The sequence below is a fragment of the Paenibacillus mendelii genome, assembly GCF_024498075.1.
GTDB classification, from domain to species: domain Bacteria; phylum Bacillota; class Bacilli; order Paenibacillales; family Paenibacillaceae; genus Paenibacillus_Z; species Paenibacillus_Z mendelii.
This window is the reverse complement of record NZ_JANHOF010000016.1, coordinates 57,672-115,342: the sequence shown is the minus strand read 5'-3', so window position 1 is coordinate 115,342 and position 57,671 is coordinate 57,672. Positions and strand designations below refer to the sequence as shown.

44 protein-coding genes and 1 pseudogene (1 of these 45 only partly in view) are annotated in these 57,671 nt (G+C 50.4%); 37 read left to right on the top strand and 8 right to left on the bottom strand.

Features of this window, described 5'->3' with window-relative positions:
• The 4 genes in view from NNL21_RS30120 to NNL21_RS30105 are tightly spaced (at most 51 nt apart) and all read left to right on the top strand, a layout consistent with a single transcriptional unit that may run on beyond the window.
• On the top strand, window positions 1-28 hold the 3' portion of the coding sequence (locus NNL21_RS30120; RefSeq protein WP_204818919.1) for a class I SAM-dependent methyltransferase. Its footprint begins 437 nt before the window's first position; 28 of the gene's 465 nt are visible here — the last part of the coding sequence; the start codon falls outside the window, past its left edge; it ends in the stop codon at window positions 26-28.
• On the top strand, window positions 19-501 hold the full coding sequence (locus NNL21_RS30115; protein WP_204818920.1) for an NUDIX domain-containing protein: 483 nt from the start codon (window positions 19-21) through the stop codon (window positions 499-501). Before NNL21_RS30120 ends, NNL21_RS30115 begins: the two co-directional genes overlap by 10 nt.
• 51 nt (window positions 502-552) lie before the next feature.
• Window positions 553-1,149 carry an NAD(P)H-dependent oxidoreductase gene (locus tag NNL21_RS30110; RefSeq protein WP_204818921.1) on the top strand — a complete coding sequence of 199 codons (597 nt, stop codon included), beginning with the start codon at window positions 553-555 and terminating at the stop codon, window positions 1,147-1,149.
• Between the two features lie 6 nt (window positions 1,150-1,155).
• Complete coding sequence (locus NNL21_RS30105) at window positions 1,156-1,650, top strand: NUDIX hydrolase (RefSeq protein WP_204818922.1); 495 nt, start codon at window positions 1,156-1,158, stop codon at window positions 1,648-1,650.
• Between the two features lie 263 nt (window positions 1,651-1,913).
• Here NNL21_RS30105 and NNL21_RS30100 read toward each other — a convergent pair whose 3' ends face one another.
• Genes NNL21_RS30100 through NNL21_RS30090 form a run of 3 tightly spaced genes read right to left on the bottom strand, consistent with a single transcriptional unit; the run spans window position 1,914 to window position 4,438 of the window.
• Window positions 1,914-3,500 (bottom strand): MFS transporter, encoded by a 1,587-nt coding sequence (locus tag NNL21_RS30100; protein WP_204818923.1) that lies wholly within the window; start codon window positions 3,498-3,500, stop codon window positions 1,914-1,916.
• Window positions 3,497-3,937: an SRPBCC family protein gene (locus NNL21_RS30095; RefSeq protein WP_204818924.1), complete on the bottom strand. Its 441-nt coding sequence runs from the start codon at window positions 3,935-3,937 to the stop codon at window positions 3,497-3,499. Before NNL21_RS30095 ends, NNL21_RS30100 begins: the two co-directional genes overlap by 4 nt.
• Before the next feature lie 18 nt (window positions 3,938-3,955).
• Window positions 3,956-4,438, bottom strand: coding sequence for a MerR family transcriptional regulator (locus NNL21_RS30090; protein WP_204818925.1), 483 nt, complete (start codon window positions 4,436-4,438; stop codon window positions 3,956-3,958).
• A 326-nt stretch (window positions 4,439-4,764) separates the two neighbouring features.
• On the opposite strand from NNL21_RS30090, the gene NNL21_RS30085 reads away from it, so the two are divergent.
• The 14 genes and pseudogenes from NNL21_RS30085 (at window position 4,765) to NNL21_RS30020 (ending at window position 30,596) form a co-directional block, all read left to right on the top strand.
• The gene (locus tag NNL21_RS30085) at window positions 4,765-5,358 is read left to right on the top strand and encodes an HAD-IA family hydrolase (RefSeq protein WP_204818926.1); all 594 of its coding nucleotides are present in this window, start codon (window positions 4,765-4,767) and stop codon (window positions 5,356-5,358) included.
• Between the two features lie 321 nt (window positions 5,359-5,679).
• Window positions 5,680-7,032 (top strand): ABC transporter substrate-binding protein, encoded by a 1,353-nt coding sequence (locus tag NNL21_RS30080; protein ID WP_204818927.1) that lies wholly within the window; start codon window positions 5,680-5,682, stop codon window positions 7,030-7,032.
• Between the two features lie 61 nt (window positions 7,033-7,093).
• Entirely contained in the window at window positions 7,094-7,972 is an 879-nt protein-coding gene (locus tag NNL21_RS30075; protein ID WP_204818928.1) for a carbohydrate ABC transporter permease, read from the top strand.
• The gene (locus tag NNL21_RS30070) at window positions 7,969-8,799 is read left to right on the top strand and encodes a carbohydrate ABC transporter permease (RefSeq protein ID WP_204818929.1); all 831 of its coding nucleotides are present in this window, start codon (window positions 7,969-7,971) and stop codon (window positions 8,797-8,799) included. The genes NNL21_RS30075 and NNL21_RS30070 overlap by 4 nt, the downstream gene beginning before the upstream one ends.
• A gap of 22 nt (window positions 8,800-8,821) precedes the next feature.
• A complete protein-coding gene (locus NNL21_RS30065) occupies window positions 8,822-11,887 on the top strand; it encodes a glycosyl hydrolase (RefSeq protein ID WP_204818930.1) in 3,066 nt (1,021 codons plus the stop codon).
• Window positions 11,888-11,998: 111 nt separating this feature from the next.
• A complete protein-coding gene (locus NNL21_RS30060) occupies window positions 11,999-13,018 on the top strand; it encodes a LacI family DNA-binding transcriptional regulator (RefSeq protein ID WP_204818931.1) in 1,020 nt (339 codons plus the stop codon).
• 111 nt (window positions 13,019-13,129) lie between these two features.
• Window positions 13,130-20,242, top strand: a complete 7,113-nt coding sequence (locus NNL21_RS30055; RefSeq protein ID WP_204818932.1) for an alpha amylase N-terminal ig-like domain-containing protein — start codon at window positions 13,130-13,132, stop codon at window positions 20,240-20,242.
• A 472-nt stretch (window positions 20,243-20,714) separates the two neighbouring features.
• Complete coding sequence (locus tag NNL21_RS30050; RefSeq protein WP_204818933.1) at window positions 20,715-23,426, top strand: discoidin domain-containing protein; 2,712 nt, start codon at window positions 20,715-20,717, stop codon at window positions 23,424-23,426.
• 314 nt (window positions 23,427-23,740) lie between these two features.
• A pseudogene (locus tag NNL21_RS30045) lies at window positions 23,741-25,500 on the top strand (ABC transporter ATP-binding protein).
• Window positions 25,493-27,229, top strand: coding sequence for an ABC transporter ATP-binding protein (locus NNL21_RS30040; RefSeq protein WP_204818936.1), 1,737 nt, complete (start codon window positions 25,493-25,495; stop codon window positions 27,227-27,229). Before NNL21_RS30045 ends, NNL21_RS30040 begins: the two are co-directional and overlap by 8 nt.
• A 7-nt stretch (window positions 27,230-27,236) precedes the next feature.
• Complete coding sequence (locus tag NNL21_RS30035; protein WP_309145362.1) at window positions 27,237-28,019, top strand: IolE/MocC family protein; 783 nt, start codon at window positions 27,237-27,239, stop codon at window positions 28,017-28,019.
• A gap of 269 nt (window positions 28,020-28,288) precedes the next feature.
• A complete protein-coding gene (locus tag NNL21_RS30030) occupies window positions 28,289-28,957 on the top strand; it encodes an HAD family hydrolase (RefSeq protein ID WP_204818937.1) in 669 nt (222 codons plus the stop codon).
• Window positions 28,958-29,843: 886 nt separating this feature from the next.
• Window positions 29,844-30,122 (top strand): zinc ribbon domain-containing protein, encoded by a 279-nt coding sequence (locus tag NNL21_RS30025; RefSeq protein ID WP_256555579.1) that lies wholly within the window; start codon window positions 29,844-29,846, stop codon window positions 30,120-30,122.
• 75 nt (window positions 30,123-30,197) lie between these two features.
• Window positions 30,198-30,596, top strand: a complete 399-nt coding sequence (locus NNL21_RS30020; protein ID WP_204818939.1) for a GNAT family N-acetyltransferase — start codon at window positions 30,198-30,200, stop codon at window positions 30,594-30,596.
• Between the two features lie 106 nt (window positions 30,597-30,702).
• On the opposite strand, the gene NNL21_RS30015 is transcribed toward NNL21_RS30020, so the two are convergent.
• Window positions 30,703-31,746 carry an SIS domain-containing protein gene (locus tag NNL21_RS30015; protein ID WP_204818940.1) on the bottom strand — a complete coding sequence of 348 codons (1,044 nt, stop codon included), beginning with the start codon at window positions 31,744-31,746 and terminating at the stop codon, window positions 30,703-30,705.
• A gap of 203 nt (window positions 31,747-31,949) precedes the next feature.
• Between NNL21_RS30015 and fba the strand changes: the two genes are divergently transcribed.
• Window positions 31,950-32,816, top strand: coding sequence for a class II fructose-1,6-bisphosphate aldolase (gene fba / locus NNL21_RS30010; RefSeq protein WP_204818941.1), 867 nt, complete (start codon window positions 31,950-31,952; stop codon window positions 32,814-32,816).
• 474 nt (window positions 32,817-33,290) lie between these two features.
• Here the strand turns inward: fba and NNL21_RS30005 are convergent, their stop codons facing one another.
• Both NNL21_RS30005 and NNL21_RS30000 read right to left on the bottom strand, forming a co-directional pair.
• A complete protein-coding gene (locus NNL21_RS30005; protein WP_256555578.1) occupies window positions 33,291-33,644 on the bottom strand; it encodes a type 1 periplasmic-binding domain-containing protein in 354 nt (117 codons plus the stop codon).
• 79 nt (window positions 33,645-33,723) lie between these two features.
• Entirely contained in the window at window positions 33,724-34,863 is a 1,140-nt protein-coding gene (locus NNL21_RS30000) for a mandelate racemase/muconate lactonizing enzyme family protein (protein WP_204818942.1), read from the bottom strand.
• Window positions 34,864-35,238: 375 nt separating this feature from the next.
• Here NNL21_RS30000 and NNL21_RS29995 point away from each other — a divergent pair, with 375 nt between their 5' ends.
• From NNL21_RS29995 to NNL21_RS29950, 10 genes are all read left to right on the top strand, one after another.
• The gene (locus tag NNL21_RS29995; protein ID WP_204818943.1) at window positions 35,239-35,910 is read left to right on the top strand and encodes a GntR family transcriptional regulator; all 672 of its coding nucleotides are present in this window, start codon (window positions 35,239-35,241) and stop codon (window positions 35,908-35,910) included.
• Window positions 35,911-35,947: 37 nt separating this feature from the next.
• Entirely contained in the window at window positions 35,948-36,850 is a 903-nt protein-coding gene (locus tag NNL21_RS29990; RefSeq protein ID WP_204818944.1) for an ABC transporter substrate-binding protein, read from the top strand.
• A gap of 99 nt (window positions 36,851-36,949) precedes the next feature.
• Window positions 36,950-37,669 carry an amino acid ABC transporter permease gene (locus tag NNL21_RS29985; protein ID WP_256555584.1) on the top strand — a complete coding sequence of 240 codons (720 nt, stop codon included), beginning with the start codon at window positions 36,950-36,952 and terminating at the stop codon, window positions 37,667-37,669.
• A 33-nt stretch (window positions 37,670-37,702) separates the two neighbouring features.
• On the top strand, window positions 37,703-38,419 hold the full coding sequence (locus tag NNL21_RS29980; protein WP_204818946.1) for an amino acid ABC transporter ATP-binding protein: 717 nt from the start codon (window positions 37,703-37,705) through the stop codon (window positions 38,417-38,419).
• A 41-nt stretch (window positions 38,420-38,460) separates the two neighbouring features.
• Entirely contained in the window at window positions 38,461-39,273 is an 813-nt protein-coding gene (locus tag NNL21_RS29975) for a nitrilase-related carbon-nitrogen hydrolase (protein WP_204818947.1), read from the top strand.
• A 58-nt stretch (window positions 39,274-39,331) separates the two neighbouring features.
• Window positions 39,332-40,495, top strand: a complete 1,164-nt coding sequence (locus NNL21_RS29970; RefSeq protein WP_204818948.1) for a M24 family metallopeptidase — start codon at window positions 39,332-39,334, stop codon at window positions 40,493-40,495.
• A 237-nt stretch (window positions 40,496-40,732) separates the two neighbouring features.
• On the top strand, window positions 40,733-41,518 hold the full coding sequence (locus NNL21_RS29965) for an SDR family oxidoreductase (RefSeq protein ID WP_204818949.1): 786 nt from the start codon (window positions 40,733-40,735) through the stop codon (window positions 41,516-41,518).
• Window positions 41,515-42,618, top strand: coding sequence for a M20 family metallopeptidase (locus NNL21_RS29960; protein ID WP_204818950.1), 1,104 nt, complete (start codon window positions 41,515-41,517; stop codon window positions 42,616-42,618). The genes NNL21_RS29965 and NNL21_RS29960 overlap by 4 nt, the downstream gene beginning before the upstream one ends.
• 93 nt (window positions 42,619-42,711) lie before the next feature.
• Window positions 42,712-43,914 carry a pyridoxal phosphate-dependent aminotransferase gene (locus tag NNL21_RS29955; RefSeq protein ID WP_204818951.1) on the top strand — a complete coding sequence of 401 codons (1,203 nt, stop codon included), beginning with the start codon at window positions 42,712-42,714 and terminating at the stop codon, window positions 43,912-43,914.
• 32 nt (window positions 43,915-43,946) lie between these two features.
• Window positions 43,947-44,852 carry a dihydrodipicolinate synthase family protein gene (locus tag NNL21_RS29950; protein ID WP_204818952.1) on the top strand — a complete coding sequence of 302 codons (906 nt, stop codon included), beginning with the start codon at window positions 43,947-43,949 and terminating at the stop codon, window positions 44,850-44,852.
• Window positions 44,853-45,136: 284 nt separating this feature from the next.
• Here the strand turns inward: NNL21_RS29950 and NNL21_RS29945 are convergent, their stop codons facing one another.
• Entirely contained in the window at window positions 45,137-45,931 is a 795-nt protein-coding gene (locus NNL21_RS29945; protein WP_204818953.1) for an IclR family transcriptional regulator, read from the bottom strand.
• A 111-nt stretch (window positions 45,932-46,042) separates the two neighbouring features.
• Complete coding sequence (locus NNL21_RS29940; protein ID WP_204818954.1) at window positions 46,043-46,348, bottom strand: substrate-binding domain-containing protein; 306 nt, start codon at window positions 46,346-46,348, stop codon at window positions 46,043-46,045.
• Window positions 46,349-46,561: 213 nt separating this feature from the next.
• Here NNL21_RS29940 and NNL21_RS29935 point away from each other — a divergent pair, with 213 nt between their 5' ends.
• The 8 genes from NNL21_RS29935 to NNL21_RS29900 all read left to right on the top strand — a co-directional run bounded on the left by NNL21_RS29935 (window position 46,562) and on the right by NNL21_RS29900 (window position 57,515).
• Window positions 46,562-47,308: a type 2 periplasmic-binding domain-containing protein gene (locus tag NNL21_RS29935; protein WP_204818955.1), complete on the top strand. Its 747-nt coding sequence runs from the start codon at window positions 46,562-46,564 to the stop codon at window positions 47,306-47,308.
• 244 nt (window positions 47,309-47,552) lie between these two features.
• Window positions 47,553-48,143: a glycerol-3-phosphate responsive antiterminator gene (locus NNL21_RS29930; RefSeq protein ID WP_204818956.1), complete on the top strand. Its 591-nt coding sequence runs from the start codon at window positions 47,553-47,555 to the stop codon at window positions 48,141-48,143.
• 205 nt (window positions 48,144-48,348) lie between these two features.
• Window positions 48,349-49,128, top strand: a complete 780-nt coding sequence (locus tag NNL21_RS29925; protein ID WP_204818957.1) for an HAD-IIA family hydrolase — start codon at window positions 48,349-48,351, stop codon at window positions 49,126-49,128.
• Between the two features lie 5 nt (window positions 49,129-49,133).
• Window positions 49,134-50,006 carry a metallophosphoesterase family protein gene (locus NNL21_RS29920; protein ID WP_204818958.1) on the top strand — a complete coding sequence of 291 codons (873 nt, stop codon included), beginning with the start codon at window positions 49,134-49,136 and terminating at the stop codon, window positions 50,004-50,006.
• Window positions 50,007-50,092: 86 nt separating this feature from the next.
• Complete coding sequence (locus NNL21_RS29915; protein WP_204818959.1) at window positions 50,093-51,766, top strand: beta-L-arabinofuranosidase domain-containing protein; 1,674 nt, start codon at window positions 50,093-50,095, stop codon at window positions 51,764-51,766.
• Between the two features lie 1,764 nt (window positions 51,767-53,530).
• Window positions 53,531-55,501 carry a heavy metal translocating P-type ATPase gene (locus tag NNL21_RS29910; RefSeq protein WP_256555577.1) on the top strand — a complete coding sequence of 657 codons (1,971 nt, stop codon included), beginning with the start codon at window positions 53,531-53,533 and terminating at the stop codon, window positions 55,499-55,501.
• Window positions 55,502-56,068: 567 nt separating this feature from the next.
• Window positions 56,069-56,530 carry a DUF2663 family protein gene (locus tag NNL21_RS29905; protein ID WP_204818960.1) on the top strand — a complete coding sequence of 154 codons (462 nt, stop codon included), beginning with the start codon at window positions 56,069-56,071 and terminating at the stop codon, window positions 56,528-56,530.
• 160 nt (window positions 56,531-56,690) lie between these two features.
• The gene (locus NNL21_RS29900; protein ID WP_204818961.1) at window positions 56,691-57,515 is read left to right on the top strand and encodes an alkaline phosphatase family protein; all 825 of its coding nucleotides are present in this window, start codon (window positions 56,691-56,693) and stop codon (window positions 57,513-57,515) included.
• Window positions 57,516-57,671: the final 156 nt, after the last annotated feature.

The following is a 57,671-nucleotide window of genomic DNA, read 5'->3' as shown; positions in this document are numbered from 1 at the left end:
CAAGGGCGGTGTATTCAAATGTTTCTAGTAAATTCGCGTGCAATTATTGAACGGAATTCCAAGGGTACAACCGAAATTATCGTTCAAACACGAAACAAGCCGGGTGGACCCCAGCGAATCGAGCTTCCAGGAGGAAGAATTGAGCCCTATGAATCTTTCGTACATGCCTTAATAAGGGAAGTTAAGGAAGAGACAGGTCTTGACGTCATAGAAATCGAAGGCCTGGACACAAGAATCGATACAGTCGGAATAGATCCGGAATTTGAAGTGGAATGTATTCGTCCCTTCGGGGCGTATCAGACGACCAAAGGGTCAATTGATTCCGTGGGACTGTATTTCCGCTGCAAAGCGGAAGGGGAGCTGCTGGAGATTGGCGACGAAACGAAGGATATCAGATGGGTGTCTGTCGAAGAAGTGCGCCGATTAATGAATGAGGATCCTTTACAGTTTTCGGCTGTGGATCGGGCAGGAATTTTATTCTATATCAAAAATAAGGATTAACCCGCTGCCGCGGCAAAGAATCACAATTTCCTGGGAATTGGAGGGTTTTACATGAATATTTCCGCTATACTGGGCCACCCGAATAAGGGGAGCTTCAATCATGCGATTGCAGAGACAATCGTTGAAACATTAAGAAATAATGGTCATTGGGTTAACTTTCACGACCTCTATGAGGAAAACTTTAATCCTGTCGTAACGAGCGAGGAACTGGAATCAAGTAAATCTCATGATCCGTTAGTCGAAACGCATTGTGATGAAATAAAGCAGGCGGAGGGGATCGTCATTGTCCATCCCAACTGGTGGGGGCAGCCGCCCGCGATGCTGAAGGGGTGGATTGACCGGGTCATCCGCCCAGGGGTCGCCTACAGGTTCGATGAGGAAGACAACGGGGGTGGACTTCCGACCGGTTTGCTTAAGGCCCGAATCGGTGTTGTTTTCAATACTTCAAACACGCTGGCGGAAAGAGAAGTTTCTATATTCGGCGATCCGCTCGAGAACATCTGGAAATCATGTGTGTTTGAGTTTTGCGGGGTTAACCGATTCGATCGAAGAATGTATCGCGTCATTGCGGACAGTACACCGGAAGAACGGATGGGCTGGCTTCAAGACACCAAGCATCTAATAAATAAGCATTTCCCGAAGGAATGAGCATCCATGATGATATCCTATGAGAATCATGCGGGGTTATTTCAATTCCGGGCTGCCAGTATCATTCTGAATCAGAATAAGATACTTATGCAGAGGGCGGAGGTCAATGACCGTTGGTTCATACCCGGAGGCCGGGTCGAATTTGGCGAGACGGCTGAACAAACCATTGAGCGTGAGATGCTCGAGGAATTCGGTGTGCAAATTGTAGAGAAGAAGCTTGTATGGGTTCTTGAAAATTACATCGAATTCCCCAACAAGAGGATTCATGAAATAGGAATGTACTTTGTTGTGAAGATACAAGAGGGGCATCCGATCTTGCGGCGTGAGGGAGAGTTCCTTGGTATCGAGGATGGCTTCGTTCATAGATGGGTAGAGCTTGACGCTCTGGATGAGATTCAGATTGTGCCTGAATTTGTAGTGCCGGAGCTCAGATCCTTGGATCTTACCGGCGGAATAAAGCATGTCATTAATAGAGCTGTGAGAAACTATTCGATTACATAGACGGCCCCCCCAAGATTCTGGGGAGCCGCTTTTCGATATCGACTATTCACTCAATGATACTGCTACTTCGTAGTTAGCAATCAGATTTGCGAAACGAATCGTGTCGCATCTATTTGGATGAAGCTGAAGAAGGGGTTAAGCCCGGTCACGCCGCATAAGCGACCGGCTTAACCCCTTCCGGTGGTTCGAATACCCCCCAGCCAAAGAAAAGTACTCGTACTGGTTGGTTTCTTACTTCAGCATTACATTACTATGCAGTGGAACTATGATTCTTTGGCAGCGTTGGGTACTACTGGAATACTGTCAGCTTGGTTAGACTGGGTCTCTCCGATTGGTCGTAAGTGCCGAAGCCGTGTAATGACAAGAACGATGATAGCGAGCATGATAACGCCGCTGGCTGTCGCAACAGCGTGCATCCCGCCGGTAAAGGCTTCACGTGCGCCGGTGAGCAGAGCCTTGCCGGCTTGTTCGGAGAGGCCTTCCGCTATAGCAGTGGCACCGGCCAAGCTGTCGCGGGATGCTTGTACCGCGGATGCCGGCAAGTCGGCGGGAATAGAGTTCGCCACCTGGTTGCGGTAAACGACCGTGCCGATGCTGCCAAAGACTGCGATGCCCAGCGCGAAGGCGAATTCGCCGCTGGTTTGCAGCATGGCGGCCGCCGATCCCGCCTTCTCCGGCGGTGCTGAGCCGATGACAAGGTCGCTGGACAGGCTTGGGAGCGGAGCTGCACCTAAATTGAAGCAGATGTACCCGAGCACCAGAAACGTGAGACCGGACTCTACCCCCACCTGGGTCAGCAGAAAACAGCCAGCGGTGGATACCAATAGACCCGTTCCGATAAGACGAGCCGGTCGGATCCGGCGTGCGATAAGCGGCGAGAGAAGCATACCGGCCATCGAGGCAATTACTCCAGGGAGCATATACAACCCTGCCTGAAGCGGCGACATTCCTTGCACGAATTGAAGGTGCTGCGCGATGAAGAGCATGGTCGCTCCTGTCAGTGTAATACCGAACATGCCCCCCAGTGCAGCGCTGAATCCGGGACTGGCGAACAGGCGCAGGTCCAGCAGGGGACTCGTCAGCCTGCGCTGCCGCGACACGAACACCGTGCCGAGGACGATGCCCGCCAGTATTAACAGCACAGGCACCATCTGCAGACCGTACTTGGCGAATTCCTTGAGGCCGTATATGACTGGCAGTATAGCGCCCAGCGATAACGCGACACTGGTCAAATCCAGCCGGCCGGATTCGGGGTGCCGGTATTCGGGCAGCAACATGGGGCCGGTTATTAGTAGAAGCAACATGACCGGCACGCCCAGAAGAAACACCGAGCCCCACCAGAAGTGATTCAACATGATACCTCCAACCACCGGTCCGAGGGCCATTCCGCCCATAGAGCACGTTAACCATATGCCGATAGCGAGGGAGCGCTGCTTATGGGAACGGAACATGTTGCTTATCAAGGCTAAAGTAGAAGGCGATACAGTCGCTCCGGCTATGCCGAGTAATGCGCGGGCCGCAATGAGCATCTCAGGGCTTCGGGAGAATGCAGCCAATATCGAGGCTATGACGAATGCGGCCCCGCCGATCAGCAGCAATTTGCGGCGGCCTATCCGATCTCCCAGCGATCCCATTGTGATCAAGAATCCGGCGAGCATGAAGCCGTAGATGTCGATGATCCACAACTGCTGGGCGCTGTCGGCGCCGAGGTCGGCGCCAATGTGCGGCAGTGCGAGAATCATTACGGAGAGATCGATTGAGACAAGAAGGGCGGGCAGGGCAAGCACAGCGAGCCCGATCCATTCACGCATGCCGGCTTGTATCTCAGTCCCATTCATAGTGTTCGTCATTCGGTTTTCAATAAATCGCCCAGTTTGTCCAACATATATTTCGTCCCGTGCTCGCGCTGTTCCGGCGCATCGTAACCATCAAGGAAGGCGCCTTGTTCAGTATAGATAAGCTGTGTACCGCTGTCTGCCGGCCTGATTTCCACCGTCGTCACAGAGACCGATATCCGTGTCTCTCCCAAGTCCATCGTATAGGTATAAACGATGCGATTGTTCTGCACGATCTCTTGGTAGCAGGCGTCGAAAGTGTAGATCGCCCCTCCCGGCGGGCCTCCGCGGTTGATCTCCCTCCCGCCGATTCGAAAGTCGAACTCGTCGGCTTTCGGGAACCATCGGGCTTTGGTCGACGCGTCCGACCAAGCGGCGAATACCCGCTCGGGAGATGTGTTATAAATACGTTCGATAACAAATGTAGAGTGCTTTACGTCTCGTTCATTCATGATTTATTTAGTCCTCCGTTAGGTAGGTTCATCCGGATGGTCTTCAAGATAATCACCAAGCCGGTCTAGATGTGAATCCCCGATCGCTTTCCGTTCGGCGAAATATTTCTCATGATTCATCCTGATGGCGCCTAATATTTTGGTATAATCTAGTATTGTAAAAGGTTCCTTACTCTGGCTTGTTAAATGTTCTAATTCCTGTAAAAGCTTCTGTTGAATACTTATATTTTCTTTTAGACGAGCAATCTGAAGGGAGACGATATCTAACAGGCTGATATGATCGCCGACAACTACTGATTTGATCTGATCCAGCGACAAGCCGAGCTCCTTCAAAAACAGAATTTGTTGCAGGCGTGCAATATCGGATTCGGTATAGATCCTGTGTCCGGAGTCGGTATGACCGGATGGCGGGAACAAAACGATCTGGTCGTAATATCGCAATGTTCGAACCGTTAATCCTGTTAATTTCGCAAGTTCTCCAACTTTCCACTCCCGTTTCATAATCATCCCCTTATTTTTCGCGCGAAATTTTACCGGTATCCGCATCATAATGCATGACGTCACGTAAGGTTCAAGGGCAAAATGGGATTTTTTAAAAGTTAGCATGAAAAGGGGTTATAGTTCTTTAGGAAACCTAAAAGCGCCCCAACAATACTCCGAAAGCCCGCAGTACATAATCACTGTGGGCTTTCGGAGTATTATGAACAGCAAGGAATAGAGAATCGGACAATACGCTCTATCCTACTGTATACTTCCATTGTAGCTGACTTCGGCGCTATGACATTGGATTGACGAGGATAAACAATTTGGAAGGAGGAACTCCGGCATTGAGTAAACCGCAGCTCATATTCGATATTGCAGGTGTTCTTGTATCGAATCTCTCTTCGGGCTATTGGAACCAACTGGCTCGTTCTGCCGGCGTTCAGGAAGAGAGTTTCAAACAACGGTTCAAGGAGGAAATTCGGATAGACCTGTGGACCGGGAGAATAGATGAAGGCGAGTTCTGGGCTTGGATCAAGAAGCAATGGCCGGCGGTAGATACTCATCAAGCAAGGCTGACATTGTTGGAACAGCTTGTACCTTTACCCGCATTCGCGCTTATACCTCAGTGGAGTCTTACAGCTGATATTCATCTCTTAAGCAATCATCGTCAAGAATGGCTTGAACCGGTGTTAGAGCCTTTAACGACTTGCCTCAAGAGCATCACCATATCCAGTGAAGCGGGCTGCTGCAAGCCGGATCCTGCGATATACGAACTTGTTCAAGCCAAGTTGAACCTCGATTCTCCTATGTTGTTTATCGATGATCAAAAACGGAATTTGAAGCCCGCAAGAAAGATAGGCTGGAATACGATGCTCGCAGACGCATCTGGGGAATGGATCAAGCAAGTCGAACATCACTTACAATCCTGCTCCGTGTGAGAGCACCTCTGTAGAACCCCTTGTCCAGCAAGGGGTTCTATTTGTTAGTGGCTTCTCTGACATCGTGTGATTACCTTTTCCTTTCAGTAGTAAAACGATTTCCTTGACTTCTTATTCCGCTTAATAAACAACATCAATAACCATCCCATTACACCTATATTTATCATATTTTATCCCAAAAAAGGGGTTGACGTTATATTTATCCTCTGCTAACATTACCCTTAAGGAAATCGATTTCCTAACACTTCATTCAGAGTGTGTACAGCTCTAATCAGAGGTGAGAAATCGACTTCTAAATTTAATTGTAAAAGGGTGGTTCTTTTGGTAAGTGGGAAGAAAACATGGTTACTGGCTTGCCTGGCTTTGATGTTGATTCTTGTATCCGCTTGCAGCAACTCGAATAAAGGCACAGAGACGAAGAATGGTGCCGAGCAGGGGGCTAATGGTTCTAATGAGACGAAAGGATCAGAGGATGCGAAAGGCTCTGAGAAAACAGAAAAGGTCACGCTGAAGGTGCTGCAGTTCTGGCCGGAGCATGAGGAGCAAATGAACAAATCATTCGATCTGTTCACGAAAGCAAACCCAAACATAGAAGTCGAGATGACAACGGTGACATGGGATACGATCGAAACAACGCTGAAGACAAAGATTGCCTCCAATGACCGTCCAGACATCGCGTTCGGCTGGCCGGGCGCGTTCACGCAGCAATTCGTCGACGATGGGGAAATCATGGACTTGACGGATAAGCTGAGCCAGGATGCCGAGTGGAAGGACAGTATTGTACCGTTCTCCCTCAATTTCGGGACAACGGCAGAAGGAAAAATCTACAATTTGCCTTTCCGCGGAAGCTTCTTCACGGCTTTCTATAACAAGGATCTATTCGACCAGCACAGCTTGGCTGTTCCAAGCAACTTGAGCGAGCTGAATCAATTGTTTGCAAGTTTGAAAGAGAAGGGGATCCTCCCGATGGCAAGCTCAGGTTCCCCCAGCCTGCCCAGCTATTTTATCAACTATTTACGTACAAATGGCTTGAAGAACGACGAAGGCAGCCTGGAGGATTACAGCAAAGGCTTGATCCCTTCCAATGATAAGAATGGCATCGGTGCTTTGGAGCAATTCAAGTCTTGGTTTACGAACGGATTCTTCGACAAGAATTTGCTGACGATTACACGTGAACAAGCACAGCAGCAGTTCTATGACGGCAAGGCGGCTATCTTGATGGCGAATAACAATGAGCTTAAAGCCATAAAAGAAGCGGTCACCTTCGAGCTTGGCCAGTTTCCGCTTCCGTTCGACAACGGCGAGAAGTATGCATTCGGCAGCATGGACGGTTACTTCGTCATGCAGAAGACGGAGCACCCGGAAGAGGCGCTGTTGTTGGCCAAATTCCTCAATTCGAATGAAGTGCAGAGCTTATGGGCGAAGGAGACGGGATCGGCTATGACGAATCCGACTGCGGGCGATGCCATCGAGGATGCCTTCCTGTCGGCAACAGCCAAGGAAATCAAGAACGTCAACCCGATGAACGAAGCTAATTTTTACGTGACTTATACCGATCAATCATGGACGGCTGATCAAGAATCGAAGTTACAAGGTCTTCTTCTGAATAAGATCCAACCGAAGGAAATTGCGGACTGGCTCGAGCAGAAGAAGCAGGAAACAATGATTAAATAACGAGCATGCCGCGCAGAGAATCGAAAGCATTATCTGCGCGGCAGCTCATCATGGAGGAACAATGGCTGCTCTGAGAACCGCTCGCTTCTGGATGATAGGTTTGTTCGTCATTCCGCCTTTGGTGCTAATTTTCTTCTTTACCTACTATTTATCTTTTCAATCTTTAAGGCTGGCTTTCTTTGAATTTTCATCCGGTCAAGAGATAGGCTTTAACGGATTGCAGAATTTTCGGGATGCCTTGAACGCTGAACGATTCGGTCCTGCTGTGATCGTAACGTTGAAGATCGTGGCTGTCGTCACGGTGTTTCAAATTGCCGGCGGTTTCTTTCTTGCATACTTTCTCGTTCGCTCTAACAAATGGGTTCAGAATATTGGCCGGGTCGCCATCTTTATTCCCGTTGTGCTGCCTGGCACCGTCGTGGCGATTCTGTGGAAATTTATTTATACGCCGGAGGGCGGGCTGCTGAACACGCTGCTTGAGGCGATCGGATTGGGCAGCTGGGCGATGCCCTGGCTCGGAACGACGGAGACCTCGCTGTATGCATCCATTGCCGTGAATATCTGGAAGTATGTCGGACTAACGATGATGCTGTTCTATCTGGCGATGCAGAATGTATCCAAGGATCAGCTGGAGGCTGCCAGAGTAGATGGAGCTACTGCCAGACAGGAGTTATGGTATGTTTATTTGCCGGCTGTCAAGCCAGTTCTCGAAATCAACCTCGTTCTTACGGTACTCGGCAGCCTGAGAGCGTTCGATATTTATAATATGTTAACGAACGGCGGCCCGGTAGGCAGCACGACAACACTTACCAAGCTGATCGTCGACAATATTACCGCGCGAAATTATGGGGAAGGCGCTGCGATGAGCGTCATGTTGTTTGCGGTAATCGCTCTTGTGACCGTTCTGATCCGGAAGTCGTTTGGAGGGGAGCAGAAGTGAGTAGGAAGAGCCGCTTTATGGAATGGGGATATTCATCGGTTATCGCTGTTATCTCGTTGATTATGGTTTATCCCTTATTATTCATGATCATTAACTCATTCAAGAACAATAAAGAGTTATTCTCCAATTACTGGGGGCTGCCAACGGTCTTTCGTTACGAGAATTATGTGCGCGCATGGGTCGATGGCAAGCTGTCCATGTACGCCTATAATAGTGTGCTGGTGACGGTAACGGCGACGCTGGCCGCACTCATCATGAGCACGATGCTGTCCTATGCGATCGTGAAGCTGCGCTTCAAGGGCGCGAACATCGTGTTTCTCTGCATCTTGTTCGCGATGTTCATTCCGGACGAGATGAACATTGTTCCCCGGTTTCTGCTGCTCAATGATCTGGGTCTTATCGGAACGCATTGGAATCTGTTTATTGTCTATGCGGTCGGGGCACTGGGCATGTCTACGTTCATCCTGCGGAACTTTATGCTGTCGATCCCGGGTGAGCTTGCGGAAGCGGCTGCCATTGACGGCAGCGGCGACTGGGGCGTTTTCTTCAAAATCTATGTTCCGCTGGTCGTACCGGTCCTGCTGTCCGTCACCATTCTGATCATCAATGGAATCTGGGGCGAGTATGTGTGGGCACTCGTATCGGTAACAGACGATAAACTCCGGACACTGCCGATCGGACTTACGGTTTTCCAAAGCCTGCATGGCTCGAACTACGGACCCTTAATGGCAGGGCTCTGCATCATGACCATCCCAATCATCGTTCTCTTCACGGTTTTCACAAGACAATTCGTTGAAGGGATGACCAGCGGGACCGTAAAAGGATAAACATCGAGAATAAGGAGCGCGTATGCAGCTAAAATCAAAGCAATGGATCAAGGGCGTGCTATCGTTCTGGTCTTGGAATGACAAGTTGGATTTGAACGAAATCGGTAATCAGTTACAAGGCTTCAAGGATGCCGGCCTGAGCGGCTTCTTCATTCATGCCCGTGGGGGATTATTAACGCCGTATATGGGAGAAGAGTGGATGGACGCCGTGTCCTATGCGATTCAAGCCGCCAAAGCTATTGATCTGGAGGTCTGGCTGTACGATGAAGATGCATGGCCAAGCGGATTCTGCGGCGGGCTAGTGCCCCGCGCTGGTATCGAGCACCAGCAGAAGTGGTTGACGTGGGAGCAGATTCCTGCCGGCCAGCTGACCCGGACGAGTCGAACAATAGCCATATACGAGAAGCGCAGTGGGCAATGGAAGCGGATGGAACCTGAAGCAGATCCGTCATCCTATGAATCGGATAGCGAATATCTTCACGTCTATTTCGAGGCGAATCCCTATTACTCGGATCTGATGAACGAAGAGACGGTTCAGCTGTTTATCCAACAGACGCACGAGAAGTACAAGGAAAGATTCGGACACGAGTTTGGAACAACGATCCGCGGGTTCTTCACGGACGAACCCCAGTATGCGGCGGACCAATATCCTTGGACCTTAAAGCTGCCGCAGTTGTTTCAATCGATGTACGGATACGATTTGCTGGATGAGCTTCCTGCGCTGCTGCTCGGGCAGCAGGTATCGATCCGGCATGATTACTGGAAGCTGATTTCACATCAAATGGTCAACTCTTATATGAAGCAAATCGGTATGTGGTGCGAGAACAACAATCTGGCACAAACGGGGCATGTGGCAGGCGAGGATACGTTATTTTATCAAATGAAGCTCACTGCTGGAGCGATGCCCCATTATGAATGGATGCACATGCCGGGAATTGATCATCTCGGACGCAGAATCACCCGGCCCGTTCTTCTCAAGCAAGTGACAAGCGCGGCTGCCCAGATGGGGAGAACGCAGGTCCTCTCGGAGATGTTTGGCTGCAGCGGTTGGACGGTTAACTTTGCGGATTTGAAGTGGATCGCGGAGTGGCAGCTATCCCAAGGGGTCAATGTGCAGTGTCAGCATCTTGCCGCCTATTCACTTCGTGGTGCGCGGAAGAGGGACTACCCGCCTGCTTTAAGCTGCCAGCAGCCATGGTGGCCGCAGTATGATGCATTCAATCGTTATTTTGAGAAGCTGTACGGTTGGATTTCACAGGGTGAACGGGAGCCTCAAGTCTTGCTGCTGCATCCCTTGTCAAGCGCATGGTGCGCGTACAAACCTACGAAGCCAGACGAGCTGTGGGAGCTGGACCGGAGGTTCGGGGACATGACGGAATTGCTCATGGACATGGGAATCGACTTCGATTACGGCGATGAAGGAATCATGGAAAGATATGGGGTTGTCAACGGAGATTCACTCCGGATCGGGGCGATGTCCTACCGGGTTGTGCTTATTCCGTCCCTAGTGTCTCTCGAGCGTACAACTTACGCGCTTCTCCAGCGGTTTGCGGCAGCGGGCGGAAAGATTGTTCAATGCGGAACCTCGCCGTCCTGCGTGGATGGAAGAGAGAATGCAGAGCTGGTGTCATGGTGGGAGCAGCATGTACAGCGAATTATGCCGACGGAGAAGACGTTAACGGCGGTACTCGACCGGCATCAGCTGGTGAGAGTGATCAGTCGCTCGGGTTCCCGAGTGAGAGGGATCTATTCGCGGGTTCGGCGGGAGGAGGGCAGTATGCTGTATTTCTTGGCTAACTCCTCTCGGACGGATAGGAAAGAAGGGATCGTTCATATCCCCGGTGAGTGGGACTTGAAGGAAATCAATCACCGTCAAGGTCTTGAAACGGCCGTTGTCTACTGGCATGCGGTCGGGGACACCTATTGGACAATTAAGCTCGATGGCGGGGAATCGGTATGCATCGAAGCGGCTAGGCGGGAGGAAGGCGCATTACCGGCTTCCGTCTCGAGTTCAGGGCAGCTCCCCTATCGAAGAACAAAGCTTCGGAATCATTGGACGCTGGACAATGAGCTGACGAATGTACTCACCTTGGACAAGGCTTGCTATCGCCGCGCGGATCAGCCGAATTGGAGCGGTCCACTGCCGTTGTCCGTCATTCAGAGCGAACTTCAGACACAAGGCGCGGATGCGGAGATACAACTGAAATTCAGCTTTCAGTTGGACGGAAGACTGGATGTTTCGTCCATCTGCGTCGTGCTGGAGGACTGGGAGCGAGTGGAATTGCATGTGAATGAAGCGCTTGTGCAATGCGATGCGCCTGGAGGCTGGGTTGACGCCTGTTTCCAAGCTGTTCCGGTTGGAGATTATCTGATCGGGGGCAGGAATGACATTGTCATTCGCAGGGGGTTCCGATCCACACGGGCCGCCTATCTGGATGACGAGGACGCGTTCGAGACGGAGCGTAATCGTTATGTGCCTCTCACCGAGCTAGAATCGATCTATCTGCTTGGATCATTCGCCGTAAGTCCGGTACCCGGACATGGGCTGGATCGAATTCCTGGCTCGCATCGGCTGTCTGCAGATGATTTTATCATCGGGCCGCTCCCGAAGCATGCCGACCTATCTGATCTGACACCGCAGGGGTTCTGGTTCTACTCCGGAACGGTTTCTCTGACCCAGCAGTTCGACCTGCAGGCTGTCCAGAATCGCAGGTATAGCTTACAGCTTGAGGTACCTCCGGATGCAGTCATTGTCCAAGTGAGGATCAATGGAATCGACGCGGGCTCCTATCTGTGGTCGCCCTATGAACTGGATATTTCCGCATTTGTCCGCGAGGGGGCGAATGACATCCAGTTGATGCTGACAAGCGGTCTGCGCAATACCTTCGGGCCGCATCATTATTTCAAAGGGGAGGTGGGGTTTGTCGGTCCCAGCCAGTTTCATGGGGTGAAGGGGTGGGAGGATCTCGTTCTTGCTTACAACACGCCAGATCGAACCTGGTCAGACAGCTATCATGTCGTAAGCTTCGGGTTGGGCAGCGCGCCGGTTCTGGTGGAATACGACAACGATGAGGAAGCTCCCCGGTAGAAGCAGCTGAACGTTGAATGTGCGTGGCCTCTTGTATGCCATACCACTCTGCGACTAGCTTAGACGTTTTTCAGTTGAGTATGGATGGGATATAATGAGGGTTAAGGTGGTGTGATCGAATTGGTAACGATTAAGGATGTTGCTAAAGCGGCAAATGTATCAACTAGTACGGTATCGAAGGTCATCAACGGTTATTCAAACTTATCCATAGAAACGGTACAGAGAGTGAATAAGACGATCGCAGAGCTTGGGTTCGAGCCGAATATTACAGCGAAGAGCATGCGGACGAAGAAGACGAATATGATCGGCATCGTCGTACCGGATGTGGATCACCCGTTCTTTATGGAGCTATTCGTGGAGCTGCAGCGTGAGTTCTCGCTCTCGGGTTACGGATGTTTCGTGTTCTCCACCCGTTCCGAGGAGGTACACGAAATGGACGTCATCAAGTCTATGCTGCTACGCCAGGTGGATGGAATCTTGTTCTCCAGCGTTGGCTGGAGCGAGCAGATTACCCAGACGCTGATTAAGATTAGCGAGCGCATTCCGCTCGTATCCTTGAACCGGATCTTTCCGCATAGCCCGATTAAATCGGTCAACATCGATTATTTCGAGGGTACGCTGCGGGCGATGAACTTTCTAATCGAGAAAGGCCATCGGCGCATTGCCTACATATCCGGACATCTGGGCAACGTCGCGGGCGATGATCGACTGCAGGCGTACCGTGCCGCACTTGGCCGCGCCTCGATTCCCTATCTGGAAGAGCTGATCTTCTCCGGAGAGATGGATATTAAGAGCGGTTATCGGTGTGCGCGCGAGATGACGCGCTTGTATCCGCTCCCTTCCGCCGTTGTCGCAGGCAATGATGCGATGGCGATTGGGGCTATGAAGTATTTCAAAGAGAAAGGCATCCGTGTTCCTAACGATATTGCTGTAATTGGATTTGATAATATTGAGTGGTGCAATATCGTGGATCCGCCGCTTACGACATTGAATCCCGATGTTAGGATCATCGCGAAGCGTGTCGCTGAATTGATGCTCGGCGAAGCCGATGATACGCTTGTATTGCTGAAGCCGGAGCTCATTGTGCGGGGCTCCACCGATATTGACGCTATAAACGTGATTGACTGGTAAGGAGTTTTGTCGTCTAAGCTTTGTCATTGCCGTGATCCCTCGTAAAGCAGGGGGCGGCAATGCGATTTCGAATCAATATGTAAGCGTTTACAATAAATGAAATGAGGTGTTATGATGAGAAAAACGCTGCTTCTGAGAATGGTCTGTGTGCTGTTATGTGTTGTTATGATCTCTACAGGCATTGGTCCCCAGTGGGTTTCGGTGACGCATGCCAATGAAGGAGATGGGAATTTGTTATCAGCGAATCCGGTGATTACGACACCTTCAGGAGGAGAGGAGGATTGGAGTGTAGACGGCTACACGATATCGCGGGCAATAACGGGTGATGAGAATTTCGCGCTGCTCGATGTTCCGAACCTGCCGGACAGCTACGCCTTCACAGGGAAAATGAAGGTGGATCAATATGGCGAACAGGGCTGGCACGGGGCGCGTGTTATGTTCCGCTATAATGATTCGGGTCATAATCTGACGCTGGTATTAACCAAGTTCGGTGTCGGATATGTGCTGGCGAACGGCGAATCGAATCAAGAAGTGGCTCAGTTCCCATACTCCGTTACGGAGGGGCAGAACTATACATTCGAGATTGTCTCCGAGCCAGGGAAAGCACGGATCAAATTGAATAATCAGACGGTCTTCTCCGGTTCAGTCCCGGAAATGAATAAGGGGGTAGGCCTGGTATCTTCCGGCTCAGCGGTGACCTTCTCGGAGCTGGTGGTGTCATTGCCCACACCAAGCGGCGGCGGCGAGAACGGGGGCGGAGAGAATGGCAATATGATTCCGGAGAATCCCGTGATCTCCGCAACAGGGGGAGACTGGAGCGTAGACGGATATTCCGTATACCGTGCGTATTCCGGCGATGAGAATTATGCGATGCTGGACGTTCCGAACCTGTCGGACAGCTACATCTTGAAAGGAAAGTTAAAGGTGGACCAGTATGGCGATCAGGCTTGGCACGGGGCAAGAATTATATTCAGCTATACGGATGCCGGTCATTATTTAATGATGATGCTGAGCAAATCCGGCGTGGGTTATATATTGGCGCCAGGAGAAACGAACAGCGAGGTCGCTACCTTCTCCTTCGAGGCTCAAGAAGGCGCCGAGTATCCGTTCGAGATCGCCTCGGAAGCAGGCAAGGCTGTGATCAAGCTCGGGAACCAAACTGTGTTTGAAGGCGCAGTTCCCGAGCGAAGCAAGGGGATCGGGTTCTACTCTTCCGGATCGGCGGTGACCTTCTCGGAATTAAGTGCGATCCCTCTTGCAAGCGGCAATCTGTTTCCGAAGGATGCTGTTATTACGACACCAATCGGAGGGCAGTCGGACTGGAATGTGAACGGGTACTCGGTATCGCGCAAACCGTCACCCGCCGAGAATTTCGCGGTCGTCGAAGTTCCTGGGATGCCGGACAGTTACACCTTCAGGGGAACGGTGAGAGTGGATACATTGGGCAGTCTCGGGTACGAGGGTCCGCGGATCCTATTCCGTTATGAGGATTCCGAGCATTATCTGATAATTATGCTAAGCCGATCGGGCAATGGCTACGTGCTGTCCAAGGATGGTGCCATCTTGAACGAACTGGGCCAATTCGGTTATGGAATCGAAGAAGGCGTTACGTATCCGTTCGAGATCTTGTCCAAGCCAGGGGAGGTATCGGTCAAAATCAGCGGACAGACCGTGTTCAACGGTCCGGTTCCCGAGATGGGCCAAGGAATCGGGCTCTACTCCGCCGGTTCCGGCGTGACATTCTCCGACCTGCGCGTATATCCGGTCATTCCGCAAAAACCGCGCGATGAAGGGCTCTATCATGATCAGGCGGCTCCTTACCTGAGCGATATCGAACCGAAGTCGAACGAAGAGGTCGTCATTAAGCTTCGCAGCTATGCGGACGATCTAACAGAGGCGAGCATCAAGTACTATGATTTCGGCGACAACGCTTATCATACTGTTCCGATGCTCAAGCTTCCCGGGCAGGATGCGACTGGGAAATTCGAATTCTGGCAGGGCATTCTCCCGGCATCGCCATCACGGAAGAAATACAGGTTCGAGGTTGTCAAATCGTCAGGCCAGCATCTCTGGTACACCCAATACGGCGATTCCGAGACGGAACCGGATACACATATCGGCGATTACGCGATAGCGCCTGACTTTACGACGCCGGACTGGACGAAGAACGCAATCTACTATTCGGCTATGCCGGACAGCTTCTACAACGGAGATTTACATAACGACGTAAAGGCCGGATACGATGAAGCGGTTGCCCCGATCGGATGGGGGAATGATCATCTGGGCGGGAGTGACTGGTTTGGCGGAGACCTGAAGGGCATTCAGCGCAAGCTGTCCTATATCCAAGATACGGTCGGCGCCAATACGCTGTATATCAACCCGATCTTCACGGCGGTGCATAATGCGGGTTATGGACAATTCGACTACAAGACAGTGAATCCATTCCTGGGCACGAACAAGGAGCTGCAGACATTGGTAGAATCCGTGCATGACCGTAATATGAAATTCATTACGGATGGCGTTTACTTGTACAGCTTAAAGGAGAGCAAGTGGGTGAATGCCAAATCCCGGTTTCCGGAAGCGGGAGCTTTGCAATCGCTCGACAGCGCTTATCGCGACCGGTTCTATTGGTCGGATGGCCTCAACTTCGATCCCTCCAAGATGCCGTTCAGCCAGCCGAAATTAAACTACAATTCGCAAACATTGCGGGACGAAATTTATCGAAACCCCGATTCCGCGATGCAGCATTTTCTGCGTGAGCCGTATCGGATCGACGGCTGGCGTCTGGATGTCCCTGCATACAATGACAGCACGACAGATGGCCTTGAAGTTGAAAGAGAGATGCGGACCGCATTGAAGGCGGTGAATCCGGAATCGGTTCTAATGGGCGAATTGAACTACAGCTATGACGAATATAACGGAGATACGTTGGATTCCGTCTGGAACTATGCCAGATTCACGGATCCGCTCGTTAACTATTTGAAGGGCGATACCAGTACGACCAAATGGGCGGAGCGGATGGATCAAGCGATCGCCGATATACCGCGTGCTTTCGCCATGAGTCAATATAACCTGCTCGATTCGCATGATACGAAGCGGATACTGCGGGAGGTGGACGAGAACGAGAATTTGGGCAAGCTGGCCGTCGTTTATCAGATGACGTTCGTCGGGGCTCCGGTTGTCTATTACGGGGACGAAATCGGCTACTCCAGCAACGGCCCTTATGACAGCATGCAGAGCTTTGATTGGTCGGAGGAACGCTGGAACCACGATTTGTTGAATGTGTACAGGAGCTTGATTGAGCTTCGGAAAACGTATCCGGTGCTTGTTAATGGAGCTTACAAGAATCTGGTTGCAGACGATCAAGATCAAGTTCTGGCATACGGCAGGTGGAACGAGGAACAGCAGATTATTGTGATAACCAACAAAGACGGCGCGGCTCATGATGTGACGGTAAGTGCGGAACAGCTGAGCGTGACGGATGGTACGGTCATGTCTGATTGGTTGACAGGGCAGTCGTTCATTGTGGCAGATGGTAATGTAACCGTACAAGTGCCTGCCGAATCGGCTGTTATCCTGATTGCAGGGGACGGTGCGGATCAATTGGGCAAGTTCCGGCAGCATTGGATGACGGCTGACATAGGTGAAGCCGCATCGGGTAAAGCCGTGTTGAAAGCTGACGGCGGTACGGAGCTGTCTGGACAAGGTGTTATTGGCGGTACGATGGACGCATTCCGCTACTTGTATAAGCGCGGCTTCGGAGATTTTGAGATTCAAGCCAAAGTGGTCTCGCAAAACGTGTTGAGCGGAGAAGCGGGCGTGATGATTCGTCAGGATGAGTCGGCCGACTCTCCATTCTACAGCGTATCGCTGACAGAAGCCCGTGCGGCCAAAGCCCTTCACCGTGCGGTAAAAGGAGCGGAGGCTTCGAGCTCGAACGGGATGCCGCTATCCGGGGACATCTGGCTTAAGGCGGTTCGTGAAGGGAATGAATTCCGTGCCTATTACGCTGTGGATACGAATAACAGCCCTGGCGAGTGGACATTAATTCCGGGTAGTACGCAGTATATAGCAATGGATAAAGGCGTCCTGTTTGGGTTGACGGCGAATGCTGCGGACAATGCCGAGGTGAATACAGCGGCCTTCCGTTCATTCTCATTCACAGCGGGTGCTGCCGTGTATGCGGATGATTTCAGTGGAGCTGTACAGCATTCCATGTGGAGCAGAATGACTCCTGCAGCCGGAGCGGCTGTGCTGTCTGGAGGCAAACTTAGTCTTACAGCTGCGGGTCAACTAACGAACATGATTACAGCAGAGACGCCGCCATCGGACTGGTCGGCCAAGGTGAAGCTCTCCGTTTCCCCGTCCGGTGCAGGGCAAGAATCGGGCCTGATTGCCTATGGCGATGAGCACACTTCGATCCGGATTACACGTATCAAGTCTGGCGGGGATTGGAAGCTTGCCTTGACGACGGAAGTGAACGGTGTCAGCTTTATAACATCCATCGTGGATGACCCTACTCATGGAGGAGGTATCTTCCTTCAATTAAATAGAGTTGGAGCATTCATGAATGGCATGTATAGCACGGATGGAACCTACTGGTCCTTGATTGGGGAGAAGCCGGTTCAAGCCAATATGAGCGTATCCTCGGTTGGACCGGTCGTTATGGCAGGCGATGGATCATCCGGAGCAACCGCGCTGTTCGATAGGTTTGCTTTCGGCGATTACGATAGAGACGGAACTTCGCTGCTCTCGGTTCCTGTCGCAGACGCGGCATCCCTTTATTACGAGGAGTCCAAGCTGCTCAAATTTGCCTATGGGGCAGGAAGCTGGTCCGATATTGGGGAAGGCTATCAACAAAGCGATGCTTCGCTTGCGGAAGGAAGACTCAATATAGCAGGGAAAACTTACCGCGACCTTCTCGCAGATGTCACCATGAATATCAAGTCACTGCAAAGTGAAGGCGAAGCCGGTATCCATGTGCGAAGGGATGATGAGGCTGAAAGTGTGCAGCAATCCGGCTATCGCATCGCGCTCGATTCCGGCGGAGGACTGAGTGTATACAAAGCCGGCAGCGTAATAAGCGGTGCGGATCACTTGCCGACTCAGGCGGATATGACCCAGGACGTACGTCTTCGAATCTTCGTGGAGGATGGACGAATCCGTGTTTACGTCGGTGATGCGATGACGCCACTGGTAGATCTCGTTGATTCAACCTACGAGAATGGATATGTGAGCTTATATACGAAGCATGCCAACGCGGTATTCAAAAACATTGGCGTATATCCGCTTCATCTGGATATGCAGCCGTACGTCGGCAGGTGGGCCAAGGTTCAAGATGGATTCAAATCCAAGGGTGAGGCTATGAATGCCGTTATTGGTCAAGCTTATGATGACGTAAGTATTCAAACCGACATTCGGTTCGATGCCGCTGCGCCTAATGATGCTTGGGGAGGGGTGCTTCTGCATGCGGACCAGGGCAAGACGTACAATCACAGCGGATACTATGTCTACTTTAAGAAGGATGGGCATGTAGGTGTGGCCTCGAAGGGCGAGGTTGTCGCCGAAGCGGTATCCGGCATGGATTTCGTCAACAGTCCGGTGCATGTCCGGATCGTAGTCATCGGTAATCAAGTTCAATTATTTCTCAATCATGCAGATGATCCGATTATCAATACAGAAGTCAATGGACCGCCGAGCGGCAGCATAAGCTTCCTTGCTTCTGCGATGGGAATATCTTTTACAAGTAATGAGGCAGCAGGTTTGTTGAATACCGGGGGCGATGCGGCGCTGAGTATGATTCAAGTAGACGGTCAGAATCTGACCGGCTTCAGCCCTGCAGTCGAGAGCTACGAGGTTGTATTGCCAGCGGGCACTACGCATGTGCCTGCTGTAACGGGATCTGCCCGCACGGATGGTGCCGTAGTGGAGGTAACGGCTGCTGCTAATTTGACGCAAGCGACTGTTATTCAGGTCACCTCCAAGGATGGTAAAGCTGTGAAGAACTACATGATTACGTTCACCGTCGCACCGAATGGAGGTAATCCGACACCGACACCAACACCTGCGTATTCATCGGTACCTGCGGCTAGTCCGGATGATGGTGTGAATCCGGTTGTGAAGAAAGCTTCAGAAGGCAAGACGATCTATATGTTCGAGTTGGACAAATTTGTGGCTGCGTTACAAGAAACCGAGGGAGACAGCTATACGCAGACGATCGATACTGAGTTATCGGAGAAGCCGGTCGAAGTCACTCTGTCTCCTGAGGCTGTCAAGGCCGCGGCCTCATCCGGCAAGTTGCTTCACTTGCAGTTCGAAGGAGCTGCCATAACGCTTCCGGGAAGTTTATTGAGCGGCATTGCGGATGGTAAGGATATTGTACTAAATATCAAGAAGGTCTTGCCCGCATCAGGACAGAACGGCTTTCTTTCACCTCTGTATGCAGTGGAGCTGCTTTCTGGCGGTCAGCGCTTGACGAGTACAACCGAGCCGATTGCGATGCAGGTTGAATTGACGCAGACCGCCCCTTCTGGACCCAAGGCTGAGCTGGTCGGGTTGTATCTTCTGAATGAAGAATCTGGCGGGTGGAACTATGTCGGAGGTCGATTGAACGGTCAAGTCGTGACAACAGGACTCCATCATTTTTCTACCTATGCCGTCATGGCACCGGAGATTACTTATCCTGATGTGAACGAGAGACACTGGGTTAATCGAGCCGTAACTGTATTGTCTGCCAAGCAAGTAGTGAATGGGCGAGAGGATGGACTGTTCGCGCCTGACGCCTCGGTGACTCGGGGGCAATTCGCGGCGATGATGGCGAGAGTCATGCTACTTGACACAACGACGAACAAGACCGCCTTCAAAGACGTTCCGGCGAATCGTTATTATGCCGGGCCGATCCAAGCGCTTAGCCGTCTAGGTATTGTACAAGGAACAAGCGCAGATCGATTTGAGCCGGACCAGGAGATGACCCGGGAACAGATGATGGTGATCCTGTCGGCTGTAATCAAGCAGCAGAAGCTGGGGCTGGCAGATCAGCGTGTGGAGCAGACCACTTTCAAGGATCACGATGTGTTTTCTCCATGGGCACGTCAAGCAGCGGAGGATGCGACTGCTTATGGAATTGTGAAGGGATTCCCGGATGGAACCATTCGACCGCATGCGGTTGTGACACGGGCGGAAGCGGCTGAGATGCTGTACCGATTCCTTAAGCTTCCGAACTAACAGTCATCCTGTATACCAATAAATATTAAACTGGATAGGGAGTCCCCTTGCAGCATCAGGTCCTGTGATTTGGCAGGATGTCTGGCTCTGAGGGGCTCTTTTTATTTTCTATGACTCTTAAGGCAAGGGCGTCAGGATGTGCTGATGATGACATTCAGGCAGATGAATATATTGTATCTCATTCGCGCTTCTGAGTGTATTTGCACGTTTAAATAGGAATTAATTCGATTCTCATAAGGAGCGAGGAATATTCCACTGAAGAAAACTGGTTAAGTGGATGCGTGCAAAAGCAGGACTTCTTTGCGGGTAGGCCGGCATAAATATCGAAGAGCAAGGTATTCCTGCTTTGTTAACGGATTATTGTAAGAGTTTACAAGCAGTTCTATAACTTACACAAAGGAGGGATAATGGCTTTTCGTCCAGTTTAATACGCCGCAGCCATTCATTTTATTGGAGAGGAGCAATAGGAAGGATGACGAAAAACCGAACAAAAAAAGGATGGATGATCGTAATGGCGGCAGCTCTGCTGCTGGGGCTGATGCCGGTTCAGGGCACCTCGCTGCTATCGCCTGCAAAGGGGTATGCCGATCCGCCGGTATCCTTCGGCGAGCTTGACGGTATTGACGATTTGAACCGCAAGCTGCCCGTGTACGGCCAAGTGCCTACCCCTCGTTCAGGCAAACAGGTAGGCATCTTCTATTTCTTATGGGCGGGTCAGCACGGAACGGGAGGTCCATACGATATTACTAAGATTCGCCAAACGGATCCGACTGCGGTGAACAATCCCAGCAGTCCATTATGGGGCCCGGCGGGTTCCTTCCACCATTGGGGCGAGTCGCTGCTCAACTATTATTTGGCCGACGACAGCTGGGTGCTGCGCAAGCATGTCCAACTGCTGACCGATGCGGGAATCGACTTTCTTGTCTTCGATGCGACCAACGCATATACGTATAAGAATGTATACGACGAGCTGCTGAGCATTCTCGATGAGGTGCAGCAGCAGGGACGCAGCGTGCCGAAGATCGTATTCTACACGAACAGCAGCTCCGGTACGGCGGTAACGAACGTATATAATGATTTATACAGTCCGGGACGATATTCGAATTTATGGTTCATGTGGAAGGGGAAGCCGCTCATTATCGGCAATCCGAGTGAAACCTCCTCCACCATCCAGAACTTCTTCACCTTCAGGCTGCCGCAATGGCCGAACGAGGGCGCGAAGACGAATGGTTTTCCGTGGATCGAATTTCAACGCCCGCAGCGGGTGTACTACAACAATCTGGGTGAGAAGGAAGTCGTTAACGTCTCTGTCGCCCAACATCCGAGCATTGTCATGAGCGATACGCCATTCTATAATTATGGCGGCAATTGGGGACGAAGCTTCCACAATGGAGCAAACGATACCTCTCCTGGTGCTGTTAACTATGGATATAACATTGCGGAGCAGTGGGATTTTGCTCTGGCACAGGACCCGCAGCTTGTGTTTATTACGGGCTGGAACGAGTGGATGGCCCAGCGGTTCGCCGGGCCTAGCGCAAGGCCGATTCAGTTCATTGATCAGGCGACGCAGGATTTCAGCCGCGATATTGAACCGATGAAGGATGGGCATAAGGATAATTATTATATGCAGATGGTTCATTATATTCGCAAGTTCAAGGGAATGGGGCCGCAGCAGACGCCGTCGGCCAAGAAGACGATCACAATCAATACCGATTTCACGCAGTGGCAGAATGTCGGACCGGAATATCGAGATTATACCGGTGATACAGAAGCGCGCAATCACGGCGGATATGGTGGAGTCACCTACACGAATACGACGGGGCGTAATGACCTCGAGGTACTTAAGGTGGCGAGGGACGATACGAATATATATTTCTATGCGAAGACAGCAGCTCCCATCACATCGTATACCGGCGCCAAATGGATGCGGCTATTCATCGATACGGACGATAATGGCACGAATGGCTGGAAGGGTTACGATTATATCTTGAACCGAACGGGTGTCGCCGCAACGACGACAACGCTGGAGAGCAGCACCGGCGGCTGGAGCTGGACATCGGCTGCAACCGTCAATTACAGTGTTAGCGGCAACGAGATGCATGTGGCCATTCCCCGCAGTGCGCTCGGATTAACGGATTTGAACAAACCGCTGAAGCTGAAGTTCAAATGGTCGGATAATATGCAGTCCGATGGCGATCCCATGGATTTCTACGTCAATGGCGATGCGGCACCGGGTGCGAGATTCAATTATGTCTACACGGAGGATACAAGTCCGGCCGCCCCGCTTGCAGCCTCTGATGTTAATGTGGCCTTATATAAACCGGTCACCTCCTCCAGCTCGGTGGAAGCGATCGGCTGGTATCGGACGAATTCAACCGACGGTTTGAACACGAATGGCTGGAGCAGCAATTCCAATCTGTCGGTCAATCACACCGAGTGGATTCAAATTGATCTGGGCAGCAACACGTCGGTGAATAAAGTGAATCTGTGGCCGCGGGGCGACGGGGTCAACACCGGGTACGGATTCCCGGTCAATTTCACGATCCAATTATCGACAGATGGTACGACATGGTCGACAGTCATTACGAGAACTGGATTCGGAAAGCCGAATTTCGATGTCCAGAACTTCCCGTTTAGCTCCCAGACTGCCCGCTATGTGAAGACAGAAGCGACGTCACTTCGCTCCAATCCGAATGACAGCAACTCTTATCGGCTTCAGTTCTCGGAGATTGAGGTGTTTGGCAGCTCTACTCCAGCTTCCTATGTAAGGGCATGGCCTTTCACTTCGACGACCGAGGATTGGACCGCGATTAATGATATCAGCGGCTTCTCCTGGCAGAGCGGGGGTTATGTGGGCGGGACGGTGACGGGAACTGATCCATCGATCCTGTCTGCTGCTGGACTGGGCACGAATCTGTCCGATAATAAGAAGATCAAAGTACGCATGAAGAACAGTACTTCAAGCACGCTCGGCCAGATTTATTTCGCGACGAGTGCCGATCCCTATATGAGTGAGGCGAAGCATAAAGACTTCACGATCATCGCCAGCGATTCCGGGTATACCGAGTATGTGATCGACATGTCAACGGTTCCCGGCTGGAGCGGCACGCTTCATCAGCTTCGTCTGGATCCGGCCAATGCCAGCGGTGCGTTCAGTATCAGCTCGATTGAAGTTTCGCAGTAGATAAGTTAACCGATAAGCCTGCTCCATTGCAAAAAACAAAGCCTTCCTTCTATTAATTAGGGAAGGCTTTGTGGTGCTTAATAGTGCGGGATTAATTGTGTTATAGCAAATAAATGGTTGAAGGGATGATAGACTATGGTAAAATATTCCTTAAAAACAGATCATTTTAATTTGAGATGACAACGTATGCGGCGGGGAGTGGTTCAGCGTAGTGAATCGTCTTCACATCCGGATCCTAGGACCTGGTGAAGCACGATATAGAAAATGGAGAGAAATAGGAGGGGCGGCTATTGCAAGCACAAATCAATCCATATATGAAGGAACAGACAATCCATATTCAAAAATTCAAGGTTTATATGTGGGTGGTCTCCTTTCTCCGAAACTATAAGTTATTATTCGCTCTTCTACTTCTTTCTGGTGGATTGGTTTCTTCTGTAGTGCTGATTATTCCGAAGTTTATTCAGCATGTCATTGATGTCATTGTTCCTTCCCGTGATACGAATCAGCTGCTGCTGTTAATCGGTGGCTTAGTTCCGTTCATCATCATCGTGCTAATCGCAACAGCTGCCCAAAATATGCTGCGCAGAAATATTCAAGAGAAAGCCTCTCGCGATCTTCAGCTTGATATCTTTCAATATTTTCGTAAGTTAGGATTTCCGTTCTTCGAGAAAAATGCAGTGGGTGAGACATTGTCGATGTTTCAAACCGAGGTTCAGGCGGTGCAGAGGATCTATCGCCAATATTTACCGTACTTGATCCAGAAAGTGACCCTACTGGCTATTTCGTCCGTTATCCTTGTCTCGATGAACCTTAAACTCAGTTTATTAATTATCCCCTGCTTCCTCTCCTATTATTTGGTCGGGCCGTTCTTCGAGAAGAGGCAGAACCGGTATGCGAAGGAGGGAATCCGGCATCAGACGATATTTAACCGCAGAATATATGATAGTTTATCGGCGCTGCTTGAATTGCGGGTTCATCGCGCAGAAGCATGGGATCTCGGCAGATTAACGGCTAAGCATGACGAGAGTCGCCAAGCATGGCTGACAGAACTGTTATATGCGCTGCTGCGCGGAACCGCCCGCAGGTTTACGATCAACTTTGGAGCTTTGTTTTTGTTTCTATATGGAGCTTCGGTTGTAAAAGCGGGGGAGATGTCGGTCGGGGAATTCGTGGCATTCCTGTTTTATTACTTTATCGTAATGGCAGATCTTACGCATGTGATTACGGCAGCAACGGAACAAAGAATGCTAATGATACAAGCGGAGAAGCTCTATCGGTTTGTTCATCAAACCCCCGACGTAACAGAGTCTATGAATCCGGTTCTGCTTTCTACTATTCGCGGGGAATTGAAGTTTCAAGATGTGAGCTTCGGATATTCAGGGGATCGGAGTATCGTTCGTGAGATAAGTCTGCATATTCATGCTGGCGAGCGCATTGCCCTTGTAGGGACGAGCGGCGGGGGGAAGACGACCCTGTTGAAATTAATGGACGCTTCTATGATCCGGTCGGTGGAACAATCCAAATGGACGGAGTTCCCCTTCAGGCACTTTCATTCGAGCAACTGCGCGGCTCCATCGGTTATGTATTTCAGGAAACGTACCTGTTCGGATCTAGTGTGATGGAGAATATTAGGTTCGGGAATCCTGATGCATCGGATGACGAAGTCAAGGAGGCTGCGAAGTCGGCCTATGCGCATGGATTCATCGAACAGTTGCCGCAAGGCTACGATACTCTCGTTGGGGAACGAGGAATCAAGCTGTCTGGAGGTCAGAAGCAGCGGGTAGCGATTGCCAGGATGCTTTTGAAGAATCCATCCGTTATTTTACTGGATGAGGCAACTTCCGCGTTGGATAATGAAAGCGAGAAGGAGGTCCAGAACGCCTTCGAGGTGCTTTGCAGAGGGAAGACGACGATTGCAGTTGCACATCGGCTGTCGACAATACGAAACTATGACCGCATTGTGGTTATTGAGCAGGGCGGAATTGCCGAGATAGGCAGCTATGATGAATTAATCGAAAGGAAAGGCGCCCTCTACGATCTTGTACAGGGAAGGAGGGAGGCCCAATATGTCTAGTCTCAGCTGGTTATGGAATAATGTCCGATTTATGCGCTGGAGATTTGTCTTGGCCCTTTCCCTTATTTTGCTTGATATGGTGTCTTTGCTTGGGATTACCGGCGTACAGAAATGGCTGATCGATGACGTGTTTATGGAAGGCCGCTATGACAGCTTACCGCGATTGCTCATCATTTTTGCCATATTGATTATAGGGTACAATGGGATCCACTTGGTTTCCTTCCTGCTTAATCGAGCGAATGAGCTGACTCTACAGAAAAAGTTTTCCGTTCAAATGATGAAGTATGTGTATGCCATGCCGGTGAAAAAGTACCATAACGAGCGAATTGCGGGAATGGCCAACCGGCTTGCTGCAGATATTGCCGAGACATCCGGTACTGCCGCGCATGTCATCCCTAACGGAATCTCGAACGTGATCAAGGTGTTCATTCTGGCTGGCTTTATCGGTTGGGCTAGTCCGATCATTCTGTTATTTATCGTTCTATTAAGCTTGGTTTATATCTTGATGGGCAAATATTTCGCACCTCGTTTGAAGTCGGCTGCGAAGCAGGTTAGTGAATCGCGCAGCGACGTATTCGTACAAATAGAAGAGGGCATCTCATCTACCCGGGAGGTTGTAGCCTACCATCGCGGTGAATGGGAGATGAGGAAATATAACCGTTATTTCAATCTTTTTCTGCAACAATCATTAAAGGAAGGCAAGCTTGAGAACAAACAGCTGTTTTGGAGTGAACCGTTTCGCTGGGGAGGTAACCTAACCGTCCTGGGTTACGGAGCTTACTTGACGATCAATCATAGTATTTCAATTGGTACATTCGTAGTCGTGTACCAGTTTGCTTCGCAGCTACTTGAATCTCTGCAAGGTGTGTTCAATTTTGCTATGGGGTTGTCGAGCCGGACTGCTAATCTAGATCGCATACGCGATTTTATGACCGAAGAGGAGCCGCAGGGCGGCAAGGTAATGGACACCCCGATCAACCAAATTCGATTCGAACAGGTCTGGTTCAAATATAGCGAACAATCCGACTTTATTCTAAAGGGATTGTCGCTCCATATTCATAAAGGGCAAAAAGTTGCCTTCGTTGGATCAAGCGGCGGAGGCAAATCAACCGTAGCACAACTTTTGACTCGATTCTATGAGGTGAGCGACGGAAAGATCATGATCAATGAAGTGTCGCCTCTGAATGATATTGCTGTACTCAGCTGGAGGGATCGGGTGAAAATGGTGTTTCAAGAGCCCTATCTGTTTCCCGATACGATTCGCAACAATCTTCTGATGGGTCGACCATTATCATCTGAGCAAGAGATGGTTGCAGCATGCATCACTGCTGAAATACATGAATATATCGTAAGTTTACCAAACGGTTATGACAGTGAAGTCGGTGAAAGAGGTATTACTTTATCTGGGGGACAGAGACAGCGTATCGCACTTGCGAGAGCGCTTATAGAGGATCCTGAGATTCTGATTTTGGATGAAGCTACCTCTGCGCTTGACTTGGAAACAGAACGCCAGGTGCAGCGAAACGTGGACAGGATACGTCACGGTAAAACGACGATTGTGATTGCGCATCGACTTTCTACTATACAAAATGCGGATACCATTTATGTGCTGGATCAAGGGAAAGTAGCCGCTGCCGGAACCCATGATGAATTAATGAAAACAAGTACCGTTTATAGCAGGCTTGTCCTTTCGCAAGATGATGATTCTATGAATGAACGGGAAAGGTGAATAGACGTTGAGCAAGATGAATCGCTTTTTAATTGGTCAATATGGAACGTTTGACGATATGAAATTCCAGCGGGATTTCAAGCCGGAATTCTACGGCATAGAAGCATGTTTATTTGAACAAGAAGCGGATTTTGTGAAGTTGATGCGAGAGGCTGAGACGCATTCTTTTCAGATTGGCATTCATTTTCCGCTTCGTGCGGGCCGTGCGGTAATAAGGGATGCCCTTTTCTTATCCCGGGATGATACGGTTAGAGAAGCCGCTTTTGAATTGATAAAGCAAGAGTTAGAATATCTGGCCGCAGCGAAACCCAGCTATGTCTTATTTCATTACCCGAAGCCCGTGCTATTAGATCATCGGGTAGATTGGAGCAGCTGGCGGTTTGCTGACCGGGCGGAATATGAGGTTGACACGGATTATTCGTATGAGGAGTTTGCGGAGCGGAGCCGCCAGTTGTTTCAATGGTTATCCGAGAATAGCCGTGAATTTGATTTTGTGCCTGTACTGGAATTCGATGCTTTACATGAATATGTCTATCGGACGGGCTTGCTGGAAGAGCTGCTGGCCCAATATCCCCGAGTCAAGTTATGTTTAGACACGGGGCGACTATTCCTGCAGGAACAGATAGATCCTCTCTTTAATGCGTGCCATGTAATTCGTAAATTTGCAAAATATGCAGAAGTCATTCATTTATGGAATCTCCAATTCGTAAAAAGATCGTGCATTATCATTATCCGGTATTGCCAGAGCTGGCCCTTGATCAAGGTTGGGCTCCGATTGAAGCGTATCTAACGATCATCCGGGAAGAGAATGATCAGGCGAAGATTCTATTCGAGCATCGTTCCGACCTCATCAGTGACGATGATTTGGAACGCTGCTACTCCTGGGTGGACCGACTATTGAGCCGGGATTGAAGGAGGCAGGTCACGTGGAGCATGGCGGTGCTGAGTACATGGTCACCCGTGGCAAGATTATAAATGGATCGTATACGCGATTTAGATTCACATGTGAGGGATTGGGAAGGACTTGTCGTTTAGCAATCAGATGCAGGGGGAGTTAGGATGAAGGTTAAAGCTGTGTTCTTTGATTTGTTCGAAACCTTGATGACCGAATTTGTGAATGGAAAGCGATTGTCTAACCGCAGCTATGACTATGAAGCTCTACTCGGATTGCCGAATGCGGAGTTCAAGAAGGAGTGGGGCGCACGGCAACAGCAGCGGATGTCTGGACTGCTTCCGGATTACAAAGCCGTCATCCGCGATATATTGAATGCGCGATACTTGCCTTACAATGAAGCGGCAGTGAATCAACTATATGAAGACAGGCTCCGGGAGAAACAGCTGCCTTTTCAAACTATTGGACCGGAGATCAAGGAACTGCTGGACGACCTGAAGAAACGCAGCATGAAGCTCGCTCTCATAAGCAATTGTACGGAAGAAGAGGTGAAATATTGGGAGGATAGCGGGCTTGCCGCATACTTCGATACGACTATCTTCTCCTATGAGGTTGGCGTGGCTAAGCCGGATAAGCGAATTTATGAGCTGGCTTGTTCCAGACTGGATGTGCTGCCCAGCGAGTGCGTCTTTGTCGGCGATGGTGGCTCGAATGAGCTGGAAGGGGCGGAGAATGCCGGATTAACGCCTTACCATGCCTTCTGGTTTAATAAGTATGTTGAATCGAAGTTTAAGAAGCTGCATCATCCGCATGAGTTGATCCGAGAGCTGGAATAGCTGAATCATCTGAATGATTTGATCCTTGAGTGGGATAGCTGCATCATCCGCTTGAGCTGATCCGAGAGCTGGAATAAACGGATCCGGCAAGACGGTCTTTTGAACACCAGTGACTCCAGACGGACGAGTTAGAGCTGTAAGACCGGTGCGGCCGAGGTCGAGGAAGAGCTGTAAGACCCAAAATGGGAGTTACAGCAAGATTTTTATAGCGCCGGCGTTCTGTAAGACCATAAAATACCGTTACAGTACAAAAACCAGGTGCGGCCGAGGTCGAGGAAGAGCTGTAAGACCCAAAATGGGAGTTACAGCAAGATTTTTATAGCGCCGGCGTTCTGTAAGACCATAAAATACCGTTACAGTACAAAAACCAGGTGCGGCCGAGGTCGAGGAAGAGCTGTAAGACCCAAAATGGGAGTTACAGCAAGGTTTTTCTAGAGGCGGAGTTCTGTAAGACCATAAAATACCGTTACAGTACAAAACCAGGTGCGGGCGAGCAAGAGTGAGCTGTAAAACCCAATGAGGCGGAACAGCCAACGGTTGACTGTGTCTGAGTTTCTGATGCGGTTGCAGCATGCGAACACAAGCGATCGCGACAAGCAAGAGCGAATAAGGAAGCAACCTGTAAAATTCCAATATTTTCCGTTCTGCTGTTTGGCGCTGTAAAGTGGTCAATCAAACCTCTCCCTCATCTGCTCTTGCTGCAGCTGACCCTCTGCGAACGTACATTACAAGATTGGATGTGGTTTCCATGATCGAATGTCCATGGTGTCATCATGACATTGAAATTAAGAATAGCCGATGCCCGAAGTGCCATCGTAAGCTCTATGAAGTGTCTGAGGATGATTTTCCTCTTGCTGAAACAGCCCATAAGGGAGATGGATCAGAAGTGGAACTGGATGCTGAAGTTGATGGAAGAGGCGCATCCCCAGTGGAGGAGCTAATCGCAGAAAACTTCAAGTGTTCTAAATGCAGCGGCTTGGATTGCAGCGTGCAAGAAGTTGCCATGACGGGCACGGGCTTCAGCAAGCTGCTGGATATTCAGCACCATCATTACTTATTCGTGTCCTGCGAGCATTGTGGATTTGTCGAAGTATACAACCCGGATGTGCTTCGCAACAAGAAGTCGGGGGCTCTGGGAACAATCATGGATACGTTATTTGGGTAATGGAATGGAAACGGGACAGACATCACATAATGGCGGGTAGAGAAACTCATCATACACAATAGAGGGGGATATGCCATGATTACCTATACCAATGACAAAAAGCTTCAAGCGGTCGATGTCGCCCAAGTATTTCGTAACTCAGGCATTAAACGGCCTTACGAGGATCTAGAGCGTATTCAGCGAATGATCGATCATTCGGATCTCGTGATCAGCGCTTGGGCAGGTAACAGTAAGATGATCGGTCTTGCAAGAGCTGTAACGGATTATGCGTACTGCTGCTATCTGTCTGATTTGGCCGTGGATAAAGTATATCAAAATCAAGGGATTGGCAAGGAGCTTGTACGAAGGCTGCAGCTTGAGCTGGGGGAAGAGTGCTCCATTGTGCTGGTTTCAGCGCCGGGAGCAGTCGAATATTACCCGCACATCGGCTTTGAGAGTACCGATAAAGCGTTTATCATCCCAAGAAAACGATAACAGCGAGCATTGTCTATACTGCGAAACTGTATCAAATAACGAAGAGGCTCCCGCCTAAGCTTTACTTAGGAGGAGCCTCTTTGCTGTACTCAGGGCCAATCGCGTGTTAAAGCTTCACCCATGCGGTCAGACCATCCGGCTGATCCGGATTGATGCCTTGGCGCTCAGCACTGGTTAATGCAGCGATTTGCGGAATGAAGATGAATGGAATGCCTTGCGCGGCAATATCCAGCTCTGATTCCGTAATGATCGCCAGGTCAACCAGATCGGTAGGAACGACGCTTGCGTGATCACCGAATGCAATGATGCGCGCGCCGCGGTTTTTGATATCCTGCATAAGCTTGTGCTGATGCTCGGAGCCGTCTTTCGTCAATGCGGCGATGACGAGAGTGTCGGGTCCTACGGTTACCATCGGGCCATGGCGAACATCAAGCAGGTGATGCGATTGCGCTTGTACCTTGGCGATTTCGGTCAAAGCAATTGCGCCTTCGGATGCGAGTCCTTGGAGCTCGCCGTCCGCGAGGACAACGGCATTCGTCCATTCGAAGTTCGTTGTTTCGCGAATGGCATTCTCCACGCGTGCCATGAAGGCTTCGCCTTGTCCAATGGCCGTGCCGATGCTATCGATTAAGCTCTCGTCATTACCGAGGAAAGCGGCGATCATGAGATTTGCAACATATAAATTGGTAATATTGCGGGTTTGGCACACACTATGGTCGAATGCCCAAGGCAGCTCTAGTGCAAAATCCGCCTTCTGCGACAGCGGCGAGTTCGATACGCTGGAAAGGGCAAGAACCGGAACATGCTTCACCTCTTGGATAAGCTTGACGGCTTCTACCACTTCACTGGTGCTGCCTGAGCGCGACGGCGCAACGAGCAAGGTGTTCTCCAACAGAGACTGATAACGCTTCGGATTCAGCATGAGATCGCCGCCGGCAAGCGCCATGGAAGACATGCCTGCACGCAGACGGGTAGAGAATGCAGCTGACTTGCTCAAGCAGTAGCTGGAGCCGCAGCCGACAAAGGTGATCGAAGTGATCCCGTGCTTACTGATAAAGCTTACGATATCCTCACGCTTAGACTTCATGTAATCATAGGTCTGTTGTAACGCGGCATATTGTTGTTTGACTTCGTTATAAGTTAAACTCATGAGAATAATGACCCTCCTCGAAATGTGGTTTTCCGTGTACGGGAATAGCTTTAACCTAGTGACAGTTTAATTCATATTCGTGATTATTTCAATCAAATGAAAAATAAAATCAAAAAAAGATTGAAAAAATCACAATTGAAAATTATGATAATGCTATAGGTTACACACGCAAGTCTGTGAGAACCACAAGGAGGAACTCAAATATGCCACTTATTTCGTCGACTCAAATGCTTCAAACCGCCCGGAAGAACAAGTATGCGGTAGCCGCATTCAATGTGCATACCCTCGAAATGCTTCAGGCAGTCGTTGAAGCCGCTGAAGAAACACAATCGCCGTTAATCATTCAATCCACGGTAGGTACGGTTAAGCATCTTGGACCAGATTATATTGCTGCGGCTGCTACAGTTGCAGCTAACCGGACAGGCCTGCCGATTGCTTTGCACTTGGATCACTGTACGGATTTCCCGCTGCTTGTACAATGTATTCGCGCTGGATATACGTCCGTAATGATCGATGCTTCCATGCATCCGTATGAAGAGAATGTCGCCCGCACATCGAAGGTTATGGAGATTGCAGCTGCTGCCGGCGTTAACGTCGAAGCTGAGCTTGGCAAAGTAGGCGGCGTAGAGGATGATATCGTCGTTGATGAACGTGATGCCCTGCTTGCCGACCCGCAAGAATGTCTGCAATTCGTTGAACGTACCGGCGTAAACACGTTAGCTCCGGCAATCGGTACGGCCCACGGTATTTATAAAGGCGATCCGAATATCGACTTTGCACGTATTGGCGAGATTGCATCGCTTATCGGGACTCCGCTTGTCCTGCACGGCGGTTCAGGTATCCCGGCTGATCAAGTGAAACGCGCCGTTTCCCTTGGGATGGCGAAGATGAACATTGCAACCGAGCTTCGCATTGCGTTCTCGGATGCCATTAAAGATGTGTTTGCCTTGAATCCTGAAGAGAATGATCCGCGTAAATATATGGTTCCGGCCAAGGAAGCCGTTAAGCGACTGGCAATTGAAAAAATGCAGCTTTGCGGATGTATTGGCAAAGCCCGCGACGTGCAATAATGAAAGAAGCATAACCTAAAAAAGCCGAATGATCGTCCAATAAAGACGAGAATTCGGCTTTTTGCTGTATAAGGCTGGTCATTCCAGCGCACAATGCTGGAAAGGCATGTGAATTAAGTGTGTCGATGCTTCCTTGAGGGACATTCCATGAGCTCAATTGACGGAACAAGGGTTCAAAGAGAAGCACAATTTTGATCGGCAGCGGATAGGGAGAACGAATGCTTTCCAGCAGCGTCTTAGCCGCTACATCCCGATTTCAAAGGTAGGGATGTGGATAGTGGAGAGCGGAGGCACCGTGTAACGGGAGGGCTCAGCCGATAATGGCAACATCCTGCGGTATCCGATAGCCTTTCCGATAGCCTTTCCGATATCGCGCGCATGGCTGCCATCGCCAGAATGTCGCTGGCTGCGAATACAGCAGTAGGCAGCTCATCTTGATGCTCGTCCAATAAACGGAGCATCAGATGATAAGCATTATCCGGCTCCCACTGGGCATTGAGTATAAACTGCGAACTTCAAAGGCAACCCCGCCTGGTCCAGGGCTAATTTGTAGCCGCGATACCGCTTCTCTCGTTCGAATTCACCGGAGCGGCCGGTTCCTCCAATGAAGAGAATATCCCGGTGCCCTTGGTCAACGAGATGGTTCACGGCTATTCGAGCAGCTTCTATGCGATCATAGGAGATGGTTGGGATCGTCGGATCGGATACGTCAATACCAACCAGATGCGGGTATCTCTTCTTCAGGCTGCTATATAGTTTAGTATCGATCCCTTCGATTACGATTATACCTTCAATCTGGCCACCGTTGAGAACTTCCGATTCACGCATACACTGCGGGATTAATCCTATATCTCTTATAAATAAACCGAAGCCCTGCTGTCATCACAGCTGGGCTTCGGTTTATTTATTATGTGATCGAATCCGCAGCAGATAGGCTGGCGACCAGCTCCAGCTGTTCTTCTCTTATAGTCATACCCAGACCGAATCCTTCGGGTATAGAAACGGATCCATTCGACATGGCAAGTCCGCTGGCTGGGTCGTCTTCCGGACGTACGCGTTGAAAGCCCCACACCTCGAAGTGGCTGGCGCGTGAAGCTGCGGCGATGTGCACGAGAGCGGCGGTAGCCAAGCGTCCTTCATCCATCTGGCCTAACATGTAGGGAATCCGGAAGGATTCGGCTACGGCCATCATCCGCTGAAGATTGTCGATCGAACCCGCCTTAATGATTTTCAAATGTACGAGATCCGCTGCGCCCTCAGACGCAATTCGGGCAACATCTGCTGCAGTACGGCAACTCTCGTCTGCGACGACGGTGGCTTGCGTATGCTGGCTAACCTGCTTCAATCCGGCAAAATCATCGGCCGCAACCGGCTGCTCCGCCCATTCGACGCCAAGAGGCTCTAATTCCTTAAGTCGTATAATCGCCTGCTTGGGGGTCCATCCCTGATTGGCATCCACGCATAGCATGACCTCTTTCGATAACCCCGAAGAATGAATGGCTGCTCGTACACGCTGCACACGCTGCAGGTCGTTATCGCGGTCAGGTCCGACCCGAAGCTTAAGCGTTCGAAATCCGTCCATCAAATAGCGAAGCGCTTCTGCTTCGGCTTCGTCGGGTGAGCCGAAGGCGATGGTAGCATCGCTTGGCAGGGCGTCCCGAACTTGTCCTCCCAGCAGGTCGCACACAGGAACGCGGAGTGCTTTGCCTGCTAGATCGAGTAATGCGATATCAATCGCTGCGCGGGCTGCACTGTTGCCTGTAAGCCGTTTATCGAAAAGATGCTGAAGCGAGTTGCGATTCATGGCCGGTTTGCCGAGCAGAAGGGGGCCTAATGTGTGGCTGAGAACGGCAACGATCCGCTCGGGAGTGTCACCTGTAACATATTCACAATTACCTCTAACCTCACTCCAACCTATCATACCCGTGTCAGTTATTATTTTCGTATATACCTGCTTCAGATGAGTGATCGTCCCGGATGATGAGTGTGTAAAGGGCGGATTTAGCGGAAGATCGCGTCTATAAATATCTATTCTAGAAATCAGCATCAATATTCCCTCGCTATCTTGTGTCAGTTTATATGACGTTATTATTCATAACATAGTAGTGAGTATAATGGCTGGAAGTGGTTCTTGGCAACTATATCATTCAGAAATAAGTAGTGTGAATGAGTTGTATAACCAGTAATTGGAATATATTACGATAAAAAACATCGCATAAGCATTAATATAACGCTTATAAATTGAATTACGAGTCATATAATCTAACGTAAAGAATAATTTATATGATTTTTATATGTCAGATTAGTTGACATCAATAATGAATGATAATAGAATGTAAATCAGCATCACGGATATTTGATCATTGATCCGTGATAACCTGACCGCTCGAACATTCCACATGAGAGGAGAAGATGCAAGGAGATGGAGAAATTCGCTGTTCCTGTCACGGCGTCCGAGCATGTGTTCACCATCCTCAAGCAATGGATTCTATCCGGAGAGTTAACGCCGGGTGAGAAGATTGATCAGGATGCAGTGGCCAATCGCTTAGGACTCAGTAAGATGCCTGTCCGCAGCGCTCTTGAAAAATTGGCTGCACATGATTTGGTGGACATGCATTCACATCGGGGCGTAATCGTCCGCAAGCTGTCAGAGGAGCATCTCAATGATATTTATATCGTGAGATGCGAGTTGGAAGAGCTGGCCGTGAAGCTGGCAACCAGACGTCTTGCACCGCAAGATATCAAGATCCTGGAAGGCATGATTAAAGAGCAAGAGATGTTGTACTTACTTCATTCATCGGAGAATGAACGCATCCTGGAAGCTAACCGGGAGTTTCATATGTACATCTATAAATTGGCTGATAATCCCGTTCTTCTTACTGTTATTGAACGGCTGTGGATACAAAGCGAGCGGTATCGGCGAATCCTCTTGGATCAGCCTGGCATGATCGAGGGCTCCACGCAGGATCACCGCCACTTGGTTGAATTGATGAGTAAGCAACTGGAAGAGGAAGCAGGCCGGTTCATCATGGAGCATAACCGCAAGACGCAGCAGGTCGTGCTGAACATTTTACGGAGTCAACATTCAAGCTAATTGCTGAACCCAGATAACTTAGAGGGAGTGGTCTACTATGTTTAAACGTAAACTTATAGGTCGTACGATTGTTTTATTGTCCGCCATTCTATTGTTAAGCGCTTGTTCGAGCAACAACGGCAGTACGGGCAATGGTGGTCAATCGTCATCCAATACGTCACAGAACGGTTCCGCGTCATCAGACAAGACCGAAACGAATAAGCTTGCTGCTCCTTCGAATTTGGCGGAGAAAGGGAAGCTAACGTATGGTACGGCAGCGACCTTCCCTCCGTTTGAATATATGAATAACAATGAATTTGTAGGATTTGATATTGAGATGGGACAAGCTCTTGCGGAGCAAATGGGGCTGGAGGTTGAAATAAGAGCCCTGAACTTCGAAGGACTCATTCCGGCGCTGCAGGGCAAACGGATCGACATGATCAACTCGGCTATGTACATTAAGCCTGAGCGCGAAGCGCAAGTTGATTTCGTTCCGTACATGAAGCTGGGCGATTCCATCGTCGTGAAGACAGGGAATAAGCTTGGCATTAAAACGATGGATGATCTTTCTACTCGTACCGTTGCCGTTACGCGTGGCGCGGTTGAAGAAATTTTCGTTAAGGAGCATAACAAGAAGCTGAAGGATGCCGGAAAACCGGAAATAAAAGTTTTAGCCCTTCCGACAGCGAATGACTCGGTTCTGGCAACCCAACAGGATCGTGCCGATGCATTCCTTACGTCATCTCCAGGAGCGGCTTATCTGCAGGAAGAGCTGCCCGGCGTGTTCGAAATCGCAAGCACCTTCGAGGCGAATACAACGATCGGCATGGCTGTTCGCAAAGGTGATACTGAGGTGAAGAATGCGTTGGAAGCGGCGCTGCTGAAGCTGGCTGAGAATGGAACTTATGCATCGCTTATGGAAAAGTATCATCTTCCAGTCGAATTAAGCTATTTCGAGTAATCGCGGGGCAAGGATATGACGGTGCCCGCCAGGTTGTAAGCGAGTTTGAATGGCTGGAGCCTGTGCGGGACAGAAGGAGGTTATGTGATCGTGGAGAGCATGTTTGAAAGCGTCGGTTCATATTTGGTGTCCGAAGCCTTCCTGCGGGGAGCGGTTAACACGCTTAAACTGACGATATTGGCTCAATTGGTCGGCGTCGCCTTGGGCTTCGTAGTGGCATTCGCCAAGAGATCGAGGTTTAGCGCATTGCGAGGCTTGGCCAATTGCTACACGTGGGTTTTTCGCGGCATTCCTGTATTGGTTCAGTTGATTTTCGTTTATAACGTTCTGCCGCAGTTCGGTTTGAAGCTGAGTGAATTCGAGTCTGCCCTTGTTGCTCTGTCTCTTAATGAAGCGGCTTATATGTCCGAGATCATTCGTACAGGACTTTCGGCGGTTAGCAAAGGCCAGCAAAGAGCTGCAAGAGCTTTGGGGATGAGTAATTGGAAGATCATGAGGCATGTCATTCTACCGCAAGCCTTCCGAATCATCCTGCCGCCAACCGGCAATCAGTTTATCGGGATGCTGAAAACCTCTGCTCTAGCATCTGTAGTCGGCTTTACCGATCTGCTTCAGACCGCTCAGCAAGTGGCCAGCGCTAACTTTAATTACATTGACACGCTGGTTACGGTCGTTATTTACTATCTTGCTTTTACAGCTATCTTTACGATGATTCAAATTTACGTGGAGCGCCGATTGGATATTAGCCGCCGGGGGCCTGCAGCCCAGAAACAGGCGGGATTCATGAATCCAAAACGTTGGGTTGCGAGATTTAGATAAGGGCTGCTCTATGAATGAAGAGGGGGAACAACGATGCTGCGGATCGAGCAAGTGAGCAAACAATATCATTCTGAACCCATTCTTAAGGGAGTATCCCTAACCATACAGGAGGGGGAGCGTGTCGTTATTATTGGCCCCTCCGGGTCAGGAAAATCAACGCTGCTCCGATGTATGGCGGGGCTGGAGACAATTGATGGCGGGAGCATTATGTACAAGGATAAGAACGTGAATGGTCACCGGCATACGTTAACGGATATTGGTATGGTGTTTCAATCCTTTGATTTGTTTCAGCATTTGAGCGCGATTGAGAATATTAAGCTGTCTCCGAAGGTCGTTCTCGGGACGAGTGAGGCCACCGCGACCGACCATGCGAAGCGTCTGCTTGAACGGGTGCGCCTGCAGGATCGCGCCAACCATTACCCGGAGCAGCTCTCCGGCGGTCAACAGCAGCGGATAGCGATCGCGCGCGCATTGGCCATGAATCCGAAGCTGATGCTGTTCGATGAGCCGACCTCGGCGCTCGATCCCGAGATGACGGGGGAGGTTCTGGATGTCATCGTCGACTTGGTGCAAGATGGGATGACGGTTGTAATCGTGACGCATGAGATGGAGTTTGCGCGCCGAGTTGGAGATCGTATTATCTTCATGGATCAAGGCGAGGTGCTTGCGGATGTTCCTTCCTCGGAGCTGCGGAATGTGGAGATGCATCCCCGGCTGGCACAATTTCTGGAACAAATTAATCCGTATTAAACGAAAAACAGCGACAAGAACAGGCATAGGTGGTGAGAAGGTTGCGGATCGTTAATGTGGCATTGGTTCAATTCGAAAGCAAAATCATGGATGTCTCCGCGAATATCCTGAAAGGGTTGAAATTCGTGCAGGATGCAGCCCGTCAAGGCGCTGATCTTATCGTGTTCCCTGAGTTGTTCACGACCGGTTACAATACAGATTTCGTCGGGAAAAAGTATCGCGAGCTGGGGGAAGGCCTGGAGGGACCAACTGTCCAGACGTTCCGAGAGGCTGCCAAGGTATATCGGATTAATATTGTGCTCCCCCTTGTATTCAAGAAGCCGATGTCCGGTGTTGTTTATAACAGCGCGGTTGTGATCAATCGGAATGGCGATGTTGTAGGTGAGCACAGCAAGACACATCTCTGGGACGAGGAGAAAAAATATTTCAGCTCAGGGGATGACTATCCCGTATTTGAATTGGATTGCGGACGAATCGGCGTGCTGATTTGTTATGACGCCGGCTTCCCGGAAGCGGCTCGCATGCTAGCGCTGGATGGAGTGGAATTGATCCTGTCTCCTGCTGCCTTTTCAATCGAAGATCGAAGCCGATGGAATATTTATTTCCCATCCCGCGCGCTGGAGAATGGCTGTTTCGTCGCTGGAATTAATGCGGTCGGGCGTGAGGGCGATCTGAATTTCTTTGGGAACAACAAAGTCGCGAGCCCGCGTGGCGAGCTCATTCTGGATGCCAACCTGTTTGTAGAGGAGATGCAGCTCGTCAAGCTCGATCTTGATGAAGTTGAGGCAAGCCGCAGGGCTGTTCCTTACTTGAAGGATTTAAGAAGAGATACCTATTATATGAAGGCTGATTAACGATGAATGGTCCTCCTGCGATAACGTAAGGATTCTCATATGGAAAGAGGTAGAATGTATGTCGAATGCACAACCTTTAGTTTTCACCTTGAACGAATTTCAATCTCGCCTCTCCCAATTTCAAGCTGAATTAATGCGGCGTGATCTGAAAGGAATGCTCATTCATACGCCTGAAAATATTTTTTACTTAACCGGCTATCAAAGCCCTGGATACTATATGTACCAATGCTTGGTTGTTCCCGCATCCGGAGATCCGGTATTGGTTCTCCGCAGAGGCGAGCTCTCTAATGTCCAGTTCTACAGCTGGCTGCCGGAGAATCAGGTGCGAACCTATGATGACACGAACGACCCCGTGGCCTTGACCTCCGATACCGTAAAGCAGATGGGGGTTGGATCGGGAGCTCTGGGTATCGAGACAGGATCCTGGTTTCTGCCCGTCCGTCACTATCTCAAACTAACGGAGCTGCTCGGCGGTTACCAGCTTACCGATGCTCAAGGGATCGTGGAGAGTCTCCGGGTCATCAAGTCTCCTGCCGAGATTGCATATATTCGCGAAGCTTGTCTCGTGGCGGATAACTCGATGCAAGCCGGACTGGATGCGATCCGGGCCGGAGTGAACGAGGATGAGGTGGCTGCGGCCATGTTCAGCGGGATGATTCGGTCCGGCGGGGAGTACTTAGGAATGGAGCCCTTCGTGTCCTCCGGCTACCGTTCGGGCAACATGCATTCGGCTTGGGGCCACAAGGTTATAGGCGAAGGTGAGACGCTGCTGCTGGAAGTGGCGGGCGCCCGCAATCGTTATCACGGCGCTTTGATGCGCTCTGCGTATACAGGTGCTCCGACAGACGAAATCAAACGCGTGACCGAGGTGTGCATCGCCTCTCTTAACGCTGCAATTGAATCGATCCGGCCGGGCGTTACCGCCGGCGAAGTGGACGAAGCATGCCGGGGAACGATTGAACGAGCGGGTCTGTATGAGCAATTCCGCAAGCGTACTGGTTATTCCATCGGCTGCGCGTTCGCTCCCGATTGGGGCGAGGGTCATATCATGAGCTTGCAGCGTGACGATCAACGCGTTCTTCAGCCGGGAATGGTGTTCCATATTCCTCCAGCACTCCGCGTGCCGAACACATATGGTGTGGGCTTTAGCGAAACGCTGCTCGTGACAGATACCGGCTGCGAATTGCTGACTAAACTGCCTAGAGAGTTGACCGTTGTTTAGAAAATTCGTGCTGATTGAATGAAGTGTATGCTTCCGAAGTGAATTTTGCTCGAATTCGCTCCTGCGGAAGCGAAAAGTCTCACAAAATGAAGCGTATACTTTTGAAGTGAATTTTGCTCGATTTCGCTCCTGTGGAAGCGAAAAGTCTCACAAAATGAAGTGTATACTTTCGAAGCGAATTTTGCTCGATTTCGCTCCTGAGGAAGCGAAAAGTCTCAAAATTTTAGGAGGTCCCCTATGAACAAACCTATGCAAGGTAAGGTCGCGTTAGTTGCTGCGGCTAGTAAAGGACTAGGCCGGGCTGTTGCGTTCGAGCTGGCGAGTGAGGGTGCGAACGTGGCGTTGTTCAGCCGGAACGGACAGGCTGCCATTGATGTGGCTGCTGAAATTACGGCTGAGACTGGCGTACAGGCTCTCGGTTTGCAAGCCGATGTATGTAACGCTGAGGACCTGACGCGCTGCGTGGAGGAGACGGTCCGGGAATTCGGCGGGCTACACATTCTGGTTAATAATGCGGGCGGACCGCCGGCGGGAACCTTCGAGACACTCAAGGAAGCGGATTGGCAATATGCCTTCGAGCTTAACCTGCTTAGTATTGTACGCCTAGTTGGACTAGCGCTTCCGCATCTGAAGGAGAGCGGGGGAGCGGTCATTAATTTGGCTTCCTCTTCGATTAAACAGCCGATACCGGGCTTGACTCTATCCAATGTGATGCGGACGGGGGTTGCGGGATTAAGCAAGACATTAGCCGAAGAGCTCGCACCGCATGGGATTCGGGTGAATACGATTGCTCCAGGGCGAATCGATACGGATCGGGTGCGTTCGCTCGATCAAGCGCGCGCGGATCAAGCTGGGATTACCTCCGCTGCATACAAAGTGAAGACGGAAGCTGTTATTCCGCTCGGCCGTTATGGACAACCCGAGGAGCTGGCGCGCGTTGTCGCATTCTTTTGCTCGGATGCCGCAAGCTATGTAACGGGTCAATCGCTGTTAGTAGACGGTGGAATGGTGAAATCTTTATGACCGGCGGGCGCAGTATTGCCCAGTCCTTACCGGTCCAGGGTCGGGTTTTGGAATTGTTAGCTGACCTGGTACGCTTCCCGAGTGTGAATCCGACTGGTTCGGAGCAGCAGGTAGCGGACTATATTGCGGGAGTCATGGAAGCGGCTGGCTGCGAAGTGGAGCTGCAGGAGATCGAGCCGGGAAGACCGAATGTGTTTGCCACATTGAAGGGCACAGGCGGCGGCCGGACTGTCATTCTGAATACACATATGGATGTCGTGCCTGCCGGAGAAGGGTGGAAGTCGGATCCGTTCGAGATGCGCTTGGAAGAAGATCGCGTCTATGGACGTGGTGTGATGGATGCTAAAGGTCCTCTGGCAGCCATGATGGCGGCGGTAGAAGCGATTGCGGCATCGGGCATGAAACTTCCGGGCGATATCATTCTGGCAGCGGTCGTTGACGAAGAGGCGGCAAGCCTGGGTGCGCGAGGGCTTCCTGAACATATTCAAGGAGATCTTGCAGTGATTGGGGAAGCGACTAACGGTAATCTTGCTATTGCTCACCGTGGCAGCATCCGCCCTATTCTGGTGGCAGACGGTGTGTCCGCACATTCCTCCACTCCCCACCTTGGCGTCAACGCGGTTATTTTAATGGTGAACGCCCTGCTAGCCTTAGATACTTTCGCCAAGAAGACTTTGGTGTCTAGGCTTCATCCCTTGACTGGTCAATCTACACTATCAGTCACGGTTATGAAGGGCGGAGTGAAGGAGTCTATGATCCCGGAAAGCTGTGAAGCGCTCATCGATCGCCGGTTGATTCCCGGGGAAGATGAAGCAGAGGCTATCCGTGAAATCGAACAAGTTCTTGCAGATGTTCCCGGCTTGAATGGCCGTGTTCACATCGATCGGCTTCTCCCGACAACAGGAGGAGCCTCGGAGATCAGCTCGGATCACCCGATGGTCGGATTAGCTTCGCGGGCTATCGAGGAGGTCTATGGGTGTAAGCCGGAGTTGGTCGGCCTGACGGCCAATTGTGATATGTCCCACTTTATGAATCGGGGAATCCCCTCCGTCATCTATGGACCGGGAGATTTCGCTATGGCGCATAAGGTGGATGAGTAGGTCTATGTATCTGAGTTGGAGAAAGCTGTACAGGTCTACGCGTCAATCGCCATTGATACAGCAGGTGTACGTCAAGAATAGGGGGTCATTCAATTGTCCAATCATGAGGTTAGAATGTCGGAGTGGGTCGATAGGGTGCTGCCTTCCCCTACAGCTGCCCTTGAATCTACCGTTGCGAAGCTGCAGCGTGAAGGGCAGACCGTCCATCGCCTTGGACTGGGACAGCCGGACTTCCCGACGCCGGATCGGGCGAAGCAAGCTGCTATTCAAGCTATTGAAGATAACTTTACGGGCTATACGGATACCGGCGGCATCCTGTCACTGCGCCAAGCGGTGTGCGATTCCTTGCGCAAAGAGATGAACTTAAGCTATGAACCTGATCAGATCGTGGTGTCGGCAGGCGGCAAGCAAGCTTTGTTCAATGCGATTTGCACGCTTTGCCGTGAAGGAGACGAGGTGTTAATTCCGATTCCGTATTGGGTCTCGTTCCCCGAGCAGGTTAAGTTCGCTGGAGGCAAGCCGATATTTGTGCCGACACTACCGGAGCAGGGGTACAAAACAACGCCGGAGACACTTGCTCCCTATGTGAATGAATCAACACGCATCTTAATTCTTAATCATCCGAACAATCCTTCCGGTGCGGTATACAGCACGAGGGAGCTGCTGGAATTGGCCGCTTTCTGTCAGCGCAATAATCTCTGGGTTATTAGCGATGAAGTGTATTCTACATTCGTATTTACGCCGGAGAAGTTCACAAGCATTGCAGCATTCCCTGGCATGAAGGAGCGGACGGTCGTCATCAATGCCGTGTCCAAATCCTACAGCATGACCGGCTGGAGAATCGGTTATGCGGCAGCGCCTCAGGCGGTTGCTCAAGCTATGCTCAGGCTGCAATCGCATACGACCAGTAATCCGTCATCCATAGCACAGAAGGCGGCTTTGGCAGCCATTGTTGGGCCGCAGAACGAAATGGAGCCGATCCATAATGAATATTTGGCCAGGCGGGACTATTTCGTTGAAGCCGTACGAGGACTGCAAGGGTTGGAATGTCTTGTTCCGGACGGAGCTTTCTATGTATGGGTGGATGCTTCTTATTGGTGTGGACGAAAGCTGCTCGGGCGGATGATTCATTCATCCGACGATTTGGCTGCGGCTCTGCTCCAGGAGGCGGGTGTCGCGGTTATGCCTGGCACTGGTTTTGGAAGCCCAACACATTTGCGATTATCGTTTGCGGTTTCGCGTTCTGAACTAGAGAGCGGCATAGCTGCCATGGAAGCCATATTAGGATTGAAGTAACGACGCGGTTATAACTCGGAGGGGGAAGCTTTATGACGACAACAACGGATTTGAAAAATAAACTCAAAGGAATCTTCGTTCTAGCGATCACACCGATGAAGGAAGATCTTAGCCTGGATCTGGCGGCACTTCGCCGTAATATTGAGCACTATATCGCTTCGGGCGTGCATGGTATTATCGTTGGCGGTACTTATGCGGAGTATCCAAGCATGAGTCTGGCGGAGCGTGAGGAGCTATTCGCTGCAGCTGTTGATGCAACAGCGGGCCGCGTACCGGTCCTATGCTGTACGGCGGCAAGTGGAACTTATGAAGCGATTGAACTGAACCGCATGGCCAAGGAGCTCGGAGCAGATGGTGTCATGGTAACGCCGCCGTATGTTTCCGAGGTTAGACCGGAGGATATCTTCTATCATTTTCAGTGTCTGAATGAAGCGGTTGATATTCCGATTATCATCTATAACAGCGCCAGCATCGGCGTACAGCTCTCGCCGGAGGAAATTGCAGAGCTGTCCAAGCTGGAGCATGTCGTGGGTATCAAGCAAGGAGCGACAGACCTGCATGCGCAGGTTCGGACGATGGCTTATGCGGGAGACAGCTTATCTATTCTTTGCGGATCTGACGGCATTGTTCTCGGTGCCCTGGGCATTGGTCTGCAGGGCTGCACCTCGACGAACGCAAACTTCATGGCAAGCGAGTTTGTGGCCTTGTATGATGAATTCCAACGCGGAGAGATGGAGCGGGCGTGGGAGCGGTTCTACCGCTGGCAGCCCATTCGTGAATTGGCCCGAAAATATGGACAGCCAGCCATGGTGAAGGCTGCGCTTGATCTTGTAGGATTGCCGTCAGGCCCAGTTCGAGCTCCTTTCCAAAGTTTGGGTGAGGAGGCTAGAAAAGAGATTAAGCAAGCGCTCCAGAAGGTCGGTATTTTACAGGCATAGGCCGGTTTTGAAAGGGACATCATCCAATGAAAAAGAAAGGGCAGCAACAAAAGACATTATCTTTTGTTGCTGCCCTTAATGATGGCGCAGTTTATTTCTGCACCACTATTTTTAAATCTTTCATCGATAAATAAAGTGAGGAGTGCATTTCCTGTAGGAGCGACAGCGTTTGCCTTTGGAATCGTGAAATTACCTTATGGCGAGTTTATCTAATCCAATGTCACGATTCCGGGCAGCAACCGAAAGGAGATGCATCTCCCATAACTATGATCGATTATTCTTCTCTACGGGTGATGCTGTTCAAGCGGCTGATAAAACAAGCTTAGACTTAACTCCTTCGCCCCTTGCGCAACCCATTCCTTGGCCTTCTCCCAGATCTCAGGAGAAAACCGGGATGCCGGGATGGAGATACTCATTGCGGCAACCGCTTCGCCATTCGCATTACAAATTGGAGCTGCGACACACTGAACGCCTTGTACGGCCTCGCCGTAACTGTATGCCAATCCTTCCTGACGTATTTCTTCCATCTGCTTCAGGAGCTGGCTGCGATCTTGAATGGTTCCATCCGTCAATTTGCCCAGCGTCTTGCTGGGAAACAGCTTGTTAATTTCCTTGTCCGTAAGCTTGCTCAGCATTGCCTTGCCCATGGCGGTCGAGTGAATAGGCAGCTTCATCCCCATATGGGAAACGAAACGGACGGGGTGGCTGCTCTGCTTCTCGGATACATACAGAACCATATCCTTCTCTCGGATCGAGAGGAAGGCAGCTTCATTAATATCTTGGATGATTCGTTGAGCGAAGCTCTGGAATTGGGAGATTAGGTCCGTATTCTGGGAATACTTCGTGGCAATCTCGAGAACCTTATAGCCGAGCTTGAACATCTTCTCGCTTACATCCGTTTCCAAATATCCGCGGGCAAGCATATTTTGCAAAATCTTATAGGTGCTGCTTGTCGGCATCTCCAGCTTTCTCGCAATTTCAACCAAGTTGATGGCATGCTGTTCAACGGCTAATAGCTCCAATATATCAAGGACGCGGTCTGCTGACTTCACGACAGAAGTCTGTTTTGGGGTTGTCAATCTATTGCCTCCTCGTAAAATGTGTTTCTTTATTGAAAATGGTATATTTTCATAAATGTACTACGTTTATATCCAATTGTCCACCGGTAACGATGCCGAGCATTCCGTTGCTTACTTCGGCGCGCTTGCAGGAGCGATCGAATTCCGTTCGATGAACGAGGTTTTCAGCATATGGATATGGGTCTGAACGGGCTTCGTGCCCGCCGCGATATGCGCCAGCAATATTCGGGCAGCCTCGACACCGAGCTCATAGAGCGGCTGGCGGACGGTATTGATCGTCGGTTTATGAAGCAGGAAAGTATCGTCATCATCAAACGAGAGGACGGATAACTCATCGGGGATCCGGATTCCTCTATCTTCGATCGCCTTGAAGTTGTTGTCTATGCGAACCTGCTCGGAACGCCTTTCACGCAGCAAATTACACTGGAATCTATTATATTTTGAAAAGGGAATTTAAGGATATTGTGGAACGATTCCGGATTCCAGCCTTACCCAATTTGTTCAAGGAATCTGGACACAACAGCGACCTTTAAGAACATTCGCCCACGCAGTGCTTATTAGTAAAGGGAACATTTTGTTTATGAATTAACGTAGAGCTGCCCTAGTGTCATTCCTGATGTTCAGGAGAAAGTGAACGCGGGGAGCGTGTTTGCTTATACGAATTGGCGCATCAAGTGGAACGGCCTCTATAATGTGGATCCGAAGGCGATCTTCGTTCCAGCCGGCCCGATCAAGGGCGATGCAGGCAAGGCGTTCCATTTTACACCAAGCACACTTTCGGGTTGGACCATTACGATGGTTGGCAAGAGCACGAAGCACGAAGCCCGGATCGCCAAGATGCTCGAATACTTCTCCGAGGATGAAAAGTCGATTGAATCGACATATGGTCCGAAAGGAATCGCATGGGACTATGACAGCGATGGACATGTCAAGTTCTCGGATGAGCGGGAGAAGGATTTCGCTGCAGACCCGACTGCCGCAAACTTAAAGTATGAAGGGATCGGCTGGTTTACGAACTGGATTCCCATTCAATCGACCTTCCCGAAACCGACGAATGAGGTGGATAAGTGGAAAGCGGAGACCGAGAAGCATTTCTCTGCCTACAGCTATAACACACTGCCGTTCGAAGCGATCAAACCGGGCGGGGGAACCGACGAAGCGGCTATCGATGTGAAGATCGAAGAATACCGCAAAAGCATGGGCGCCAAGATGGTATTGGCGAAATCGGAAGCGGAAGTCGAGCAAATCTTCAACGATATGGTTGCCCAAGAAGAGAAGCTGGGATACAACAAGCTGTATACGTACTGGGATACTCATTTCAAGGAAGCGAAGAAAAAGCTGGGTGTTGAGTTCGCTTGGCCGGATAATCAAAAGTAAGCTGCGGCTGGACGTACTGCTGCAAGAGTCCAAGTATCAAGTCTTCAAGTCTTCAAGCAACAGCATCTCGGGAAACCGGGATGCTGTTGCTTCGTATGCGGAACGGATACCCTGACACTCCATTCACAGGTTTTCATGTATAATAGTTGTGGGATTGGCTGCCCTGATCTGGAAGATGGATTGCATTCCTTCATTAATATAATGTTTAGACCTTCAAGGTCATATAGAAAGGAAAAGCGATAGAATGCCATTACTGCATCGGATTGGTCAGAAACCGGTCATTGCCGCCGTGCGAAGCCGGAGCGATACTGCAGCTGCATTGGAAAGCGGCGTAGATAACTTGTTTTTTATGGGCGGGAGTGTTACGGACATCATTCGGTCGGTAAGGGAGTGTGCGGAGGCGGAAAAAGGAGCGTTCCTCCATATCGACCTGATCCGCGGGTTGTCCAGCACGGACAAAGAAACGCTCCCATTCGTGAAGGAATATGTGGGGGCGGATGGCATTATAACGCCTAAGAGCCATCTTATTAAGGAAGCGGGTAAGAATGGGTTGTATGCAATCCTGCACTTATTCGTCCTGGATTCGCTGGCACTCGAGAACGGATTGAAATTAGCCCGTACGACGGAGCCCGACGGAATCGAGATCATGCCCGGTCTGATGAGTAAGGTCATATCCCGGTTCACAGAAGAACTGCCCAACATCCCTCTCATTGCAAGCGGCCTTATTCAGACAAAGAAGGAGGCGGCCGATAGTATTCATGCCGGTGCGACCGCTTTATCAGTCAGCGAGCCATCGCTGTGGCCGTTGACATTCCGCGACCTTGAAGATTTATAATTGACTTGCTGGCGGGCTACCATTATATTCGTATTACCTACTACTTTATTACAGAGCAGCGGATAAGAGAAAGCTCCGTACGAGAAGAGGCGTGTTTACGCACGCCCTTTATCGTCGGTCTTTCTCTTTTTTTGTTGTCTGCAAGTAGGAAAAGTGAGGAGGGATCATCGTTATTTGGCAGACTTCGGACGTATATTTCTTTGATTTGGACGGGACGCTCTATTACAGTGATCGACCCGCTGAAGGTGCGCAGGCGCTATTGCAATATCTTCGCGGCAAGGGGAAGAGGGTCGGGTTCATTACGAATAATTCCCGGAATACAGCGGATGAAATCGCTGTGAAACTACATCATATGGGCATATTCGCCGATCCGTCAGAGATCATATCGGCAACGGATGCGATCGGATCTTACCTGATGGATCATTATGGGCCGCGGACGGTGAAGGCCGTTGGTTCGCTAAGCTTGGAACAGGCGATCGCCGGGAAGGGTCATCGCGTGATTCCATTATCGTCTGCGGAACAAGCCGATATCGTTGTTATTGGAAGGGATACCGGGTTTACGTTCGACAAGCTTCAGCAGCTTGTGAACGAGGTGGAGAGTGGGGTTACCTTACTCGCGACGAATCCGGATTTATATCATCCCGGCCCAGGTGGCACCAGAATACCGGAGACAGGAGCTCTTGTGCGAGCGGTTGAAGCCATTACAGGTCAATCCGTGATGTCAATCGGCAAACCAGGACCTTATTTATTCCATTATGGCATGAAGAAGTATGGTGTTGATGCCAGCCAATGCACAATGATAGGCGACAATCTGGAGACCGATATCACAGGAGGCGCACGAGCTGGCATGAGAACGATCTGGATTCGATCCGGAGGCATGGGCCAAACCTTGATCGGTCGCGATTCATCTGCACCGATACCGGATGTCATTATTGAACGAATCGGGCAATGGACGCTTCTGAATACAAGCGAAGGAAGGGGATGAAATTGATGAGGGATTTAACAGAAGAAACAAGCGTGTTCGTAGAAACGATAATCGGCATTCCAGGCCTTAAGCGCGAATTGAAGCTGCTTCATGTGACCGATTCACACTTTGCCGAGGCGGACAACCGGGATGAAGAACGAATCGTGGCGGATGCGGAGCGGTTCCGTCAGGTTTATGGTGGACGCGCCATGGAATATTTTCAACAAGCCATTCGTCACAGCAATGAATGGAAAGCTGATTGCACCATATTTACAGGTGATATCGTCCAATTTCCTTCCTTTCGAAATATGGAGCTGATGGAGGAGCAGTTCGGCCAATTGACGTCACCATACCTTTATACACTAGGTAATCATGACTGGCTGTTTACTCACCATCATCCGAATGACGAGCTGAGGTCGTCCTTCTATCCGCTGTTCAATTGTGTGACTGGCGGGAATCCATCCTATGGAATGATCGAGCTTGAAGGTGTGAAGCTGATCATTCTGGATGACAGCAATTATCAAGTCAATGATGCGCAGCTGCAATTCGTCAGGGATCAGCTGGCGGAAGGCATTCCGACACTGCTGTTCTTTCACATCCCGCTATATGTGCCGACGCTGGCGGATAAGACGCTAGAGGTCTGGCGTGACCCGATTATGGTGAATGCGCCCGGATGGGATCCGGCTGCGAGAGATCGCTGGGGTCTTCGCGAAGCGGATGCGTCTACGCAGCAATTCCATCAGATGCTGACGGAAGGGGAGTATCCGAACGCTGCCGCGATATTTTGCGGCCATCTTCATTTTCCACATCGGGATGCTTTCGCAGAAGGCCGGTACCAGTATGTCACGAAGGCAGGTTTTGAGGGCGGCTTCCGTAAGATTACGTTAAAACCACTGTGAATCTGCTCGGATGTGCGTTGAGCAGGAGGAATATCATGGTGCGTTGTCAAAGAGTTAATGAAGGATGAAAAGGAGGTTATTTCCAGTTGAAAACGATTGCTTGGCAAGATCTCAAGGTGGAAGGCGAAGCTTATAAACGAGCGATGCTGAGCTTCGACCGGATGGAATCGGAGCCTTATGAGCCGGATTCCGTCTTTAAGGATGCAGCGTACGATTGGCCGGGTGATTGGGAAGGGCGGACGATTCTGGCGCTGGTGCTTCTAGCTCAGGCGACGCATCGGGAGCCGAAGCATTTGGCGGAAATTATGAGCCGGCTGCCAGGGCGGTTGAATGATAAGGGGTTCTTCGGGCCGGTCTACCCGGCTGGGACCATAGACGAGCAGCAGCTTTCCGGAAACAGCTGGTTTCTGCGGTCAATGTGTGAATACCATCTGTGGAAGAAAGACGCATTCTCCCTTTCTGTAATTGGGAGCATAACCGAACATCTGCTGCTGCCGGCAAGCGGTTATTATATCGATTATCCGGTTCTGCCGGAGCAGCGCGTATTCGAAGGCGAAGCAATCGGCGAGCTGCAGAAGGAGAAAGTCGGAGCATGGCGCTTGTCGACCGATATCGGATGCGCGTTCATTATGCTGGACGGCGCTACGCAGGCGTTTCAAATTCTGAAGCGGCCGGAATTAGGCATGCTCATCGATGAGATGATCGAGAAGTTCATGACGATCGATCTGGCCGGCCTGTCGTTCCAGACCCACGCAACACTATCGGCGACAAGGGGACTTCTGAGGCATTATGAGACGACATGCAATGATGCCTTACTGCGCAAAGCGGAAGATGTATTCCGATTATATATGAAGGAAGGCATGACGGAGACCTATGCCAACTACAACTGGTTCGGACGGCCGGATTGGACGGAAAGCTGCGCGGTCGTCGATTCGTTCATGGTTGCAGTAACGCTGTGGAAACATACGGGCAAGCAGGAGCTGCTCGATGCAGCCCATCACATTTATTTTAACGGAATGGGCTACGGACAGCGGCCGAATGGTGGATTTGGCTGTGACGTCTGCACAGGTGCCCATGACGAAATGACGATCGCGCCGAAGTCGGAAGGGATGTTCGAAGCTTTCTGGTGCTGCACGATGCGCGGCGGAGAAGGGCTCTCCCGGTCGGTCGAGTACAGTTACTACCTCGAAGAGGGACGGATCGTCGTGCCATTCTACTCGGATAGCGTTGGTCGATTCGGGATGGAGAGCGGAGGGGAAATTGTTATTAACCAGCGGAGTGCATACCCGTATGAAGGGTATGTTCAACTGGAAGTAACGGAATCTTCGCATGCCGAGCCCGTTACGCTTAAGCTTTACGTGCCGGGCTGGACGGACCTATCTGCCGTGAGGCTTACGGTGAACGGGGAGACGAGAGCGGCGGTGGTTGAAGACGGCTTCGTCGCGGTCACTCAGCCGCTCGACGCGGGCACGACAATCGAGCTGTCATTCCCGATTGGGCTGCGCGTCACATCAGCGCTTGGCGAGAACAGCATGAAGGATGTACATTCCTATCGCCACGGCGTTCTGCTGCTCGGCGTAGATGGCGCTGACTCCTTACAAGCGCATGTCGACAATGGCACAGCAATAGAACCGTTGGGCTATGGAGTATACCGTATTGCGGATGACACGGAACGAATCTTGACCCCGATCAATGACCTGATCGACAAGCCGCTTGCCGATGCGATTACGAATCGCAAGCAAGTGTTGTTTCGTGCTTAAGAGGCTCGCTGCATTAAGGATGGAGTTAAGGTGGCTAGGGTTAAACTAGTTGCAAGTGAGCGATCATTATTGAGCTGCTTTTTCAATATAGCTGAGTGGCTTAGTGTAAGGATTTTGCAGTTTTGCAGCTGTAACGCCCAAAAGTGGCGTTACAGCGGGTGGAATCGTGTGAGTTGTGGGCTGTAACGCCGTTTTTCGGCGTTACAGCAGTCACATCGTGAATGGAGAGTAGGATTCTGCAGCTGTAACGCCCAAAAGTGGCGTTACAGCGGGTGGAATCGTGCGAGTGGTGGGCTGTAACACCGGTTTTCGGCGTTACAGTAGTCAAATCGCGATTGTAGAGTAGGATTCTGCAGCCGTAACGCCCAAAAGTGGCGTTACAGCGGGTGGAATCGTATGAGCGGTGGGCTGTAACGCCGGTTTTCGGCGTTACAGTAGTCAAATCGCGATTGTAGAGTAGGATTCTGCAGCCGTAACGCCCAAAAGTGGCGTTACAGCGGGTGGAATCGTATGAGCGGTGGGCTGTAACGCCGTTTTTCGGCGTTACAGCAGTCACATCGTGATTGGAGAGCAGGATTCTGCAGCTGTAACGCCCAAAAGTGGCGTTACAGCTAGTGGAATCGTGCGAGTGGTGGGCTGTAACGCCGTTTTTCGGCGTTACAGCAGTCAAATCGCGATTGTAGAGTAGGATTCTGCAGCTGTAACGCCCAAAAGTGGCGTTACAGCGGGTGGAATCGTGTGAGTTGTGGGCTGTAACGCCGTTTTTCGGCGTTACAGCAGTCACATCGTGAATGGAGAGTAGGATTCTGAAGCTGAAACGCCCAAAAGTGGCGTTACAGCGGGTGGAATCGTATGAGCGGTGGGCTGTAACGCCGTTTTTCGGCGTTACAGCAGTCAAATCGCGATTGTAGAGTAGGATTCTGCAGCTGTAACGCCCAAAAGTGGCGTTACAGCGGGTGGAATCGTGTGAGTTGTGGGCTGTAACGCCGTTTTTCGGCGTTACAGCAGTCACATCGTGAATGGAGAGTAGGATTCTGAAGCTGAAACGCCCAAAAGTGGCGTTACAGCGGGTGGAATCGTATGAGCGGTGGGCTGTAACGCCGTTTTTCGGCGTTACAGCAGTCAAATCGCGATTGTAGAGTAGGATTCTGCAGCTGAAACGCCCAAAAGTGGCGTTACAGCGCCTCGTCTTGTTGCAAGTGTTCTCTGTATCGAAGTCGAATCGTAAACGATGCCCAACACTATAAAGCTCAGTGCATAAAGGCTTGATCCACATGTATCCCATGTGTGGATCAAGCCTTTTGTGTAGATTCCTTGAGAATCAAGGCAGGCATACAAGGCTTCCAACAGCAGCGAGTTACATTCACACAACAAAACCAACGCTACTACAAGTAAGCAGGCAGCGGGTGGATGTACTCTTCGGCAGGTGGTGTCGGTCAATTACTACGACAAGCCTCATGCGGCTGGCTGTGGATCACTACCACTGAGTCTCAACCGGCATGCCTCAGATCTCGACCCGTAAAAGCCGCAGTCATAAGGCGGCGTAGTAAGCGGCATACTAGGTCGAAGGCAGATGTACGGTATTTACTTTTCACTTGTTCTAGATTATAATAATTATTATAAAGTTTCCCTGACGAAACATAATTGTATCTAGACAAGATGAGTATGATTCTCAATCAACGTGCTGTCCCTAATTAGGGGCAGCATGTTCCATTTTTAGGGAGTCAATAATGGGACTCATTCTCAATGAGAGGAGTGGTGGCAATGATTTCAGCCATGCAATCGACAGAAGCAAAGGTCAACAAACAGGAGCTCTCCGAGACAGGAGGGACGTTACCAAGCAAGCTGAAGGACACCTTCAGTCGATACGGCGAAGGGATAGCGGCACTCATTAGCGGGGTTCTCATTGCTGCCGCATGGAGTATCGATAATACTTCACATACGTGGGCGATTATTCTTTATTCGCTTGCTTTCCTTATCGGAGGATTCGTTAAGGCGAAGGAAGGCTTGCATACATTGATCTATGAGCGGGATCTGGATGTTAACCTGCTCATGCTTGTGGCGGCGATCGGAGCTGCCAGCATCGGTTATTGGACCGAAGGCGCGGTTCTCATCTTTATTTTCTCATTAAGCGGCGCACTGGAGAGCTACACGATGGATCGGAGCAGCCGGGATATCTCCGCATTAATGGGGATGAAGCCTGAGACAGCCGTGCTGTACTGTGACGGAATAGAGACGATCGTGTCCATGAACGACTTGAAGGCCGGTGATATAATCCTGGTCAAACCGGGGGAGAACATTCCTGCTGACGGCGTTGTGACGGAAGGCTATTCAGCCGTGAATCAAGCTTCGATCACAGGGGAGTCTCTCCCGGTAGATAAGGAAACGGGCAGCGAGGTTTTTGCCGGAACGTTAAACGGTCAAGGGGCTTTGTTTATCGAGGTTAGCCGGCCAGGAGAATCGACCTTATTTGCTAAGATCATAAGGCTCGTTCAAGAGGCGCAAAGCGAGAAACCGGTATCGCAGTTGTTTATGGAACGATTCGAACGCTTTTATGCTAGAGCCATCATATTGATTAGCTTGTTATTAATCCTACTTCCGCCTTTGCTCCTAGGCTGGTCGTGGGAGAATACGGTTTATAAAGCGATGGTCTTTCTCGTCGTGGCCTCCCCCTGTGCATTGGTCGCTTCAATTATGCCCGCCATGCTCTCGGCCATTTCAAGCAGCGCTCGGCGGGGCTTGCTCTTCAAAGGCGGAGCGCATCTTGAGAATCTCGCGCGTACGAAGGTGATCGCATTCGATAAGACGGGCACGTTGACGACAGGACGGCCGCAGGTAACCGATACGATTCCGATGCTGGGCTATAATGAGCATGAGATGCTTCAACTGGCAGCTTCACTGGAAAGCCTCTCCGAGCATCCGCTTGCCAAAGCCATCGTACACAAAGCGCAGGAGCTGGGCATCAAGCTCGACAGACCGAAGGAGTTTACAGCCCGTACGGGATGGGGGCTTGAAGCAGAGCTGGCAGGGGACATGTGGAAAATCGGCAAACCGGCTTTCATGGAGGAACGGCATCTTACCGAGGAACTTGCTCACACCATCCACAAACTCGAGGAAGAGGGCAAGACGGTGACGGTCCTGCATCATTCGAAAGGTGCAGTCGGAATCATCGCTCTTCGTGACACCATCCGGCCCGAGGCCAAGCTGGCCATCGCTTCCTTACAGAAGCAGGGGGTTCAAGTGGCTATGCTGACCGGAGATCAGCGAAAAACAGCCGAGTCCATCGCCCGCGAAGCAGGTATCGATATGGTGTATGCAGAGCTACTCCCCGAGGATAAAGTGAACATCGTCAAAGAACTGAGAGTGAAATATGGCAATGTGGCCATGGTCGGTGATGGTGTCAATGATGCACCGGCGCTGGCGACGGCAACAGTCGGAATCGCTATGGGGGCGGCAGGGAGCGACGCGGCGCTCGAAACAGCTAACCTGGTCCTGTTGAAGGATGATATCGGAAGAATCGCCGATGCGATTGCGCTGGGGAAACGTACGGCGAAGATCATTAAACAAAACATGATTTTTGCCATAAGCGTGATCACGCTGCTCATCGCCGCCAACTTTATCGATGGCATCGCTCTCCCGCTTGGCGTCGTTGGACATGAAGGAAGCACCATTCTCGTTATTCTGAACGGCTTGCGGCTGCTTCGCCATTCGAGCAAATCCAATATTGCGGTTTAACCAAAAAAAAAGAGCTGCCTGCACGGTGACGGGACGGATATCCCTTCGTGCGGTCAGCTCTTTTGAGTTTGAGTAGCGGTCTGGACTTCGATTCCGGAAACCAGCACGGGACGGCCGGCGGTTTGCCTGCTGCGTATCGCTTGAGTTCTACGGTCATGCTCCATCGCCATAAATAAGCATAGCGCGCCCAGAACGACGAGGACCAGGGTGGTCGCGGGCAGTAAAAAACTCAATTGCACCGACTCCTTATTTCAGTAGAAATGATAATCATTATCACCATTGTAGCGAATTCTCACGAATAATCAACCTTTTTTTCGAAAGTGCTATACATTTTTTTGCCGCGATGAATTCAAGTCACCTTGATTTCGCTGGATGCTTGGATGCGAGCTAATAAAATATTCATCCAGATGGGTATCTACAACAAGGCCTACATAAACGGGACGTTGTTTTCTGGCTTCTTGCAAAGTCATCTCCTATTTTTTATTTGTGTGAGTAACGATGTGAGAAGGAAGGAGCATGTACTGTACATTCATAGATGAGGCATATACTTCATTGAGGTGATTAGTGATGATGGCTGTACGCGAACTAATGGAGCGGATCGACGCCCTTCCGGTTTCGGAAGACACGAAGCTGCTTGTCAAAGAAATCGTTGATCGCAAGCAAAAGGTCGTCCATATCCGGCGGATGAACCGGATATTGGCAATTGTCAATTTGGGCATTGCCGGAGTCATTATGTATTGGATGTACAAGATAAGTTTGATTTCGAGCCGTGATATCTTTAATTCCTTCCAGTACTTGGGGAAAAGCAATGCCTCGATCTTATTCATAGTTGTAGCGGTTTCGGTGTTCATTTATTCCGGCATGTTAACGAAAGAGTATAAGAAACAAAAGGACAAGTACGATGATCTCCGCAAAGAAACCATCGATAAACTGCGAGCGAAATGGGACATTACGGAGGAATCCAAGCTGCGTGACGAAATCTCGAGATTGCTCGACAAAAGAGATATCAATATTAGGCATGTCAGCTGAAGGTTGGAGTTATTTTAGGAAGAACCAAGTAAAAACACGGAATAACATTTATTATTGCCTGTTTTGTTGTTTTAGGTTATGATTCGATTGTGGTTTTGAAGAAATAAAGATTACATAGGGATAGAAGGCTGGAAAGCAGACACTGAGGGAGATGAGAGAGATGAAGGGATTGGCAAGAAGAGTAATAATCTTCGGATTGGACGGCGCCGGCAGCATGGTCAGCCAAACGAATACCCCGAACATGGACCGGGTCTTGGCAGATGGTTTCGTGTCGTATTCGGCACAGACCGTTATGCCGACGATCAGCGGCGAATGCTGGGGTTCGATGTTTCATAGCGTCGTTCCAGAGAAGCATGGGTTGACGAACGAAAGGGCGGAGAAGGATAAATATCCGCTTGATTCCCCTTATCCTTCCTTCATGAGAGTCGTTAAGGAACATGATCCCTCATGCAAGATCGGCTCATTCTGTTCATGGCTTCCTATTAATGATGGAATCATTGAAGAAGGAATTGCAACTCACAGGAATACGCTGTCCGGTGATTCGTATCTTGTAGGTGATGTGAAAGAATTTGTTTCATCAAATCCGGATTTCGCAATATTGTACATGCATTTCGACGATATCGATGGGGCAGGCCATAGATACGGTTACAGTACGGCCCCATACCTCGAAGTTATTACAAAGACCGATGAGCAGATCGGTGAAATTATTGATCACCTGAAGCGTGAGCAATTATATGAAGACAGTTTTATCATTTTCTTAACCGATCATGGCGGCGGAGGTGCAGTACCGACAAGTCATGGCAGCGACCATCCGCTCGATATGACGATTTTCTGGGGCTGCAGCGGACCGGGCGTGTCATCCTCAGCGCAAGTCGATAGTACGATTAATATACAAGACACCGCGCCTGTTGTGCTTCACGCACTTGGCATAGCTGCGCCGGAGACATGGACAGGGAAGATACCGGTAGGACTATTCCAAGATTAATTCGTTTTCATCACTCAACCTGATCCAATATGGAGCCTTTCATCTATAAACGGTGGAAGGTTTTTTTGGTATATCTGTCATGTAGTATGGGATGAATAGTGGCCAATGATGCACGAATGATATGAAAGCGTAATCAAATCCGTGTATGTATCCGAA

Coding starts and splice junctions, on each gene's coding strand:
- NNL21_RS29970 (WP_204818948.1), top strand. CDS start 39,332: ATGTCGAATGCACAACCTTTAGTTTTCACCTTGAACGAATTTCAATCT.
- NNL21_RS29990 (WP_204818944.1), top strand. CDS start 35,948: ATGTTTAAACGTAAACTTATAGGTCGTACGATTGTTTTATTGTCCGCC.
- NNL21_RS29985 (WP_256555584.1), top strand. CDS start 36,950: ATGTTTGAAAGCGTCGGTTCATATTTGGTGTCCGAAGCCTTCCTGCGG.
- NNL21_RS29965 (WP_204818949.1), top strand. CDS start 40,733: ATGAACAAACCTATGCAAGGTAAGGTCGCGTTAGTTGCTGCGGCTAGT.
- NNL21_RS29920 (WP_204818958.1), top strand. CDS start 49,134: ATGAGGGATTTAACAGAAGAAACAAGCGTGTTCGTAGAAACGATAATC.
- NNL21_RS29910 (WP_256555577.1), top strand. CDS start 53,531: ATGATTTCAGCCATGCAATCGACAGAAGCAAAGGTCAACAAACAGGAG.
- NNL21_RS29905 (WP_204818960.1), top strand. CDS start 56,069: ATGATGGCTGTACGCGAACTAATGGAGCGGATCGACGCCCTTCCGGTT.
- NNL21_RS30095 (WP_204818924.1), bottom strand. CDS start 3,937: ATGAATGAACGAGACGTAAAGCACTCTACATTTGTTATCGAACGTATT.
- NNL21_RS30090 (WP_204818925.1), bottom strand. CDS start 4,438: ATGAAACGGGAGTGGAAAGTTGGAGAACTTGCGAAATTAACAGGATTA.
- NNL21_RS29950 (WP_204818952.1), top strand. CDS start 43,947: ATGACGACAACAACGGATTTGAAAAATAAACTCAAAGGAATCTTCGTT.
- NNL21_RS30000 (WP_204818942.1), bottom strand. CDS start 34,863: ATGCTGATTTCTAGAATAGATATTTATAGACGCGATCTTCCGCTAAAT.
- NNL21_RS30005 (WP_256555578.1), bottom strand. CDS start 33,644: ATGCGTGAATCGGAAGTTCTCAACGGTGGCCAGATTGAAGGTATAATC.
- NNL21_RS30040 (WP_204818936.1), top strand. CDS start 25,493: ATGTCTAGTCTCAGCTGGTTATGGAATAATGTCCGATTTATGCGCTGG.
- NNL21_RS29980 (WP_204818946.1), top strand. CDS start 37,703: ATGCTGCGGATCGAGCAAGTGAGCAAACAATATCATTCTGAACCCATT.
- NNL21_RS29960 (WP_204818950.1), top strand. CDS start 41,515: ATGACCGGCGGGCGCAGTATTGCCCAGTCCTTACCGGTCCAGGGTCGG.
- NNL21_RS30050 (WP_204818933.1), top strand. CDS start 20,715: ATGACGAAAAACCGAACAAAAAAAGGATGGATGATCGTAATGGCGGCA.
- NNL21_RS30100 (WP_204818923.1), bottom strand. CDS start 3,500: ATGACGAACACTATGAATGGGACTGAGATACAAGCCGGCATGCGTGAA.
- NNL21_RS30110 (WP_204818921.1), top strand. CDS start 553: ATGAATATTTCCGCTATACTGGGCCACCCGAATAAGGGGAGCTTCAAT.
- NNL21_RS30115 (WP_204818920.1), top strand. CDS start 19: ATGTTTCTAGTAAATTCGCGTGCAATTATTGAACGGAATTCCAAGGGT.
- NNL21_RS30105 (WP_204818922.1), top strand. CDS start 1,156: ATGATGATATCCTATGAGAATCATGCGGGGTTATTTCAATTCCGGGCT.
- NNL21_RS29900 (WP_204818961.1), top strand. CDS start 56,691: ATGAAGGGATTGGCAAGAAGAGTAATAATCTTCGGATTGGACGGCGCC.
- NNL21_RS30065 (WP_204818930.1), top strand. CDS start 8,822: ATGCAGCTAAAATCAAAGCAATGGATCAAGGGCGTGCTATCGTTCTGG.
- NNL21_RS30020 (WP_204818939.1), top strand. CDS start 30,198: ATGATTACCTATACCAATGACAAAAAGCTTCAAGCGGTCGATGTCGCC.
- NNL21_RS30015 (WP_204818940.1), bottom strand. CDS start 31,746: ATGAGTTTAACTTATAACGAAGTCAAACAACAATATGCCGCGTTACAA.
- NNL21_RS30055 (WP_204818932.1), top strand. CDS start 13,130: ATGATGAGAAAAACGCTGCTTCTGAGAATGGTCTGTGTGCTGTTATGT.
- NNL21_RS30075 (WP_204818928.1), top strand. CDS start 7,094: ATGGCTGCTCTGAGAACCGCTCGCTTCTGGATGATAGGTTTGTTCGTC.
- NNL21_RS29930 (WP_204818956.1), top strand. CDS start 47,553: ATGCCATTACTGCATCGGATTGGTCAGAAACCGGTCATTGCCGCCGTG.
- NNL21_RS29995 (WP_204818943.1), top strand. CDS start 35,239: ATGGAGAAATTCGCTGTTCCTGTCACGGCGTCCGAGCATGTGTTCACC.
- NNL21_RS30030 (WP_204818937.1), top strand. CDS start 28,289: ATGAAGGTTAAAGCTGTGTTCTTTGATTTGTTCGAAACCTTGATGACC.
- fba (WP_204818941.1), top strand. CDS start 31,950: ATGCCACTTATTTCGTCGACTCAAATGCTTCAAACCGCCCGGAAGAAC.